The organism is Oleiphilus sp. HI0066, from assembly GCF_001635725.1.
In genome coordinates, this window is sequence record NZ_LWFH01001500.1 from 1 (window position 1) to 49066 (window position 49066).

The 49066-nt window shown below is 43.9% G+C and carries 42 protein-coding genes and 1 tRNA gene; 21 read left to right on the forward strand and 22 right to left on the reverse strand.

The genetic code is table 11. The features are described 5' to 3' along the window. Positions 1-1358, forward strand: a 1358-nt coding sequence (locus A3738_RS23200; RefSeq protein WP_156504444.1) for a molybdopterin dinucleotide binding domain-containing protein, incomplete at its 5' end; no start/stop codon positions are given. On the opposite strand, the gene A3738_RS23205 is transcribed toward A3738_RS23200, so the two are convergent. After that, positions 1355-2743, reverse strand: coding sequence for a cytochrome P450 (locus tag A3738_RS23205; RefSeq protein WP_068478796.1), 1389 nt, complete (start codon positions 2741-2743; stop codon positions 1355-1357). The two genes, A3738_RS23200 and A3738_RS23205, sit on opposite strands and share 4 nt — an antisense overlap. A 303-nt stretch (positions 2744-3046) precedes the next feature. Between A3738_RS23205 and recA the strand changes: the two genes are divergently transcribed. Continuing rightward, a complete protein-coding gene (gene recA, locus A3738_RS23215) occupies positions 3047-4084 on the forward strand; it encodes a recombinase RecA (RefSeq protein ID WP_068478791.1) in 1038 nt (345 codons plus the stop codon). 78 nt (positions 4085-4162) lie between these two features. On the opposite strand, the gene A3738_RS23220 is transcribed toward recA, so the two are convergent. Both A3738_RS23220 and thiD read right to left on the reverse strand, forming a co-directional pair. Then, a complete protein-coding gene (locus tag A3738_RS23220) occupies positions 4163-5305 on the reverse strand; it encodes a hypothetical protein (protein WP_068478788.1) in 1143 nt (380 codons plus the stop codon). 42 nt (positions 5306-5347) lie between these two features. After that, positions 5348-6145 carry a bifunctional hydroxymethylpyrimidine kinase/phosphomethylpyrimidine kinase gene (gene thiD, locus A3738_RS23225; protein ID WP_068478785.1) on the reverse strand — a complete coding sequence of 266 codons (798 nt, stop codon included), beginning with the start codon at positions 6143-6145 and terminating at the stop codon, positions 5348-5350. A 118-nt stretch (positions 6146-6263) separates the two neighbouring features. On the opposite strand from thiD, the gene A3738_RS23230 reads away from it, so the two are divergent. Together A3738_RS23230 and A3738_RS23235 are read left to right on the forward strand one after the other, a co-directional pair. Then, positions 6264-6818 (forward strand): hypothetical protein, encoded by a 555-nt coding sequence (locus A3738_RS23230; RefSeq protein ID WP_068478782.1) that lies wholly within the window; start codon positions 6264-6266, stop codon positions 6816-6818. Further along, positions 6811-7377 (forward strand): DUF1415 family protein, encoded by a 567-nt coding sequence (locus A3738_RS23235; RefSeq protein ID WP_068478779.1) that lies wholly within the window; start codon positions 6811-6813, stop codon positions 7375-7377. The genes A3738_RS23230 and A3738_RS23235 overlap by 8 nt, the downstream gene beginning before the upstream one ends. A 15-nt stretch (positions 7378-7392) precedes the next feature. On the opposite strand, the gene A3738_RS23240 is transcribed toward A3738_RS23235, so the two are convergent. The 4 genes from A3738_RS23240 to A3738_RS23255 form a co-directional block, all read right to left on the reverse strand. Further along, on the reverse strand, positions 7393-9156 hold the full coding sequence (locus A3738_RS23240; protein WP_068478776.1) for a diguanylate cyclase: 1764 nt from the start codon (positions 9154-9156) through the stop codon (positions 7393-7395). Between the two features lie 24 nt (positions 9157-9180). After that, complete coding sequence (locus A3738_RS23245; RefSeq protein ID WP_197472443.1) at positions 9181-9621, reverse strand: PaaI family thioesterase; 441 nt, start codon at positions 9619-9621, stop codon at positions 9181-9183. Positions 9622-9636: 15 nt separating this feature from the next. Continuing rightward, on the reverse strand, positions 9637-10020 hold the full coding sequence (locus tag A3738_RS23250; RefSeq protein WP_068478770.1) for a hypothetical protein: 384 nt from the start codon (positions 10018-10020) through the stop codon (positions 9637-9639). Between the two features lie 77 nt (positions 10021-10097). Beyond that, positions 10098-10355: a hypothetical protein gene (locus A3738_RS23255; protein ID WP_068478768.1), complete on the reverse strand. Its 258-nt coding sequence runs from the start codon at positions 10353-10355 to the stop codon at positions 10098-10100. Positions 10356-10510: 155 nt separating this feature from the next. Here A3738_RS23255 and A3738_RS23260 point away from each other — a divergent pair, with 155 nt between their 5' ends. After that, positions 10511-12889, forward strand: coding sequence for a Lon protease family protein (locus A3738_RS23260; protein WP_068478764.1), 2379 nt, complete (start codon positions 10511-10513; stop codon positions 12887-12889). Positions 12890-12893: 4 nt separating this feature from the next. Here the strand turns inward: A3738_RS23260 and A3738_RS23265 are convergent, their stop codons facing one another. Continuing rightward, on the reverse strand, positions 12894-13520 hold the full coding sequence (locus A3738_RS23265) for an alpha-ketoglutarate-dependent dioxygenase AlkB (RefSeq protein WP_068478760.1): 627 nt from the start codon (positions 13518-13520) through the stop codon (positions 12894-12896). A 73-nt stretch (positions 13521-13593) separates the two neighbouring features. Here A3738_RS23265 and A3738_RS23270 point away from each other — a divergent pair, with 73 nt between their 5' ends. Further along, complete coding sequence (locus A3738_RS23270) at positions 13594-14403, forward strand: M23 family metallopeptidase (RefSeq protein WP_068478757.1); 810 nt, start codon at positions 13594-13596, stop codon at positions 14401-14403. Here the strand turns inward: A3738_RS23270 and A3738_RS23275 are convergent. Next, on the reverse strand, positions 14400-15818 hold the full coding sequence (locus tag A3738_RS23275; protein ID WP_068478754.1) for a 3-oxoacyl-ACP reductase: 1419 nt from the start codon (positions 15816-15818) through the stop codon (positions 14400-14402). The genes A3738_RS23270 and A3738_RS23275 overlap by 4 nt on opposite strands. A 127-nt stretch (positions 15819-15945) precedes the next feature. Between A3738_RS23275 and A3738_RS23280 the strand changes: the two genes are divergently transcribed. The 3 genes from A3738_RS23280 to A3738_RS23290 all read left to right on the forward strand — a co-directional run bounded on the left by A3738_RS23280 (position 15946) and on the right by A3738_RS23290 (position 19901). Continuing rightward, positions 15946-16806, forward strand: coding sequence for a hypothetical protein (locus tag A3738_RS23280; RefSeq protein ID WP_068502433.1), 861 nt, complete (start codon positions 15946-15948; stop codon positions 16804-16806). Between the two features lie 257 nt (positions 16807-17063). Continuing rightward, on the forward strand, positions 17064-18200 hold the full coding sequence (locus A3738_RS23285; protein ID WP_068478748.1) for an HD-GYP domain-containing protein: 1137 nt from the start codon (positions 17064-17066) through the stop codon (positions 18198-18200). A 123-nt stretch (positions 18201-18323) separates the two neighbouring features. Next, positions 18324-19901 (forward strand): tetratricopeptide repeat-containing sulfotransferase family protein, encoded by a 1578-nt coding sequence (locus A3738_RS23290; protein WP_068478745.1) that lies wholly within the window; start codon positions 18324-18326, stop codon positions 19899-19901. 63 nt (positions 19902-19964) lie between these two features. Here the strand turns inward: A3738_RS23290 and A3738_RS23295 are convergent, their stop codons facing one another. The 3 genes from A3738_RS23295 to metH all read right to left on the reverse strand — a co-directional run bounded on the left by A3738_RS23295 (position 19965) and on the right by metH (position 25954). After that, positions 19965-20447 carry a DUF934 domain-containing protein gene (locus A3738_RS23295; RefSeq protein ID WP_068478742.1) on the reverse strand — a complete coding sequence of 161 codons (483 nt, stop codon included), beginning with the start codon at positions 20445-20447 and terminating at the stop codon, positions 19965-19967. Then, complete coding sequence (locus tag A3738_RS23300) at positions 20431-22092, reverse strand: nitrite/sulfite reductase (RefSeq protein ID WP_068478738.1); 1662 nt, start codon at positions 22090-22092, stop codon at positions 20431-20433. The genes A3738_RS23295 and A3738_RS23300 overlap by 17 nt, the downstream gene beginning before the upstream one ends. 157 nt (positions 22093-22249) lie before the next feature. Further along, positions 22250-25954, reverse strand: a complete 3705-nt coding sequence (metH, locus tag A3738_RS23305; RefSeq protein ID WP_068478734.1) for a methionine synthase — start codon at positions 25952-25954, stop codon at positions 22250-22252. Between the two features lie 197 nt (positions 25955-26151). Between metH and nfuA the strand changes: the two genes are divergently transcribed. Beyond that, on the forward strand, positions 26152-26733 hold the full coding sequence (nfuA, locus tag A3738_RS23310) for a Fe-S biogenesis protein NfuA (RefSeq protein ID WP_068478830.1): 582 nt from the start codon (positions 26152-26154) through the stop codon (positions 26731-26733). Positions 26734-26781: 48 nt separating this feature from the next. Here the strand turns inward: nfuA and A3738_RS23315 are convergent, their stop codons facing one another. From A3738_RS23315 to A3738_RS23340, 6 genes are all read right to left on the reverse strand, one after another. After that, positions 26782-27807 carry a glycosyl transferase family protein gene (locus A3738_RS23315; RefSeq protein ID WP_068478730.1) on the reverse strand — a complete coding sequence of 342 codons (1026 nt, stop codon included), beginning with the start codon at positions 27805-27807 and terminating at the stop codon, positions 26782-26784. A gap of 27 nt (positions 27808-27834) precedes the next feature. Next, positions 27835-28143 carry a TusE/DsrC/DsvC family sulfur relay protein gene (locus A3738_RS23320; protein ID WP_068478727.1) on the reverse strand — a complete coding sequence of 103 codons (309 nt, stop codon included), beginning with the start codon at positions 28141-28143 and terminating at the stop codon, positions 27835-27837. An 8-nt stretch (positions 28144-28151) separates the two neighbouring features. Then, positions 28152-28451, reverse strand: coding sequence for a sulfurtransferase complex subunit TusB (gene tusB / locus A3738_RS32730; RefSeq protein ID WP_068478724.1), 300 nt, complete (start codon positions 28449-28451; stop codon positions 28152-28154). A 13-nt stretch (positions 28452-28464) separates the two neighbouring features. After that, positions 28465-28830, reverse strand: coding sequence for a DsrE family protein (locus A3738_RS23330; protein ID WP_068478721.1), 366 nt, complete (start codon positions 28828-28830; stop codon positions 28465-28467). Positions 28831-28832: 2 nt separating this feature from the next. Then, positions 28833-29225 (reverse strand): sulfurtransferase complex subunit TusD, encoded by a 393-nt coding sequence (gene tusD / locus A3738_RS23335; protein ID WP_068478718.1) that lies wholly within the window; start codon positions 29223-29225, stop codon positions 28833-28835. A gap of 94 nt (positions 29226-29319) precedes the next feature. Further along, the gene (locus tag A3738_RS23340; protein WP_068478826.1) at positions 29320-29961 is read right to left on the reverse strand and encodes a Bax inhibitor-1/YccA family protein; all 642 of its coding nucleotides are present in this window, start codon (positions 29959-29961) and stop codon (positions 29320-29322) included. Positions 29962-30206: 245 nt separating this feature from the next. Between A3738_RS23340 and A3738_RS23345 the strand changes: the two genes are divergently transcribed. Beyond that, positions 30207-30297, forward strand: a tRNA-Ser gene (locus A3738_RS23345). A gap of 93 nt (positions 30298-30390) precedes the next feature. On the opposite strand, the gene A3738_RS23350 is transcribed toward A3738_RS23345, so the two are convergent. From A3738_RS23350 to A3738_RS23365, 4 genes are all read right to left on the reverse strand, one after another. Next, positions 30391-30576, reverse strand: a complete 186-nt coding sequence (locus tag A3738_RS23350) for a hypothetical protein (RefSeq protein ID WP_068476040.1) — start codon at positions 30574-30576, stop codon at positions 30391-30393. Between the two features lie 711 nt (positions 30577-31287). Then, a complete protein-coding gene (locus tag A3738_RS30135; protein ID WP_156502502.1) occupies positions 31288-31461 on the reverse strand; it encodes a hypothetical protein in 174 nt (57 codons plus the stop codon). Positions 31462-31595: 134 nt separating this feature from the next. After that, a complete protein-coding gene (locus A3738_RS23360) occupies positions 31596-33656 on the reverse strand; it encodes an ATP-binding protein (RefSeq protein ID WP_068478715.1) in 2061 nt (686 codons plus the stop codon). Next, on the reverse strand, positions 33656-34357 hold the full coding sequence (locus A3738_RS23365; RefSeq protein WP_068478712.1) for a response regulator: 702 nt from the start codon (positions 34355-34357) through the stop codon (positions 33656-33658). The genes A3738_RS23360 and A3738_RS23365 overlap by 1 nt, the downstream gene beginning before the upstream one ends. 316 nt (positions 34358-34673) lie before the next feature. Between A3738_RS23365 and A3738_RS23370 the strand changes: the two genes are divergently transcribed. The 10 genes from A3738_RS23370 to A3738_RS23415 all read left to right on the forward strand — a co-directional run. Beyond that, positions 34674-35513 (forward strand): OmpA family protein, encoded by an 840-nt coding sequence (locus A3738_RS23370; protein ID WP_197472229.1) that lies wholly within the window; start codon positions 34674-34676, stop codon positions 35511-35513. Further along, positions 35513-35728, forward strand: a complete 216-nt coding sequence (locus A3738_RS23375) for a hypothetical protein (RefSeq protein WP_068478705.1) — start codon at positions 35513-35515, stop codon at positions 35726-35728. The genes A3738_RS23370 and A3738_RS23375 overlap by 1 nt, the downstream gene beginning before the upstream one ends. 52 nt (positions 35729-35780) lie before the next feature. Further along, on the forward strand, positions 35781-37898 hold the full coding sequence (locus tag A3738_RS23380) for a marine proteobacterial sortase target protein (protein WP_068478702.1): 2118 nt from the start codon (positions 35781-35783) through the stop codon (positions 37896-37898). Continuing rightward, entirely contained in the window at positions 37885-38439 is a 555-nt protein-coding gene (locus A3738_RS23385; RefSeq protein WP_068478700.1) for a sortase domain-bontaining protein, read from the forward strand. The genes A3738_RS23380 and A3738_RS23385 overlap by 14 nt, the downstream gene beginning before the upstream one ends. A gap of 433 nt (positions 38440-38872) precedes the next feature. Next, positions 38873-39913: a DUF1996 domain-containing protein gene (locus A3738_RS23390; RefSeq protein WP_068478697.1), complete on the forward strand. Its 1041-nt coding sequence runs from the start codon at positions 38873-38875 to the stop codon at positions 39911-39913. A 916-nt stretch (positions 39914-40829) separates the two neighbouring features. Beyond that, the gene (locus A3738_RS23395; protein WP_068478693.1) at positions 40830-42158 is read left to right on the forward strand and encodes a sigma-54 dependent transcriptional regulator; all 1329 of its coding nucleotides are present in this window, start codon (positions 40830-40832) and stop codon (positions 42156-42158) included. 158 nt (positions 42159-42316) lie between these two features. Then, positions 42317-43909: an ATP-binding cassette domain-containing protein gene (locus A3738_RS23400; RefSeq protein ID WP_068478690.1), complete on the forward strand. Its 1593-nt coding sequence runs from the start codon at positions 42317-42319 to the stop codon at positions 43907-43909. 26 nt (positions 43910-43935) lie between these two features. Next, positions 43936-46074, forward strand: coding sequence for an ATP-binding cassette domain-containing protein (locus A3738_RS23405; RefSeq protein WP_068478687.1), 2139 nt, complete (start codon positions 43936-43938; stop codon positions 46072-46074). A gap of 10 nt (positions 46075-46084) precedes the next feature. Beyond that, positions 46085-47422 (forward strand): HlyD family type I secretion periplasmic adaptor subunit, encoded by a 1338-nt coding sequence (locus tag A3738_RS23410; protein WP_068478684.1) that lies wholly within the window; start codon positions 46085-46087, stop codon positions 47420-47422. An 11-nt stretch (positions 47423-47433) separates the two neighbouring features. Then, positions 47434-49066, forward strand: a 1633-nt coding sequence (locus A3738_RS23415; RefSeq protein ID WP_156504446.1) for a hypothetical protein, incomplete at its 3' end; no start/stop codon positions are given.

Consider the following 49066-nt stretch of genomic DNA (forward strand, 5'->3'; position numbering starts at 1 on the left):
ACGATATGCTTGCGTCGTTCTCAATAGAAAAAGCGGCTCAACAATCAGGTATTAGTGCTGACGAGCTTAAGCATGTGTTTGATGCGTTTTTGAATGCTGATAAGGCTGTTATCTATGGGCGAATGGGTGTGTCTACTCAGCGCTATGGGACAATATGCCAGTGGGCGATTCATCTAATCAATCTCTATAGCGGAAATCTCGATAAGCAAGGTGGCGCAATGTTTCCCTCATCGGCAGTTGGGTATGTGAAACCTGGCGAACCTGGCCGTGGTCATTACGCGAAATATCATAGTCGAGTATCTGGACTTCCTGAATTTGGAGGGGAGTTGCCGAGCACTGTATTGGCTGAGGAGATTTTGACGGAGGGAGAAGGTCAATACAAAGCCTTGTTTACCATGGCTGGTAATCCTGTGTTATCTGCTCCGAATGGACGCCAACTTGATGAAGCATTTAGCCAATTAGATTTGATGGTCAGTTTGGATTTTTATCTAAATGAAACGACACGCCATGCTGATTATATTCTTCCGCCGACGGGCCCTCTTGAACACGATCATTACGATCTTGCTTTCCTTCGCCTGTCTGTTCGAGATTATGCTCGTTACAGCGGTGCCATCTTTGAGAAAAAAGAAGGCTATATGCATGACTGGGAGATCTTAAGCGGGTTAGCTAAGGCAATATCCATTGCTAAAGAAATTCCTTTTAAGCCACTTATCCCTCCACATTTGTTGATAGATATGGGCTTACAAATGGGACCTTATGGCAAAGCTGCTACTCAAGGGTTAGCCTTGAGTTTAGATAAGCTTAAATCAAATCCTAGCGGGATCGATTTAGGACCGTTGAAATCTGGGTTGAGCTCGCGCATCTGTACTGAAGACAAGTGCATTCATGTCGTTATTGAAAGCTTGTTGCCAGAGATTGAAGCTCTCGCAACGCGAGAGGAAGGTCGAGATGAAAGTTGTGACTCTCAGACAGGGTTCTTGCTCATCGGGCGTCGTCATATCCGAAGTAATAATTCATGGCTACATAATTCCCAGAGACTTGTTAAAGGCCCTCGACGAGATCACGCCTTACTAAATCCTAGCGATACTGATAGCTTGGGGATGGCTGAGGGTGAACGAATAGTGGTTCAGTCTCGAGTAGGTAAAATAGAAATAGACGCGTTTTCATCAGACGAGATCATGCCCGGCGTGATTAGTATTCCTCATGGCTGGGGGCATGATCGTAAGGGCACTAACTTATCGGTCGCCCAAGAGTGCGCTGGTGTCAGTGTGAATGATATCGTGGACGATCAGTACTATGATCCATTAACAGGGAATGCGGGGCTTAACGGCGTTCCGTGCTCTGTCCATAAACTCTAGCGACGACAAACTCTGAGCTTCATACCACCTTTGTTAGAAAGGGTGATTTGAGGCTCTGGTTCAATCTTTGTTTGTTCGCATAAACTGAAAGAGAACTGCTGAACAAAGACGGCCAAAATAATTTTATTTTCCATCATGGCAAACGAATTGCCGATACACACTCTATTTCCTCCTCCAAAAGGCATATAAGCATATCTCGGGATCTTCGCTTCGTTTTCCGGAGAGAAACGCTCCGGATCGAAAACGTCTGGGTCTGGGAAATACTTGGGGTTGTAATGGTTGATGTAGGGGCTCACCATGACATGTTTATCTTTTGGGAAAAACACGCCATTGATTTCGATGTCTTTGTTCGCTTGACGAGTATTTAAAACCCAAGCGGCGGGATACATTCGCATCGCTTCTTTTACAACTTGCTCTGTGTAGCTAAGCTCCGCTAAGTGATCAAAGTTTAACTCTCGCTTTCCCACTACTTGATCTATTTCATCGAACGATTTTTGTTGTATGTGAGGGTGTGATGCGATTAAGTAAAATACCCATGTCATGGTGTTGGATGTGGTTTCATGCCCAGCAGAAAGAAGGGTAATTAATTCTTCCATAAGCAGCTCTTTTGGCATTTTAGAGCCGTCTTCATATTCAGCTTCCATTAACATCGAGAGCAGATCGTCTCCGAAGACAAAGGATCCATCATCTTGTCTTCTAGCGTCGATCATCGTTTCAATATTATGCATCAATTTTGATTTAGCTCGAGCAAGTCGTTTTTGTCCCGGCATCGGAATCCACGATGGCAATACAAACATGCTCTGGAAGCCTTTATTCATGATGAATTGCAATTCATGAATCAGCGCGCCGATTTCGTCAGATAGTGCGCTCATATGCTCCATATCATTATTGAAGAGTGTTTTAGATACGATATACAGCGTGAGTTTGAACATATCATCGTTCACATCCCTCACTTCGTCTTCTTCCAGCGATGTTGCGTAGCTATACGAGTAATCGATCATCGTTTGCGCATAGTTTTGAATTCGGCGAAAGTGAAAGCCAGGTTGGGCAAGCTTTCTCTGTGTCTTATGTGAGGAGTAACTGTTGTTTGTTACCAAACCGTTGCCGAGCACATGAGCCATCACGCCTACATCACATTCAGCCTTGCGAAAATCAGTGTAGTGCTTCACAAGAATCTGGTGGCTCATTTCTGCGCTAGTAACAAAGGATATCCGCTCACCAGGTACGCGCCAATCAGCCACATGTTCTCCGTAATTAACAGCGGAACGAACAAACGCTAAGGGATTTCTAGCGAAATCAAATAAGTTCCCAATTAATGGGCTTGCCGGCATCACACCTTTAAGCGGAGTAGGGACGGGAGAAGTAACAGTAGGATCGCGGAACATGAAAGCTTTTCTTATTAGTCTTTATTTGAGGGTAATAATAATTTCACTTCATTGGCATCACCACGCGCTTGTTTTGCGTGCTTCTGTTTTATACGGCTATAAAAAATTATTTTCGATCGCGACATGTTTTGTCGTTTTCGTGCGTATAGTTAATCTCGTGAAGGCAGACGAAGCCATGAAATAAAACTGAGAAATAAAAAACTGGACAGATGCAAAGAAGCTAAACATAATACTGATCATCTATACAGTATTATGTGTTTGCAAGGACGCAAACAAAGAAAACACAACGATAGGGGAAACATAATGGAAGGCAATAAACAAAAAGCGTTAAACGCTGCGTTATCTCAAATTGAAAAGCAATTTGGTAAAGGTGCAGTGATGAAAATGGGTGATCAACCACGTGAGTTGATCCCGTCAGTCTCTACTGGGTCACTCGGTTTAGATATCGCTTTGGGTATAGGTGGCTTGCCTTACGGTCGTATCGTTGAAATTTATGGCCCTGAGAGCTCTGGCAAAACAACGCTGACGCTTCAAGTTGTTGCTGAAGCCCAAAAGCAAGGAAAGACTTGTGCATTTGTTGATGCTGAACACGCACTAGACCCCATCTATGCCGAAAAGCTAGGTGTTAATGTGGATGAACTATTGGTGTCACAGCCAGATACTGGTGAGCAAGCTTTAGAGATCGCAGACATGCTAGTTCGATCTGGAGCGGTCGATGTCATTATCGTTGACTCCGTTGCAGCACTTACGCCGCGTGCTGAAATCGAAGGTGACATGGGTGATTCCCACGTTGGCTTACAAGCGCGTTTGATGTCTCAAGCACTGCGCAAGATTACAGGTAATATCAAGAATGCAAATTGTCTATGTATCTTCATTAACCAAATTCGAATGAAGATTGGTGTGATGTTTGGTAACCCTGAAACAACAACAGGTGGTAATGCACTTAAATTCTATTCTTCTGTTCGTTTGGACATTCGTCGAACTGGTGCCGTTAAACAAGGCGACGAAATTGTGGGTAATGAAACTCGTGTGAAGGTTGTGAAAAATAAGGTGTCCCCACCGTTTAGACAGGCTGAGTTCCAGATTATGTATGGTAAAGGTATTTATCATATGGGCGAGGTAATCGACCTAGGTGTGAAAGAAGGCTTGGTCGATAAATCAGGTGCTTGGTATGCATACAATGGCGACAAAATAGGTCAGGGCAAGGCGAATGCTGCTAAATTCTTAGAAGAGAACCCTGAAATCGCAAATGAAATTGAGCAGAAGATTCGCGATAAGTTCATGCCTAAGATCGACGAAAAAGGCGATGGCGAGCCTAAAGAATTAGAACTGGAAGTTTAAAAATCCCCCCTCCGTCTTAGTGTTTTGCTAAGACTAGTTGTATTGCTAATGTGCAGCCCGCTTTCGAGCGGGCATTTTTTATTCTACAAACTCTACCTCATCAAACGCTTGCTCTTCGCTCGAATAGTCGTCGAATGAGTTCTGTGCTTCGTCGTCATCAATACTGGATTCTGACCATGGAGTGTCACCTGGACTGTCGTCTAAATACAGACTATCCAACACTTCTAGTACTTCAATCGATTCATCGTCATCGCTTTGTGTATCATCAATGTTGAAGTCTGTTTCTTGTTCAGGCACTTGGCTCCCTGTAAGTTTGACATTACTCACCAATAGCTCAATGAGTTCATCAATGGTGACGGGAATAATTGGTGTTTCTGTTATTTCGTTGGATAAAGCGAAAAGCTTTTGTTTTAGGGCTATTAAATAGTCTTCTGTGTCAGATTCATCGAATTCAACTAAGCGTTTACTATCAAGAGCGGTTTTGTATGCATGAAGTGCTTCGGTATCTGCCTTTTGAGATCTGTATGCGATACCGCGTCGGTCACGGTAGTTACCACGAATGTATATTTCCGTGTCGGCGATAAGTGCCTGAGCTTGGTTAAAATAGTAAGGGGAATAATTTTCGGCTTCAGCTTTTTCTGCACGATCGAGTGTTTTTCGTGCTTGATTCAAACTCGACACGAGTAGAGTATTAATCTCTAGCTCATACATGCTTTTGCGAACACTTGGTTCAAGCTTCAGAGCTTTCTTAATTCGATCATCCTCAATCAGAAGCACTAGCTCTTTCATTTCTTTTTGTAGGTCTTTCCAGTCTTCGGGTTGCCATTTTGATGCCTCTAACTCAACCAGTAAGTTTCGATGCTTTACGAAGTCTTTCAGATTTCTTTCGATCGCCGCTCTGGTTAATTGTGCTTTTTCTAAAAGTTTTCTAGCAGCGATAGTTGCTTGTGCAACGGACGGTTGTTTGTCTCTAGGATTGTTCAGAGATCGCTCAGCATCTTTTAAAGCTCGTGTTGCTGAGGAATAGTATGTTGGAGAATAGAACTCTAGACCTAGGTTCTCTGGTCGAGCAAACAATTCTGCTGTCCGTTCATACATTGCCCTCGGGTTATCTTGCTCGACTTGAGATGTTTCAATGCTTTGGTAGTCATTCTCTGGTTGAGAAGCACAAGCTCCAATGAGTAGTGCGATAAGAATTGGAAGTAGGCGTGAGATGATCATGTTTGTGTAACTTTGAATTGTTTTGGCGAATTGTACGCAGGTTTATAATTTTATTGTGTGATTCATCGGTAAGTTTCTGAGTTCGTTCTTACACGAATCGTGTAAATAGTTTCTGGAATTGCTAAGCGTTTGATGCACGTAGTCTATTGCAGCCTTGGTACTGTTCTGCAGGTCATTGCCCAAGGCTATGTTTGCGGCAATCGCTGACGCGAGAGTGCAACCGGTACCGTGAGAGTTAAGCGTACTAATTCTTTCATGACGGATTGTTAGTACATCATTTTTGTTGATGAAAGAATCCGTAACAGTCGTTTCATCAATTCCATGTCCCCCTTTTAGCAGTATCGCTGTATTAGTATTTTCCGAGATACTCTGGAGATCTGATATTGAATAATCGGGGAACAGCCGCGATGCTTCCACAAAATTTGGCGTGATCATTGTTGCGCGAGGTAGGAGCAGGTTTTTTATTGCTTCGACGAGTGTATGACTCTCCCATTCGGTGCCCGAGCTACTACCCAATACTGGATCAACAATCAGTGGAATTTGCGCATAGTTGTTGAGTATGCGCGTAACGCTCTCGATCTGTTCGGCATTGGCAAACATTCCTGTTTTTATTGCAGCCACGTCGTATTCGTCTAGTAAAGTGTTTAGTTGAGTTTCAACATGTGTGACCGGTATGGGGTGCATCTCGTTGATTGCCAGATGGTTTTGGGCTGTCGTTGCGGTAATAACGCTCATGCCATAGCATTGCAGAGTTTGAAAGGTCTTAAGGTCTGCTTGTATTCCTGCGCCAGCGCAGCTGTCAGAGCCAGCAATCGTCACGCAAATTGGGTACTTCTTCACCTTGTTAGAGATCCATTTTTAATCAGTTAGAATATCGAGTAATAAGTGAAACATATACTAAAGATGGGTGGCAAACTGGGTGTTTAAATTTAGGAAAACAGTACTGGCATTTGCTTTTGTGTCATGGGTTCCTCTATCGAATGCTGTTCAGCCAGAGGATATTCTAGGTGAATATTGGAATGACCCTTTATTTGGCGTTGCATCTGCAGATATTGTGCAGCGAGTTGAGGTGCTTCATCGTTTGCTGTTTCCAAATACAATCGAAATAAATGCGGGCGAAGTCGTTCGTTTTGTTTTCGAGAACAAAACTGATGAAGCGCATATTTTTTTATTCTCGCAAGATCCTCAATCGGATCTTTTGGATGGAGATTATATGGATTTTGTTCACGATGAGCATCATCACGCGACTATGCCTCCAGATAATACCGAAGGACACAAGCATGCGCACAACACCGAATCTGATGATGCTAAATCCATTGTCGGCACGTTAAGCGATCGCCCGACAATGGCTTTAACTGCATTTGATAAACGTGAAATGATCCTTAGTTTCGATAGCCCTGCTAAAGTTTTTTTGAAATGCATTCTAGAGGGGCACGAAGACCAAAACCACGAGAGCATCGTTTGGATCAAACCATCTAAAGGTCAGAATGAAAAAGAGCATAGTTATGAATGAAGATGAATTGCTTGCGTGCGAGCAAACTAAACAATGGTTAGAAGAAGTGGTTATTCGTCATGACTTGTGCCCATTTGCAGCGTTGCCGTTTAAGGTCGGTCGAGTTGGTATCTATGCTTGCTTTGAGTCGTCGTTGATAGAGACCTCTTATTTTATCCGTGATGAAATAAACCGCCTGTTCGAATCAGACACAGAAGAACTCGAGACAAGCTTGCTGGTGTTAAGTCCCAATACAATTTCGCAGTTTGAGATGTTCTTAGACTTTGTTGATGAGTTAAATGACGGGGTTGAGGACTCTGGTTTGTCTGATGAATTGCAAGTCGTTGCATTTCATCCTGAGTTTGAATTTGAAGGTGAATTAAAAAATGCTCGATCTCACTACACAAATCGTAGTCCTTACCCAATGATTCATTTGATCAGGCAAGAGTCTATGGCTAAGGCAATACTGGCTTATGGAGAGGACAAAACGGAAGATATTCCTCATCGAAATATTGATTTTCTTGAGTCGATGGATGAACAGACATTTGCGCAGATTAGGGGATATGTAGAGCTCAAATGAGAGCCAGATCTTGCATCAAGAGCTTTCAATCACGATTTGGCTTTTTCCGCTGTTTTTAGCTTCTGATAAATTCCGGTCAGCTTTTTTCCAGGCTGAATCAACGTTGTCCGTTTGACTCACAACGGAGCCTCCGATCGACAAGGTTGTGTTTATAAACTCGCCATTACTTGTCATTATTTTTAGTTCAGAGAATTCTTTGAGTAGCCGGTCCGCATATATTTTTGCTTGGTTGATCGATGTGTTGACTAAAAGCACTGAAAATTCTTCGCCGCTCATTCTTCCTACGATGCTTCGTCGATAAATTTGATTATGCTTGTCAGCGATCAACTTGGATGTAAATTCTTCTCGTTGAGATCGTGATTTTAATAGTGTCCCAAATTCAGAAAGTATTTTATCTCCGGTCAAATGTCCGTAGCGATCGTTGAAAAATTTGAAATTATCAATATTTATCGAAAGCCATACAAGTTCATGCGGCTGAGTTTCCAGTTCATTTTTTACGGTAGCTAAGAACCCGCGGCGATTATAGATCCCAGTCAACTCATCGCGTTCGCTTAACGATTGGTATTTTTGGAATTCCCGATTAAGTTCTTCACTGGTTTCTTTAAGGAAGGTGTAGCGATGACTGAGTACTAATGATAGTAATGCGATCTTTATGGAAACGCCTAGCAATAAAATATGTGGCGAAGTAAGTGTGGGTTCGACATAGCCAACCCATACTAGCGCCCATGCCAATGCAGCGGCTAAGAAAATAGACCAGGCCAGCACAAAGATCCGTGCTAAGGGATGACCCTGTTTCAAAGCAATCAATGAGGTGATTAAAATTAGCGTGATGGAGTACATTGAAACTGTGTCATTGAGAACGAACGCGAAGAAGTCATTGATAAATAGACTAACCATCAGAGCTGCAACGACGCCGGCCTGAGAAAATTGCAGTAAGCGATCTAGTGACTTGCCGGAATCGCGCAAGTTGAAGAAGTCTCTCGTTAACACGATGCCTGTGTACATCAGAACATAAACCGCTGAACGCGCGACAGCACCAAGTCCACCCCAGTCAGGGAACACAATGCGCAGATACCCCATATATACGATTGTCCAAAGGAATGTCGATGCAACATAGGCAGCGAAGACAATGTAAATACGTTCGCCGGCACTGATACCTATCACCAAATTATAAAACAAGGATAACAGCATGGCGCCGAGTACCATTCCCGTTATGAGGTGGCGAATCAGGTTCTCCCATATCCAGTTGTTTTCGGTGAATACATTCAAACTAAAATTGAATACTTGGCTTGTATTGAGTTTTAAGTAAGCGAACTTTACTTCGCCGCGTGGATCCATTGGGAATGTGAGGTAATTGGTTGGTAGCTCTTGGTCTCTATTTGGATTGCGACCTTCGGCTGAAATCCACTGCCAGCGATTATCAATGTTCTGAACGAGAATCCCATCAACACCTGTATTCGGCACGATTTCCAGCAGTAGTCGAGACTCTTTGATACGTCGTGGGATTTGAATTTTAAGCCAGAGAATAGGATGTTCGTCTAAGCGCCAAAATTGCTTGTTGAGCGCATCGAGCTGATACTGATTACCTTCAAGTGCATCCCAACTTTCGTTAGGCAGCTCAAGTATGTGCTGTAATGCTAGGTTGTCATGATCAATGAATGACCAGTATTGAAATTTGGTATTGTAGGAATTGGATGTAAACGCCCATACGCCAGCCCAGCAAAAGAAGGCAATAACAAGCACATAAAAGCTTGGGTTCTGGTGAAGTTTGTTTGTCACTATTTTACTGCTTTTACATCTAATTTAATGGCGGCGAAGTTGATAAATCCCTTTGCTTCGCGCTACAACTTGTCCTTGAGAATCAGTTAGACCACCGACAAGTTCGAATTCTACTTTTTCATTATCCATACATTGGGCCTGATAAGCTTCAATGTCTTCAGAGCTAAGACCGATACGGATTTGGATGTCGCCAAGAGCGGGCTTTAAATAATCGATCGTGAAGCTTTTAAGTATGGGATAGCACTTCGTAATATCGAAGTTCGCAAACCATAAAGCACCGCCAGGAATTTCCGCTAAGGTAAATAATGCACCTGCATACATCGCTCCAATGTGATTTTGATTTCCCTTCGCAGGCATTAAGCAGGTTACGTAACCGTCTTCCGCTTCAATGAGTTTCAAGCCACTTCGTTTTACGAAATCAATTTTCTCTTCGACAGCCATTTTTATTGTATTAAGGTCTGACACTGCTATTTTCTCTTATTATTGTTGGGAATATATGCGCTCAATGCGCGACAGAGCATTATCTATTTTACGACTGTATTGTTTAGTGTCCGTCGCATAACAAAAAACTAGACTAACACGAAACCCATCCGGTTGTTCAATGCAGGAACTGACGCGCGCTTTGACGTTCGACTGAACGATGTATTTACCTTTGAATTGAAGTGAAATTACGGTGCCGGTTCGTAGGGGGCTAGCTATCAATGCAGCCATGCCGTAGCGATTGAAATCAAGGCACTCAATGGTCTTCGTTGGCTTGAACCAGCCAGAAATACCTGTATGAGAAAGCTTACAACGAAGGCCCGGCGCTTTGTGCCGTAGTTTAATTCGTTTTTCAGCCCAATTGATTAGCCTGTTTGATTGCATCCGTACGATCTACTTTGACTTAAAACTCGCATAACATGACTGTTTAGGTTAACCGATTACGCCTGACATACCAACGATTAAACGCTTATATCGATATTTTGACCAAGGTTTGATTCGTGGTCTTGAATGGCAGCCTTTTGATCTTGTTTACGTCTGTCTTTTCCTTCCCGACGATCTCTAAAATTTATGGGAAGGTTTTTATTCCGACGGTCTTTTGTTTTACGTCTGTCTTGGTGATCTTGATTAGGATTCGCGTCGTTTTTTATGAGCGCAACACGCTCTCGCGCTTTGACTAGCGTTTTTCTGATTTGAGGTGTGAATCGTTCAATATGCATAACCAAATCTCTAACAAGACTCTGTGGTTAATATATCGTCAATTACTTAATGTTCTTTAATAATGTGCGCTAGGCTTTTGCGCGTTGATGCAAATTATTGCAGAGTGTAGATTCCTTCGCTAAAACGACTCTCACCTTGTGAGTAAGGTTCTGTCTTGAAAAAGCTTTCTTACACTGACGTATACGCAGAGTGCGCAACAGCTAATATAGCTGCCTCTTCAACCAAAACACTTGAACCACTTGAAGATATAGTTGGCCAGGAACGGGCGCAAGAAGCAGTTCGTTTTGCAATGGCGATGCCTGGTAGCGGCTACAATATTTATGCGATTGGCCGCACTGGTTTGGGCAAGCGTACAATGATTCTGCGTTATCTCAAGAACAAGTTGACGCCCAAGAATCATGTATCAGATTGGTGTTATGTCGTAAATTTTGATGAGCCTCGTAGCCCTAAGATTTTAAAGTTGCCTGTTGGGTTTGGCGCGCAACTGAAAAAAGACATGGAGGCTATGATTAGCCGGCTTGCAAAAGCCATTCCTCAAGCATTCGATAATGATAGCTACTACGAACGAGCAGAAAAGTTAAAAACTGAGTATGCAGAGATCCAAGAACAAGCTCTCGAGAAGTTTGCCGCTCAAACAAAGAAAAAGGGCGTTCAGCTGAGCGTTACGACACCTGGAGGATATCGTCTCACCGCCTTAAACGGAGACGAGCCTCATACGGTTGATACCTTTGCTGCCTTATCACAGGAAGAACAAGATAAGTTTGATGTTGTAATTAACAAGCTAGAAGTGAAGTTGCGCAGCACGATCAGGCAACTTGCTGCTTGGGAGCAAGAATTTGTTGATAAGCAACAAGCGCTTAATGAAGAAGTAGTCGTGGGCGTGTCGAAACATCATGTCGATGACTTGCTCGAAAAATACGGTGAGCAAGACGATGTCGTTTCGTATCTGAAGCGATTGCAGCAAGATCTGATTGATAATTTTGATGTGTTTTTAGAAGAGGGTGAAGAGCAGGCAGCATTGGCAGACGCCACGCTTGATAAAAAGCTTCCGCGTCGTTATCAAATCAATGTTCTCGTCAACCACAGTAATAATCGCCCGCCGGTTGTTGTTGAAGAAAACCCCAATTACCACAACTTGTTTGGTTATGTAGAAAGCGTGACCTACAAAGGATCTGTATTTACCGATTTTAGCTTGATTCGTTCAGGCTCTGTGCACAGGGCAAACGGTGGTTATTTACTTATTGATGCTGCGAAAGTGCTTGAGCAACCCTTTGTATGGGATGGCTTGAAACGCGCTTTACGTTCGCGTTCTCTGCAAGTGAATTCTTTGGAGCGCGAAGTTACTTTATCGGGGACTATCTCTCTTGATCCAGAAGCAATGCCTTTAGACCTGAAGGTCATTTTACTGGGTGATAGAGAGACTTATTTACTGCTTCAGCATTATGATCCTGAGTTCACAGAGCTCTTCAAAGTGGCTGCTGACTTTGAGAACGAAATGCCTAGAACGCCAAGCTCTGAATCTCATTATGCGCAGTTCATTTCAAGTTTGGTTCACGAGAAGTCTTTTCTGCATTGTGATCGCAAAGCGATCGCTCGAGTGATTGAACATAGTTCACGACAAGCAGAAGACCAAAGTAAGCTTTCTCTGCACGCGTCGGATATCGCCAACTTGTTGCGTGAAAGTAATTACTGGGCCCAAGAACAAAGCTCGAACATGATTCGTTGTGCTCATGTAGAGAGGGCTTTAGAAAGTAACTTAATGCGTAACAGTCGTATCAAAGATCAAATGTTTCACACCCTAAGCAATGGTTCCACTTTGCTAAGTGTCGAAGGGGCTGTGATCGGACAAATCAATGCGCTCTCAGTTTTGAGTACAGGTGGAGCCGAGTTCGGTATGCCGAATAGGGTGACTGCGAATTGCTACTTTGGTGATGGCGATATCATTGATATTGAGCACAATGCGCGTCTAGGCGGAAATATTCACACGAAAGGTGTGATGATTCTTTCATCTTATCTTTCGACTTTGTTTGCGAAGTATAAGCCGATGCCTTTGTCTGCAAGTATTGCCTTTGAGCAGTCTTATGGAGAAGTTGATGGTGATAGCGCATCGTTGGCTGAATTATGCGCGTTAGTTTCTTCGTTAGGTGAACGGCCAATTAAGCAAAATTTTGCTGTAACCGGCTCGGTGAATCAATTTGGTGAGGTTCAGCCAGTTGGCGGTGTGAACGAGAAGATTGAAGGCTTCTTTGATGCATGTGAGATTCTTGGTTTGACGGGAGAGCAAGCTGTTATCTTGCCCTCTACTAACCAGATCAATTTGATGTTGAGTAAAAAAGTTCGCGATGCAATCAAAGCCAAGCGCTTCCATATCTACACAGTTGAACGGGTAGATGAAGCGCTTGAATTATTGTTAGGAGAGCATCCGGGGGTTAAAGATAAGGATGGAAATTATCCTGTTCGATCAATGTATGGATCTATTTTGCAAAAGTTCGATGCATTGCGTACTGCAGAAAATGAACAAGAAGGTGCGTAGCGCCTTAGTTGATTTTGCGAAATGTTAAATTGATTCGAGGCTCTTTTATATGTCGTTGTTTGGGTATCTGATGCTTCCAGTGAGTTTGAACGTCTGGTGACATCACCAACAAGGTGTTGTGTTTTAGCTCTATCGACTGTTTGGTTTCGATGCCATCATTTGGCTTGAGTTCGAACTTTCGTGTTATACCAAGCGATACCGATGCGATTGGAGTATCAGAGTCTAGCTCTGACTCATCGTCGCTATGCCAAGAAACGGAATCTTGCCCGTCTCGGTACTGATTGATCAATACTGAGTTGTAAGCGCAACTGGTCAGTATTTCGACTCGCTCTTTGATGGTTAACACTGCATCATGCCAAGGTGTCGGCTGGAATAATTTGCCGGAGTAGTTGTAGCTATTTTCCGCATCTCCCATCCAAACCTGCAGCCTTGGAATACGTTGATAGCGGCCATAAACTCGTATTTCTGGTTGTTGCCAATTCAGTTCATCCAATAGAATTTGAAAAAGTTGCCCGGCTGTATGGTCATCGAGAAACGGCGAAAAAAATGAAAGATTACCTCCTGACAACTGAATCAGTTCTGGTTCATTTTGCTTTGGAAGGCTTTCATTAAATAAACTTTCCTGATTCATTGTGCGATCGCCTCAATGCATGTTGGAGAATAACTGTTAGTTAGGCGTGAGTTTTTAAGTAGGTCAGTATTACATGAATATACTTGTTTTTATTCTTCTTGGTTTATTTTCCGTTCAATCATATGCGCTTGAATATCACGGGGTATTAACTCAAGGCGGCGTGCTCTTTGGGAAGAGCTCAGATGGTGGTGAAATACGTTTAAATGGCCGAAGGGTAGAGGTGAGTGACTCTGGCTATTTTGTTGTCGGTTTTGGGCGGGATGCGCAGCTAAACCAAATGCTGATTCATTCTACTGAACAAGGTGCACAAGAGTATCCTCTGACCCTAAAAAAACGTGATTATAAAACTCAATATATTGAAGGAGTCCCGCAGAAGACTGTCAATCCACCACCTGAGCGTTTAGAGCGAATCCGTAAAGAAACGGCTTTGGTCAAATCAGCGCGCAAAACAATGCTTGATCGAACCGATTTCATTACAAAGTTTGTGGTGCCATCAGAGGGGAGAGTTACGGGTGTATACGGAAGTCAGCGTGTATATAACGGTGTCCCTAAGCGGCCTCATTACGGCATTGATTATGCCGGCCCAACAGGTGATCCGGTAATCGCTCCAGCGAGTGGTGTTGTGACGCTAGTTCATCCTGATATGTATTACTCGGGCGGAACGCTTATCGTTGATCACGGCTACGGTCTGAGTTCCACTTTTATTCATTTAAGCGAAATCTTGGTGGAAGAGGGTGACGAGATTCGCCAAGGCGACGTGATTGCAAAGATTGGCTCAGGTGGTCGATCTACAGGGCCTCACCTTGATTGGCGTATGAACTGGCTGGACCAACGTGTTGATCCAGCCTTAGTGCTTGATATTGATTTGCCTAAAGGTTTTTAGCGTCCTAGCAAACTTTGGCCGCAAACGCGCACAACATTACCGTTGATCGCTTGTGATGCTGATTGGCACATAAAGGCGATGACCTCAGCGACGTCAATTGGTAAACCTCCTTGTGAAAACGCGTTTGATCGGCGTCCTACTTCTCTTGGCACAAAAGGTACCTTGCTTGTCATTCTGGTTTCTATGAACCCTGGTGCGACAGCATTAATGGTCATGCCGTTAGAGAGTGAGCTTGCCATAGCCTGTGTATAACCGGCTAGCCCACCTTTCGAACACGCATAATTTGTTTGGCCGAAGTTGCCAGCTATGCCAGAAATAGAGCTGACGCCGACTATTCGTGCATTCTTTGCGAGTGCTTTTTTCTCTATCAAAGCTTCATTAATTTTGATGATCTTTTCAAGATTGAGGTTGAGCACGCTATCCCATTGCTCCGGTCTCATATTTCGCAAGGTTTTATCGCGGGTGATACCTGCGTTGTGCACAACAATATCAATTACTCCCAATTGAGATGTGATTGAACCAAGTAATTCTTCAACTGCATCTGTGGTTGTTAGATCAAGCGCTATCGCATGTCCGCCGATGCTTGAAGCAAATTGCGTAAGTGGTGCTTGGTTGATAGGTATGTCTAGGCAGACAACGATCGCGCCGTCTCGTGCAAGTACGCGGGCTGTTTCAGCGCCGATGCCAAATGCTGCGCCTGTTACCAAGGCAATTTTTCCTTTAAGGGGTTTATGCCAGCTTGGGGCGACCGTACGGGTATTAGAAACAGTCAGAGATTGACCAGTAATGTAAGAAGATTTTCGCGAAAGCAAAAAGGCTAGAGCTGGGTAGCAGTTTTTATCTGCGCCGCTCTCAACTTCTATAAGATTTGCACTTGCGCCTTTTGCGCCAATTTCCTTCGCTAATGATCGAACAAAGCTTCGCGTGCCCTCAATGCAGGCGTTGTTTTCAGGGCTTTTTTCATCGCTAGTGCGATTTGTAATGACGATAACTCTGCCGTTCTGCTTTAAATGTTTCAGGGCGTGATGAAAGTAGACATAAAGCGACTTCAAGTCGGACGCCGTCTCAAACCCAGTAGCATCAAATATAATGCCTTTGAATTTATGATTTGATGTTTGTGCAAAGTTGATGAGCTCAAGCTTTTGCTTGGCGCTATTGTGTTTATTAAATAGAGCGGCTTTCTTAGGGTCATCCCAGTAAGGGCTCGCGAGTTTAATTTGATCAGCTTGTAATTCGTTGATCAATTTACGGGTAGCCTTAGCGCGGATGCCGCCACCAATCAAAATTCGTCCGCGTGGTTGTTCCATGGAGTTATCAGGAGAGCGTTTTAAAATCGGAGGGCTAGGCAAGCCAACGCTATCGAATATAGTCTTACCAAAACTGGACTGAGCAATACGGGTATAAAAATCGTGCATGTTTCTACTTTTAAATGAATAAGTTAGCCAATTGTTGTTAGCGTGCTAGGCTATTAAGTAATAGTATTGTGAACTTTTTAAAACTTAAATGGTAGAGATGCATTGTCGGCATTTCAGGTAGTAATAAATGATGAAACCTAATAGCGAACTAAATATGAATGATATGGCTAGCGAAGCGGTCGCTGAGCAATGGTTTACGTATTTAAAGAAGCAGAGCCAGGCGCGCTTGATGATAGCTGCAGTGCTTTTTATCGCTTTATTGTCGAGTGTTGGATTCGGTCTTAAATTCTACATGGATAACCAAACCTTAAATTCTGAGCTCATTCAAAAGATTAGTCAGATTGACGGTTTAAAAACGAATTTGTCTGACAAATCGGCTCAACTTGTTGAAGTAACTAAAGACCTCGTTGAGTCCGAAAAGAAAAGAGGTTTCTTAGAGCAAATTAAAGGTGATACTGCTTCTCAGCTTGGCGTGGCTGAACAAATTATCGATACGCAAAAGCAAAAAATCATCTTGCTGGAATCGGAATATCAAAACAGCATCAATGTGACGGCAGAGCTTGAGTCACAATTGCAAAGTGTAGAAGGGCAGGCACAGCAGTTGGCCCAAGACTTAGATGCATCCCGCAATGAATTGGGGCAGCGATCTTCAGCCTACAAGGCTTTAGTTAAACGTCAGAAAGATACGCGTCTTGAGGTTGATCGCCTAGCAAAAGAACTCGAAATGGCACAGTCGAGTCGTGAGATTTCGCGCAAGGCATTGGCTCAGTCGAAAATCCAAGTGTCTAAACTCAAAAAGGACCTAACGAGTGTTAAAGCTGAACTTGCTCAAATAAAGGCGGATAATATTGCTGAAGAAGAGCAAGTTGTTGAAGTTGAGTCAAAAGCTGAAGAACACTTATCGCTTGCGGTTCAACCTATTGTTGCCCAACCAAAAATAGGGCCTGCTGGTGATATTGTTGATCCCAACGCGCTAATGATTCCATAGTCAAAATTGTATTTAAGAAGCGGGCTTAAGCCCGCTTTTTTTATGTCTGTTTCGCTCTCTAGTTAGTCCTTATAAGAATTAAATTGTGAACTGTCTTAGCTTGTTCTTTTTTACTCTAAACATAACTTTGTAGAACTTAGATATCTCACCTACAGTTAAGTGAGTAACAAGTTTTCATGCGTTGAATTGATCTTGATGAATTTTCTATTTTTTGTTCTAGAACCGTGTATTCGGTTGTTGTCTGGAGACAAATGTTAATGGCGACAAGCAAACATTTACAGCCTGAGTTTCTCATTACTCCTGAAGCAATTATTGAGTCTGCAAAGGGCTTAACTTCTTTCTATGGTCCTTTAGAAACTATTACTGGCTCTAGTGACGATTTCTGGACTGAGCTTGAGCGCTTCTGTGTTGAGTTACTGCAATATCCTCAAGCTTTGGAAGCTCTCTCGCGAATCTATGCTAATTCGATACTAGATTTTGAAAGAGGCTTATTCTGCGGAATGTTTAGTGTCTTAGTAGCACGTCGCTTAGGAATAAAAAAGGCGCGTATTCGATCCTTGTTTTATGCAGCTTTGCTGCAAGACGTAGGCTCATACATGGAAGACTATGGGATTAGCGATTACTTCAATATCGTGCGTGCGAAATTGGGTGGTAAGCCGAGCGTGTCTACCTCGAGTCAAAACCGAAGTCATGCTTTGGTTGGATCAAGTCTCATTGAAGATGTTATGTCTGATGATTCTCTTGTCGCTGAACTTGTTCTTCATCATCATGCAAAAGATGATGGCACAGGGTATCCGACTAACGTCGGCGAGAATCAACTTAGCATTGAACAGCAAATACTGATTGTTGCTAACGAAGTAAGCGATCTACTGGCTGAACGAGGCGGGTTCGATGATTTATATGATTGTATTGCCGAACTAAAACTCTCGAGTGTTATGTATTTTCGCGAGGTAAATGGTGCTGCGTATTCTTTATTAGCAGAGGCTGCGAATTCGAGCCATTATCATGCTCAATTATCTACCTCAGACGCTAAGGCATTGATGCAACTTGAAGCAATGTGTTCTTTTTCTGCAAATGCCTTGGCTTATAGTTCAGATTTGCTCGAGTTTGAGCATTACGCTTCTGTTCGACAACTGCGTGCATTGATCAAAAAGCTTGATTTACTCATGCGCGATACCGGTTTTGCACAAGCATTGGATAAAAAGTGCGGAAATAGCGTGGCAATATATTTACAGGCTTTACCAAACTTTTTAGAAAGAATTATGGAGAAACTCAAAACAGTTCAAAAATCATTGCCTCAAGATGCGGCAAGCAAAGCGAGTGATTTGAACAGTGAGTTAAAATCGCTTATTTCGTCGCTTAAGCCAAATAAGGCATTCTCGTTATTTAGCTAGTCAAAAGTTCATTAGTATCGCCTATCGACATACTGTGGAAGGTGTATCAGAAATGCTCTTAAAACTTCTTTATTGTTGCTGCCCAACAAGAAATTGATCCTCAAGAAGTTTTAAGGGTATCCAATGCAACAAGAGTTTGTTCGCGCGTCTCAACTTCATCAGCAAGGCAAGCTTGTTGAAGCAGAAAACATATATCGAAGCTTATTAGATAACGATAAAGAGAATCCTCAGTTAAATGCCCGCTTAGCATCTGTTTTAGTTCAAACTAAGCGAGCTACCCAGTCTCTTTCGCATTTCTCTATTGCTATTGATGGTTTGCCCGATGAAGATGCATTAATTCAGCATGCTGCCGATGTGGCAGCCAAGCTTGGTGAAAATGTATACGCGTCTAAATGGATGGGTTTATTGCTTCAACGCCACCCCAATAACTTAGCGCTAGCAGGTCAATATGTCGGTGTTTTAATTGCTAATCATCAAGAGCAAGAAGCACTAACTCTCGTCAACGAACTAATTAAAAAACAGCCCCAGAATCCACAGTTTCTGAACTTCAAAGGAATGGCGTTGAGCCGCTTAGGTGAGGGCGATAAAGCATATAAGTTTTTTGAAAAAGCCTTGCGACTTAATCCCGGTCAAATCGGTATCGTGCGCAATCTTATTATTCATGGAAAGGGAAAGAAGAAGCCTTTACTTGATGAGATTATTCCCCAGTATGAGCAAAAGCTTCGTCAGGGTGGTTTGCCAGCTGATGCGAAGATGAATTTGGCCTATGTTGTCAGTATGCACTATGACAAAAAAGGCGATAAGTCGATGAGTTTTGAGTATTTGAAGCAGGGTAACGACTTAAATCGTTCTGGCTACCAATATGCACATACGCAGACGCAAAGCATGTTCGCGATGCTGCAGAAAGCAATGACTCCCGAGCTGATAGAAGCGTTGGCTAATAAACCGAAGATAGAGGATGGAGCTGCTCCAATCTTTATTCTGGGCATGCCTCGTTCGGGCACTACTTTGATCGAACAGATTTTGTCGAGTCATTCAAAAGTAGGGGCTGAAGGTGAGTTAAAAACGCTTTCAGAGTGTTTTTCTAAGCACAACGATCGCATTATGCAGAGCGACTCCGTTGATGAGATTGCGACTGCATTACACGCGGCGTTTGCAGAGTATTTAGGGCAAGTACGCGCAATGCAATCTCAGCGTGATGAGCTCTTGCCGGTCTACTTTACCGATAAGATGCCCTACAACTACATGATGAGTGCTTTTATTGCAGCAGTGTTGCCAGAGGCGAAGATCATACATTGTACGCGTAATGCGAGTGAAACATGTTTCTCTATCTATAAACAAAACTTTAGTGGGAATCATGGCTACACAAATGATTTACGCGAGCTTGGTATGTATTACAACCTCTATAAGCAGCATATGGAGTTGAGTACGTCTCTGTTTCCTAAGCGAATTTATGAGGCAAACTATGAAAATATGATTGCTAATTCTGAGCAGGAGATTGCGCGTCTACTCGAGTATTGTGGGCTTGAAATGGAGACAGACTGCTTAATGTTCCATAAGAACAAGCGCGCAGTACGCACCGCTTCTGTAGCGCAGGTTAGGCAGCCAATTTATAAAGATGCAGTAAAAGCATCGAAGCCATTTGAAGAGCAGCTAAAACCTTTGAATGAGGTGTTGGAGAGTGGCGAAGGACGCTTGTAAGGTTTGCCAGAAAACAAAAAAGCCGACTCAGATAGTCGGCTTTTTTGTGCTGAGCAACAAAGACTAACGACGTCTAAACAAAGGCGTAGGTTGCTCATTAGACGCTTGATAAGCTTCTGTAAATTCGCCAAGAGAAGATAGCGCGAGCTCTGTATCGACATCGTCACGCATATCAAAGGCATTAAAACCGCAACGCTTAAGGTATGACAACTGGTCCAGCAGTACGTCACCGATTGCGCGAAGTTCGCCTTCAAAGTTCAAACGCTCGCGAGCATAACGTGCAATTGAATAGCCACGACCATCCATAAATTTAGGAAAGTTAATCGCGATAACTGGCAAAGTTTTCGCTGTTTCGGGTAGCTCTTCTGGTTGCTCTTCACTGTCGATCCAGATGCCCACGTTTCCAGCATTAAGAACAGCTTCTTGGTTCGCCATAAAAAACGCCATCGGTACGATGGTGTTTGCTTTTACGTCACCTTCGTAGTCTTTTGCAAGCAACTCAAAAGTATTTGCTTGATCGCCGGTAAGATTAATCAGCTTTGGCATATACGCGCTCCTTGAATGGGTCCATGCCAATACGGCGATAAGTGTCGATGAAAAGTTCATCTTCGCTGCGATTCTCAACAAAAACATCAATCAACTTGGTGATAACATTCGGCATGTCTGCGCGCGCGAACGATGGGCCAAGGATCTTGCCGATGGAGGCATCTCGACCTGAATCACCACCTAGGGACACTTGGTAGAACTCTTGGCCTCGCTTATCTACACCTAGTACTCCGATGTTACCAACGTGATGGTGACCACAAGCATTCATACAGCCAGAGATGTTTAGATCGATCTCTCCTAGGTCATACAAGTAATCCATGTTGTCGAAAGTAAGCTGAATTTGCTCGGCAACCGGGATAGATTTTGCGTTGGCTAGGCCACAGAAATCACCACCAGGGCAGCAAATCATATCGGTTAACATGCCAAGGTTTGGTGTCGCGAAACCGACGGCTTGTGTTTCTTTCCAAAGAGCATGTAATTGATCTTCACGAACGTCAGCAAGAACGAGGTTTTGATCATGGGTTACACGCACTTCTCCGAAGCTGTAGCGGTCAGCTAGATCAGCAACAATATCAACTTGGCGATCTGTAGCATCACCCGGTGGAATGCCTGTTTTCTTGAGCGTAAGCGTAACGATGCGGTAGCCATCAACTTTGTGATCGTTTGTGCAGCGTTTTATCCAGTTCGCAAAGCCTTTTGATTCTTCTTGCGCAGCGACAAACTCAGCGCAGTTGCGCTCAAGATTCTCATAAGCTGGTGCAGTAAAGAATGCTTTTACACGTGAAATTTCTTGCTCTGTCAGCTGGTTTTCTGAGTCTTTCAGGAAAGCCCATTCAGCTTCGACTTTCTCTTTGAAAACAGCCGGAGTTAGCGCTTTTACTAAGATCTTGATACGCGCTTTGTATTTATTGTCACGACGACCATGACGGTTGTAAACACGAAGGATCGCTTCTAGATAGGTAAGAAGATCTTTCTCAGCAACAAAGTCATTAATCAATGAGCCGATAAGCGGAGTACGACCCAAGCCGCCGCCGACAAATACTTTAAAGCCAACTTGGCCTTCAGCATTTTTTACGATTTCTAAGCCGATGTCGTGAACAGCAATCGCTGCACGATCTGCACTTGGACAAGCATTTACAGCAATTTTGAACTTGCGAGGTAAGAACGCGTATTCAGGGTGTAAGGTTGACCACTGACGAATGATTTCGCAGTAAGGGCGCGGATCGACGACTTCATCATCGATGACGCCAGCGAATTGGTCTGTAGTGGTGTTACGAATACAGTTGCCACTAGTTTGAATAGCATGCATTTCTACGTCAGCAAGCTGGCGAAGCATTTCTGGTACGTCTTTAATTTCTGGCCAGTTGAACTGAACATTTTGACGTGTAGTGAAGTGCACGTAGCCTTTGTCGAAATCACGTGATAATTGCGCGAGCTTACGAAGCTGTGTGCTGTTGATCATTCCGTAAGGGATCGCAACACGAAGCATTGGCGCATGACGTTGAACGTAAAGACCGTTTTGAAGGCGCAGTGGCAAATACTCATCTGCCGCAAGCGTGCCTGCAAAGTAACGATCGGTTTGACCTTGAAATTGGGCAACGCGCTCTTTAACAATGCGCGAATCCACTTCGTCGTAAATATACATACTGGCTTTTACCGTTACTGACGTAGTTATAAGTTGTAATGTTGGAGCTAATACTAGGGGCGCGATACTAGCAGTTTTGATAAAGCATCAAAACTGCTAAAAACTAATAATTCTATGCGTTTTAGTAATTAAACTCTTAAAGCCGCCTCATTTTCTCTTAAGCGTCGTAATTGAGCACCGGCGATAGCCACTTTTCGCATACTTCAACGCTCATATTTTTACGTTCGGCATAACGAATGACCTGATCCTTCGTTATTTTTCCAACAGAAAAGTACTTTGACTCAGGATGCGAGTAATAAAAGCCACTGACTGATGCCGCTGGCGTCATCGCGAAGTGTTCGGTGAGCTCCATGCCTACGTCTTGTTGCGCATTCAAAAGAGCAAATAGCCTTTCTTTTTCGGTGTGGTCAGGGCAAGCTGGATAGCCCGGCGCAGGACGAATGCCTTGATATTTTTCTTTGATCAGCGCTACGTTATCAAAGCTTTCTTCAGATGCATAACCCCAATGCTCTTTGCGAACTTTTTCATGCATATACTCGGCGAATGCTTCGGCCAATCGATCAGCTAGCGCCTTGATCATAATCGCGTTGTAGTCATCAGCCGCAGCTTCGAATTCATTTGCAATCTCTTCAACGCCAAGACCCGCGGTAACTGCAAATCCTCCTATATAATCTTCAATGCCTGAATCGCTTGGTGCGATAAAGTCAGCGAGGGACATCGTAGGGCTAAGCTGGCCTTCGACTGTTTTCTCTACCTGCTGGCGAAGGTGATGTAAGCGCGCGAGTTCTTTCGTTCGGCTTTCATCTTTGTAAACCACGACAGTATCATCATCTTCAGTCGCGGCAGGCCAGAAACCAATCACGCCACTTGCTCTGATACGTTCGTCTTCGAGCATTTCAGTTAGCATGGCTTGTGCATCGTTATAAAGACTCGTAGCCGCTTCACCAACAACCTCGTCTTTCAGGATTTTTGGAAACTTGCCTACTAAGTCCCAAGATATGAAAAACGGTGTCCAATCAATGTAATCGACGAGTTCTTTGAGGTCGATGTTTTCAAATACTCTTGTGCCGGTAAATGCAGGCTTCGGTGCTTGATAATTGTCCCAGTTTAAAGAAACTTTGTTGTCGCATGCTTTGTCATAGCTAAGCATTGATTTCTGGCTAACTCGGTTGGCACGGCGGACGCGCACTTTCTCATATTCGTCTCGAATGTTTGCAACAAACTCATCACGTTGGCCTTCGCTAAGTAGTGAAGTCGCAACGCTTACTGAGCGGGAAGCATCCGTTACGTAGATAACGGCATTGTTGTCGTATGCCGGTTCAATTTTAACGGCTGTGTGCGCTTTAGATGTTGTTGCACCGCCAATCATTAATGGTACGTCTAAGCCTTCGCGCTGCATTTCTTTAGCGACGTGAACCATCTCGTCAAGCGATGGAGTGATGAGGCCGGATACACCAATCACATCAACGTTATGTTCTTTCGCTGCTGCGATGATTTTATCGGCAGGAACCATGACACCAAGATCAATGACTTCATAGTTGTTACACTGAAGTACAACACCCACGATATTTTTGCCAATATCGTGTACGTCACCTTTAGCGGTCGCCATCAAAATTTTGCCCTTGCTCTTCTGGCCTTCGCCTTTTTCTTCTTCAATAAAAGGAACAAGGTGTGCAACAGCTTGCTTCATTACGCGTGCGCTCTTTACCACCTGTGGAAGGAACATTTTGCCCGCGCCGAATAAATCACCAACGACATTCATGCCATCCATTAATGGGCCTTCAATGACTTCAATCGGGCGATCCGCTTCTATCCGTGCTTGCTCAGTATCTTCAATGATATAAGTGGTAATACCTTTTACCAAGGCATGCTCGAGTCGTTTATTAACGGGGAGTTCTCGCCATTCGAGGTTCTCGGCTTTTGTTTCGCCGACTGCACCGCGGAACTTATCGGCGATTTCAAGCAAGCGATCCGTTGCGTCGTCACGAGTATTTAGTACGACATCTTCAACGCGTTCTTTTAGTTCAGGGTCGATTTCATCGTAAATCACTAATTGTCCCGGGTTTACGATGCCCATATTCATGCCAGCTTTGATTGCGTGGAATAAGAAAACAGAGTGGATGGCTTCGCGCACTGCATCGTTTCCTCGGAATGAGAACGATACGTTACTCACACCACCAGAAATATTGGCGTGAGGCAGATTTTCTTTGATCCAGCGTGTTGCTTCGATGAAATCAACGGCATAGTTGTTATGCTCTTCGATACCTGTCGCGACGGCAAAGATATTTGGGTCGAAGATGATGTCGGCTGGTGGCATACCTAAGCCAACAAGAATGTCGTAAGAGCGCTTACAAATTTCTATTTTTCGCTCGAATGTGTCAGCTTGCCCAGTTTCGTCGAAAGCCATGACGACCACGGCAGCGCCATAGCGCATACACATTGTGGCGTACTTAATAAAAGACTCTTCGCCTTCTTTTAAGCTGATGGAATTTACGACAGCCTTACCTTGAACGTGACGCAAACCTTCTTCAATCACTTCCCACTTAGAGGAGTCAACCATGATCGGCACGCGTGCGATATCAGGCTCAGAAGCAATTAGGTTCAAGAAAACTTTCATTGCGTCGGCAGACTCAAGCATGCCTTCGTCCATGTTGATGTCGATGATTTGTGCACCATTTTCTACTTGGTCACGCGCGACATCTAAGGCTTCTTCAAATAGCTCTTCTTTAATCAAACGCAAAAAGCGGCGAGAGCCTGTTACGTTGGTGCGTTCTCCTACGTTGATGAACAGTGAGCTTTCATCCGCAACAAAAGCTTCTAAGCCAGACAAGCGTACTTTGGGATCGATAACGGGAATTTTACGAGCAGAGTGCTTACTTACTTTTTCAACGATGGCGGAAATATGCTCGGGAGTTGATCCGCAACAGCCTCCAATAATGTTGATCGAATTACTCTCAGCGAAGGTTACTATGATGTCTGCCATTTCTTCAGGTGTCTGATCGTATTCGCCAAACTCGTTCGGTAAACCTGCATTTGGGTGTGCGCTTACATATGTTTCTGCCTTCGCTGATAGCTCTTCGATATAAGGGCGCAAGGCGTCTGCGCCTAGCGCACAGTTAAAACCAACACTTAATGGATTACAGTGATCAACAGAATATAAGAATGCTTCTGCGGTTTGACCTGACAAGGTACGGCCCGAGGCATCTGTGATAGTGCCGGAAATCATGATTGGCAGTTTAAAACCAGCATCAATAAAGTATTGTTCGGTGGCGTAAATCGCAGCTTTTGCATTCAAAGTGTCGAAAATAGTTTCGATTAAGATGATGTCTGAACCGCCTTCAGATAAGGCTTTTACTGCTTCGTAGTAATTGTCGTAAAGTTCTTCGAATGTGACATTACGGTAGCCCGGATTGTTCACGTCTGGGCTTATTGATGCAGTTCGAGATGTTGGGCCTACCGCGCCGGCAACAAAGCGCGGGCGAGATGGATCTTCAGAGGTTTTCTTATCAGCTTCTTCACGAGCGATGCGAGCGGCTTCAAAATTTAGCTCATACACTAACTCTTCCATGCTGTAGTCCGCTTGAGACACTTTGGTGGAGTTGAAGGTGTTGGTTTCGATAATATCGGCGCCGGCGTCCAAGTACTGTCGATGAATCTTCGCAATGGCATCGGCTTGAGTAAGGCATAAGAGGTCGTTATTGCCCTTTACGTCTTGATCAAAGTTTTTGAAACGCTCACCACGATAATCTTCTTCGGTGAATCCGAGGCGTTGAATCATGGTTCCCATCGCACCATCGAGAATCAAAATGCGTTCATCGATTGCCTTTAATAGGGCGTCAGTGCGTAAAGCTTTGTTCGTCATGCGTATACCTGTGTGCCTAGAATCGTCGGCCTAAGAGCTCTGTATAAAGGGCGTCTGGCTATAAATTGCGCGCAATATTACCTGATTCAAAACTATATTGAAATATTTTGATATAGTTTATACCTGACTAAATTACTAAGGCTTTTATCTTGGGTCCAAAAAGCATAGAATTACGCCAAATTTTCGAGGGTATTTATATGGTTACAGTTTCCGAATCGGCACAAACCTACTTAGGGCAATTAATAGGGCGTCAAGACGAACCTGATATGGGCGTTCGTATGTTTGTGACGCAGCCTGGTACTAAGGGTGCTGAAACTTGCTTGGCGTACTGTAAGAAGGAAGATATCGTTCCTGATGATACGGTAGTTGAGCTTGAAGGTTTTAAATTGTACGTCGAAACTAAAAGTATTCCTTACTTGGAAGAAGCGTTTGTTGATTACGCCGAAGAGAAAATGGGCGGGCAGTTAACGATCAAGGCTCCAAACGCAAAAATGCCACGAGTTGATGAAAACTCAAGTGTTGAAGAGCGTATTCGCTATCTGTTAGTCACTGATATTAATCCTGGCTTGGCATCGCATGGCGGTGAGGTAAGTTTGGTTGAGCTGACTGAAGATAATGTCGCTGTACTGAAGTTTGGTGGTGGTTGTCAGGGGTGTAGTGCTGTATCAATTACACTTAAAGATGGCGTTGAGAAGCGTTTACTTGAGGTGATTCCTGAGCTCTCTGGCGTTAAAGACTCTACTGACCATACTGTTACAGATAACGCGTATTATAAATAGTCAGAGCGCTTGAAAAGACGTTGGCAGCCCGACGTCTTGCGCGTTAAATTAAAACCTATCTTTTTCTCGGTCGTCCCAAGCTTTTTGCGCTTTCTCAAGCGCTTTTTCTTGGCTTATATCTTTCTCAATTTGTTTCAGTGCGATCGCCGCTGTAGATACGACAGCAGCAATGCCATATTCGTCGTCTGTTTTCCCTCGCCAGAGCGATACCATATCTTCAAACGAAAGTTCGCTCGGCTTGACGTGACGTTTTCCAAATAGTTTTGGCCAGGTCTCTTGGTTCAACTCTCCATTCAATAAGTTAAATGTTGTGCAGTCGTTATCTGGATTGCGCTCAATTTCGCCACCCTCTCCTTTAAGGGTGATGCAGCTTGAATAATCTAACAGTTGCGCAGCTTCTTGATGTAAAGGTAAGTAAGGAGGGTGGAAAACACCTTGAATTACATGTTCGCTATCAAGAGGGTTGATCAGTCGTGATAGTGAGTGAACAGGGGAGCGCAGCCCGAGTGTATTTCTTAAGTCAATAAGGTCGGCGAGTCTTGGGCTGATAGCTTGCAGAGGCATATAGCAGAAGTTGCCCTCATTAAGCGCACTTTCGCACTTGCTCCAGTTTTCAGCTTTTGCTAAGCCAAGTTTGTCGATGATGGTTTCGGTATAAATGCGATTGTTTGTATGCCCGCTGACGCCGTGCATGAAAACTCTATATCCCATGCTTGCGACTAAGTATGCGGAGTAGACAAACCAAGGGAGATGTCTGCGTTTCCCAGCATACGAAGACCAGTCTATATCAGCATTAATATGTGCAGGTGCAGCAAGAGCGTTTTTAACGGCACGAACGAAACCAGCAAGTTCTTCTGGTGTTTCTTCTTTGACGCGAATAAGCATTAAAAAAGCGCCGAGCTGAATGTCTTCTACTTCGCCGTTTAGCGCCATTGTCATTGCATCTAATGCTTCTTCATACGTGAAAGAGCGGCTGCCTTTTTTGCCTTTGCCTAGTATGCGCACGTATTGCGCAAAGGGATGCTCTTCTGCGCTTTGTCTAATATTGTCATGGATACGGACATCGTTACTCATATAAGCTACTTCCTTATTTGTATGAGGTTAGAGGCAGTTGGTAGGCTTTGGTAGGCCTGCTATTTTACTTGCATATTTCGCGGGACTTCCTGGGAAAAGTTGCATCAGGTAAATACTATTGCCTTTCTTTTCGCCAAGCTGTTGCTTCACGGTCTTAACTAAAATGCGCATGGCTGGGGAGAGCTCAAAATCTTCATAGAATTTGCGCAATAAAAAGATGATTTCCCAATGCTCAGGGCTTAGCGTGATGCCTTCTTCTTCAGCGATTTGTAAAGCAACATCTTCATTCCAATCGTGAAGGTTGACTAGAAATCCTTGAGGGTCTCGTTCAATCATGTTTCGTCTTATCGGGTCCAGGAAATAACTTTAGTGTGCTCACAGCTTAATTGGACAAACATTTCGTAGTTACAAAGTATGACTTGCTTGTTCAGCGGCGGCTCTAATCCTCTCGACAAGGTGTCGATCTCAAGAGTGTATATCTGCGGTATGAGCTCAAGTATGCGATTAACTAAGGACAAGTCTGTCGTTGCATAGCAAGCGTCCTCGATTAGTATTACGTCGTCAGTGTCATTGAGGCCGTTGATGAGAGTTTCCCAATCGCTTTTTGAGGATGGTGGCAGATTGATTGAATGTAAAGTGCTCATATAGCTGGCTCTGCTAGAAACGAATAACGGTGTCAAATTTTTCGAAAAGGCTGTTTAACTCGTTGTTCGCTACTTCAATAATGTTCTTATGTTCGGCATGGATCTTTGCTTTCAATGATTCTTCAGTGTTTCCCAACAGGTAGAGATCTTGAATTCCATAGATGGGAAATGCTTTAAAAACTTTAGGTAAGTTCTTGCGTCCAACCGAATCAGGCGTTTGATTTGGAATGAGTTGAAAGGACGCGTCACCCTCAAATAATAAACTTACTTCTTGCTCAAAGCTGGCCGCTGCTAGAGCTAGGTCGACAGCCTCCTGATTAGCCGAATTAGCCATCGGGGCCTTGGTGAGATAGATCAAAATAGATTTTGTATTTGTCATGCTTAAGCTCCAAAGGTGATCAATCGATCAGCTTGGATATTGGCCTCTACAAGTTGTCCGAGGCCAGATAGCTCGAATGCAGAATGTATATTGTATGAGTCTTTGTTGTGACGCTCTGCTTCATTTTGATCAATGACGCCTCTGCGTGCAGCTGCTGCAATGCAGGTCACGGCATCAATGCTATTTGCTTCAATAAAGTCAGTCCACTCATTGAAAATGTTGATTTCATCTTGAGGTGGTGTAGCTAATCGATTCGATAGTTGTATGCCGTCTTGATATAGAAAAACGCGATAGATTTCATGGCCTGCAGCTATTGCTGCCTTGCAATACTGAAGAGCGGAATAAGGTGCTTGGCTGCTATAGGGTGAGCCTGTAATAAGTATGGCTAGTTTCATAGAAGCTATTGTAGCGATGTGGTCGTAGTTTGTTGAGGATAAAAATGAAAAAGCCCCGCGAAAGCGAGGCTTTTTGCTGATGATCTATTCGAACCTATTCATCGCCAGCAAAAGCTGTCAGCAATTGAAGCAAGCTCAGGAACAAGTTGTAGATTGAAACGTACAAGCTGATTGTCGCCAATATGTAGTTTCTTTCACCGCCGTGGATAATCGCACTTGTCTGGAAGAGGATCGCAGCAGAAGAGAAAATAACAAAGCCAGCTGAGATCATAAGCTGCAAGCCCGGCATACTCGTAAAAAAGCCAATTAGCATTGCGCCTAACAATACAAAGAAGCCGATTGTTAAAAAGCCAGCTAAGAAGCTGAAATCTTTACGCGTAATCAGTGCATACGCAGAAAGGCCAAAGAATGTGAAGGCTGTTAAGCCAAGTGCGTTAGCAACAATTGGCATTGCGCCGGCACCAGCGAACATTCCAATGATCGGGCCAAGCGTGTAACCCATGAAACCTGTTAATGCAAAGGTGCTTACCAAGCCCCAAGCGCTGTTGCTTAGCTTTGCAGTTAAAAAGAATAGGCCGTAGAAGCCAACAAGAGTAACGATAATGCCAGGGCGTGGTGCGTCCATTGATAGGTATGCAACTAATGCTGAGAACGCAATAGTTAAACCCAAAAGCATGTAAGTATTCTTCAATACAGAAGACACGTCTGCGCCAAGAGCCGCTTGGCTGTTACCCATAACTTGCGCTAACTTATCTTGCTCAGCGGTCGCTACTTTTGACTGAGGAAACTGTTTATCCTGCATGAAATAACTCCAGTTTTATGGCAGAAAATGATTCATAAATCCTACGTCATATAATAGGGCTATAGATCAAAAAAACAACTCACAAAACTTTCAGAAAAATCGAAAATAAAGCGTTGACACCCCCAAATAAATCATTAATATACGCCTCCGTTGTCGCAAGTCGGGCAACGTCGAAATGCGGTGAGCTGCCAGAGTGGTTGAATGGACTGGTCTTGAAAACCAGCGAGGGTTAATAGCCCTCCCGGGGTTCGAATCCCTGGCTCACCGCCATTTTAAGCATATGATTTATGTACATTTTTTCCTTTTTCAATACTGCTTTGGGGCAAAAATGGGGCAAAATCAGCCTTTTTTATGCACTTCTGCTCACTCTTGTTTATATTCAAATCCTGCAATGCCTGAAATTATTATCGCTACGTTCGGGCGATCTTCGGGAACAATCTTTGCGTAATGCTTTTTCGTCGTTTCACTATTAGTGTGGCCCATGATGACCGCCACTAAATCAATTGGAACTATTTCGTGAGCAACATAGATGAGAATGCATGCCGACACTGGTTTGCACCTCGATGTCCAACGCCAGCTTTTTTTAAGATCGTCGTATAGTCATTTTTTACAGCGCGTTTTTACCAGATATCATCAGGATACTCACAGGCGTCGTACCGAAATATAGATCGCAGGTTCTCGGTCCGGATAGTAACATTATTTCCTCGTCGCATATGAAATTTTTCAGCAGGCAGGTCGTGTGTAAGTGTGAACTGCTCTTTTAGAATGTTTATTGCTGGCTGCAGAAGATGTATGGTTTGACTTCGCAAAGGCTCTTTTGGAACCTATACTCCTCTGTAGTACGCGCTCTGCGGACCGTCAGAGTCCAGTTAACCTGGTCTAGGCCTTCCCAGGCTACAGTCGTCTGTTCTAAAAACAATAAACCCATTCAGTATTTGAACAGGAACATATTGATGGCCTAAGGGCGGTAATAAGCCCCACTTTTTTAGAAATTCGATTTTATCCAGTTCAGCGGATGTAAACGGATCAGCTTCGCTTTCTTTATCCTCATCTTCTTTTAGATTTTTATTCAAGTTGGAAGATTATTTTGATAATGCTCGGGTCTGTGGTTAGATTCCGCTATCGGCACCACTGTTTAAAGCCAGAACCCGCTTTTATAGCGGGTTTTGTCGTTGTAGGGCTTTTTCCCATTCAACACCTTATATCTCACTGTGTCGAAATTGTCACGTGAAAGGGAAGTTTGATTTATTTAGTGCTTCTTTATTGCCCAATGAAATCTCTAACTTCATCTTCAGTTAGTACCTCATATGGCCAGCGAGGGTATGTGTATAGGAAGTCGTTGCCACCCTCTTTAATTTTAATCGCTGCTTGTATCTTAAAGTATGTGCCTACCGCATGCTTTTTTCGAATCGCTGACGAACATTCGACAAACATGTTCTCATCAAAGCCTTGTCCCTTAAAGGGGCTAGCTCAAATCGCGTGTTTTGAGCCACCAGTTGTGTGATTGTAAGTTTTTACAATTACTTCTCTACATGTGGGCATATCCCTTGTCCTTTGTTTTGTTAATTTTATATCTTTGCTTTGAATCCCAAACTAAACACAACGCCCCTGCCATCTTCTCGGTTATTGGCAGTTAGCTCTGCTTGGTGTTTGTCTGCTATGAGTTTCACCACATGAAGTCCAAGGCCGAGATGAATGTCTTTGCCCGTTGAGCGTGTTGAAACCATGGGGCTGAATAGCTCCATGGATTTCTCCGTCGGGAGTAGGGGGCCATCGTTGTCTATCTCAACTACCAGTTGCTCATTTTGGTTTTTGATTCGCACAGTAATGTGGCCACCTTCGGCGCAAAAACTCTGTGCGTTATCCATAATCTTGTCGAACATTTGTTCTAAGCGCGATGTATCACCGAGAGTCTGAAATTCCTCGTCTACTTCAAACTCGACGTGCACCGGTTCTTCCCAATGATCAAAGTAACGATGCAGGAACTTAGTTAGATCTAAGCTGGAGAGCTGTTCTGATTGCATTGCGCTCTCTAAGCTCGCGGCCTCAGTAAGGTGCGCAGTGATTTGATGAAGTTGGTCCGCGCCTGCATCGATCCGTTCCAAGTAACGATTACCTTTGAGTTCTGGTTGCGTTTCAGTCAGTAATTCAATCGAGGTTTTGAGTTTATTTAGCGGGTTTGAAATCTCGTGACGCAAGGTCTGCGGTATACGTTCTAAGAACGAAGTATATGCACGTTGTTTTTGAAGCAGTTGCGTAATCGCGCGCGATAGATCGCCGATCTCGTCGGGGAAGTTTTTACTCGCCTGAATCTCTGTTTTTTCGATACGCCCATGTTCGTCAATCGAGCGCTGTGATTCTGCGTTTAACTGAGTAACACGGCGTACCAAAAAGAATGCGTATCCCACGAAAATGAGTATCACAATGCAAATAGCAAATGCCAAACGAAAAGCGATGGATCGTACTTTATCTTCTTCTTGAGCGAGCACATGACTTGCTGACTCATCAATCACTACAACACCTAGCACCTCGCCGCTTTCGGTAATCGGGAAGCACGAGACAATCTGCCTTAGCTCACCGTTATGATCACGCTTAAATTCAACAAGATCGTCACTTTGCTGCAGGGCGTTTTGCACGCACTGGGAGTCGAAAGGTTTTGGTTTATCACCCTTGTATGCATCGCGGCCTCCATAGGCCCATTCGCGCCCTTGCTTGTCGTAAATCCATAGTCGCGAATAAGTGGTCTGCAGCTGGTCGATTACACGTTGTAATTCTCTTGCATGAAGGCCTAAAGGATTGAGTTTGTCCTCCATCTGTTTGGGTAAACTCGCGACAATGGCGCTAGGTCCAAAAGCAGGATTGTCGTCAATGTCTACGACGGCTAAATGTAATCGTGCATCTTGGCCATCTAAGTCATTTTTGTTGATGCGCAATTCAAGGTTATAGCCCCAATAGGTCTCGCGCCAATAGCCTTGAATACCGGTTTTGTGGCTTGGAATGTATTCACCTGAAACAGGGTGTTTGGCATCAATACCGTACTTCCATTCGAGGTTGGTAAAATAACTTGCAAGGTCACCTTCACCTTGCGCTGGAATAATCACGCGGCGTAGCGCACCGAGTTGGTCTCGGAAGGTCAGTTGAATGTGATCGTTATAATCTAAACGTAAGTGATTGGGCTGGCGTGTTTGTACGTTACGATCCAGCACTGATAGCGCAATATACAAGTATTGTTCGTTTTGGGTGAGCGCCAAACCAAATTTGGTTTCTGTTGCCATGTTGGTGCTAGCGCTCCAGAGAGGAAAGCTGGAATTATGCGCCTCGATGATGGAGGTCTGATCACCCCAATCATCAAACTGTCCATCTAAGCGAATAGGGCTAGAGGTAGTAGGAGCGCTAAGAGCGTACTTTTCTAGTTCGCTGTCTTCATTTCCGGCCAGCAGTTTTGAGATATTGACCTGAGTGGCCACCAAGCTTGTCGCGATGGCTTTAGTCTCAATCAACTGAACACGGCCCTGTGCAGAAATAGCGGTTTGCTGAATCTCCTTCCAGTACGACCACGTCAGTACAGGAATGACCAGTAACAGAAGGCTAAGAAAACTGATCTGCGCTTTAATGCCGAATCGTTGCATTAAGCAAGTTCCCAACGATAGCCGAAGCCGGGCTTGTTGCGAATCGCATTAAAGGCTTCGTCAATTTCATTGAACTTTTTCCGAACGTTCTTCACGTGAGAGTTGATCGTACCGGTCGTTACAACGCCTTGTCTGGTGCATGCGCAAAGATCATCATAAGAGCAGCCGGCGGCTCCCGAATCGACAATGGTGACGAATACTTGAAATTGTACTGCAGTGAGTGCAATGCTCTTGCCTTTCCATGTCACATATTGACGGTCGTGGTCTATGACAAGATCAGCCTCTGGCTGCAGAGCTTTTGTCTCGTTATTGATCGGAACACGACGCATATTGAAAATACGCATCGTGTTCTTCAGTCGCTCCGCTAAGAGGGATAAAGAGATGGGCTTAGTTTGGTAGTCCCACGCGCCTATACGAAAACCAAAGCCTTGATCGATTTCTTCACTTCTATCAGTTAAAAATACAATCGGTATATCCATACCTTGGTCTAATAAGGTGGTGCAAACAGTAAAGCCACCGTCATGATCGTCCTCTAATACAACATCTAAAAGTGCGATATCTGGATTAAGCGCAGGAATGCCTTCTAAAGCCGAACTGACATTCGAGAAACAATGGGTTTCAAAGCCTTTTGATTGTAAGTATTCCGCATAGTTTTGTTGTTGATCGAGATCGTCTTCGACAATGGCAATAACGGTGGACATAGGTGTGTTCGTCTTCTGTTTTTGTTGGCCTTACTGTAACGCAAAACCAATGGCCTATGGAGCCAAAATCCATAAATCCATAACTTCTCCATAATGCATCCATAGTATTGCTAGAAATGGGCGTTTTTGTCTTAAAGCTCCCAACCTTCCATAACTCCTCCATTGTGCTCCAGTGCCTCTCCATTACTTAGTTTTATCAAAACCGTTCAATAGCACTACGCCCAACGAAGCAAGGAACGAGCACTCAGAGCTACGTCATCTGCAAGGGATGCAAGTTGGGCGACCAAGCAAATACTTAAAAATAATGGAGAACGAAATGAACACACATTCAATAAAAAAAACCGCATTCGCCGCTGTACTTGCAACTGCTATGAGCCAGGCCGCTTTCGCACAATCATCAGCTTCAAGTGATGCACCACTTAATGAGGATTCAAATTCAGGAACCTACTGGGGTGTCGGTATTGGTACAGCACTAGGCGCGATTATTGGCGGCCCTGTTGGCGCGGCAGCCGGTGCAGCATTAGGCGGTAGCTTTGGTTATGGCCATGACCAAGGTGAGGCTTTAGAGGTGAGTGAGAATCAGCTCGATGCGCAGACCATGACACTCGCTAAGCTTGAATCTAAGTATGTGCAATCACAGCGCACCATCAGTAAGTTAAAAGTAAAGAACGCCAACATCACACGTGAAAACGCACTGCAGGCATCAGAGCTTGCCGACCTTCGCGCCCAAGAGATCACGGAGCGAGAGCAAGCGGAGATTCTATCGAATATCGCGAAGCATTATTCGCAAGAGATCTACTATCGCCACAACGAATCCTCGATTCCAGATTACGCGAAGGCGCGCATTGATGAACTCTCGGGCTTCATGCAAGTCCACCCAAGTATTGCCATCAACTTGCATGGGCATACCGATTTACTCGGGCCAGAACAAACGAACAAGGCTTTGTCGCAAGCTCGTGTCGATGCACTGAAAGACTACTTAGTTGAGAGTGGCATTGCAGCGTCCCGTATTCAGACCAACGCGCATGGTGAAGCGTTTGCCACGGTAACGAGTGGCGATGCAGGCAACTATGTCTTGGATCGTCGTGTTGCGATTGAGTTATCGATGCCAAGTGCTGAGCCCCAGCCGGTTGTGATGCACGCAGGCGACCGTTAATGAAATGCTTTATTGCAGTAGATGAAGCAACTTTGCTTCGTCTATGGCTGAAAGATCCTGCATTGATTCAGCCATTCACGCGTCCTTTCTATCCTATTCGTCGTCATCACGAAGCGGCAAATGAAGTAGTAAGCCGTTTAGAGAATGTAACCCTGAGTGCGACGCACGATACGCAAACAGAGAGTCTTGAAAGCACGCCGTCTTCCCAAGCGTAGCTCGCACCTTTAGGCCACTCCATGTGGCCTCTTTTTTACAAGGGAATAAGCCATGACAAACATAACAAAAACATCAATTCAACGCCTTGAAGAGCGCATCTCACTCATCGGCGTAGTGCTCTGTATTGTCGTATTTTGGTCGATGAGTGAAGCGGTATTAGCCGAGAGCAACGAGCCAAAAGGTCAGCTTCAATTTTATTCAGAAGACATGCGTACCGCTTTGGTTGCGCCTCTGGCTTTAGAAACCAATATCACAGGCAACATAAGTGGTCCTATCTTTCGCGCTAATGTTGCGCAGCGTTTTAAAAACCCTTCAGACCAATGGTTGGAGGGGGTGTATACCTTCCCGTTACCGACTAACGCGGCGGTCGATCAGCTGAAAATGTATATCGGCGAACGCGTGATTGAGGGGCAAATCAAAGAAAAACAACAAGCCAAAAAGACCTACGACAAAGCTAAAAAAGCGGGTAAGCGCACAGCATTGCTGGAAGCGCCCAAGGGGAACTTGTTTACAACACGCGTGGCGAATATCGCACCACAATCAGAGATCGTTATTGAGTTTAGTTTCCAGCAAACCTTGGATTTCAAAGATCATGGCTATGCGCTCCGTTTGCCGATTGTGGCGACACCCCAATTTGAAAAACAAAAAAGCCTAGTGGTTAAAAAGGAGCGGGTGAAAGGTGAGCGGGTGACCGTTGATCGAAAAGCATCGGATGGCGTTGAGCGTATTGGCTATCGAGAAACTGAAGAGCCCAATGCCAACCCAGTGAACATTCGTATTGATGTGAATGCGGGTCTGCCATTTGATCGTGCTTGGAGTGATAGCCACGCAGTGCATATCGAGCCCTCTACAGACAGTGCGTTTAGAGTAACTATGGATGGCGGGCCAGACGAGGCAAGTCGTGATTTTGTTCTGAACTGGTCGTATCAAGAACAGACGCATACTCAGCTCAATGTGTTTACCGAACAGAAGGACGGAGAGTATTACAACATGCTGATGTTGTTGCCGCCGGCATCATCTGATGATGTTGAGCAAACACAGCGCGCCGCGCGCGAGCTTATCTTTGTGTTGGACGTATCAGGAAGTATGTCCGGCCAGTCGATTCGTCAAGCAAAGGCTGCACTTAAACAGGCGATGCAGCAGCTTAACGATCATGATCGTTTTAATATTATCTTCTTCAATGATTCTGCTTGGCCTGTATTTGATAGGAGTAAAAAAGCCTCTACAACGAACTTACTTAAAGCACGCTGGGCGCTTGAAATACAGGATGCTAAGAACGGCACGCATATTCAAAAGGCCCTAGCCTTAGCGCTTAAACCTTCCAAACAAGATGCGTTGCGTCAAGTTGTTTTTATCACCGATGGCGCAGTGCACGATGAGGAAAGCTTGCTTGATTATGTACGTCGCAATCTTGGTGATACACGCTTGTTTACGGTAGGAATAGGTTCTGCACCTAACGGTTACTTCATGCGTCGGGCAGCGGAAGTCGGACGTGGCACGTTCACCTTGATCGGTAGCACGAATCAGGTGCAAGAAAAGGTAAGTCGGCTTCTTAAAACCTTGAATCATCCAGCGCTGACAGATTTGGATTTAGCGGTTGATACCGAGTATCGCGATCTCTTACCAAACCCGATTCCAGACTTATATGTCGATGAGGCTTCTTATCTACTGTTTAAGACCCGCGAAGCGCCTAACTCTCTCATCATCAATGCCAAGAGTGGCAATGAAGCGGTGTTCTTACAACACAATATAGAACCCGGAGCGATTAAAAGAGGCATTGCAGTTGAATGGGCGCGACGCAAAATCCAATACTTCACCGACAAAGCAAATCGCACAAGCGAAGGCGTCAAAGCACGTTATCAACAAAGTGCAACAGACTTAGCGCTGCAACATCATCAGCTCAGTCGTTATACCAGTTTAGTCGCGGTAGATGTTACTCCCGAGCGCACGCAAGAAGCACTGTTGCGACAGAAACTGAAGTCAAATCTTCCTAAAGGCTGGCAAAGTAAAAATCCCGATGGCGCGAAGTTGTATCTTGCTCAGACGGGCAACGGAACAACTTGGTTACTTACCATCGGTTTTCTGATCGTAGGGCTTACCGTTTTGCCTTTGCTAGCTTTTAACTTACTTGGTTTAAGTAAGAAGGGAGTACGCTATGAAACAGCCTAATAAACTAGCGCCATGGGTCTTAACAATTGGTTTGGCGTTAGGTTCGCTATTCGTTATGCAAGGCGCATGGATTCATGTAAAAGCGCTAACAGGGCAGTGGTTGATCGAAAACGCTTGGCTTAAAACAGAGCGTGACGGACGCAATTATAAACCGTGGCCGTGGGCAGATTTTTACCCCGTCGCACAGCTCAAAATACCATCCATCGGCGAGTCTTTGTTTGTACTGAATACACCCAGTGGGCAAGCACTCGCCTTTAGCCCTGCGATGACTGTGCATGTGGATGAAGAAACAGGCAAACAAATATTTCTCATCCAAGCGCATAACGATACGCACTTTAAAAATTTGCCATTGCTGGAGAAGGGGGCGTCGCTTCATCTCCAATCGCTAGAGTATGAGCAAGATTTTTCTGTGCAACATACCAAGCACGTAGATTCGCCAGTCCTGCAATTAAATCATGCGTTGGAGAGAGATCGTTTGATCCTCTCTACGTGTGATGAAGATGATTCTGAGAGCCGCAGATACTTGGTTTTGGGGGGGTGATCGCGATTTTCAATTTAATCGATATTAATGCTTTAGATATCGTTTAAACAGGCGAAATAGCACAAAAAGAACGTGCGTATAAGTTGTTGAAATAATCCAGAAGAATTCAAGAATATGCGAGGCACTCTTTTTAGAGGCTGTTCGTTAGTCAGCTTCCCTTTGAGCAGTCTGATTTAGCTGCTATTATCTTTTGATTAGTGAAGCGTATTATTGTTGGGCTGCATGGTTCTCTGCCACGACCTCAGTCAAACATGCATGGTCAAAGAGGGATTATATTAGCTTGTGATTCTCGGTATTTTAGCGAAAAGTATGGTGAAAACGCGCAACCCATACCTACATATTGTTTGATTAAACTACCAAATTTCTCGCTACTTGGAATTGCAAAACGTTCAGTCGATCAAGTAATTTTAGTGGTATTAAGGATTTTCTGAGTATGGCTCTAATTAGGTTATTACGAATTTGCTCTTGGTTCTTGTTTCCATTATTGCTGATAGCGTGCGACTCGAGCTCTATTCCAACTACTTATTCAAGTGAAAGTAATGACCCAATAAGTTTGAGATCGGGGCTTGTTTTTTCTGATGAAGCGTTTAGCGAGCGAGACGATCAAACGGGAGCATTCAGAACTCACTGTTTGGAATCACATGAAAGCAAGGATGATCCCTTGCTTTATCCTAATATACCTCGGGCTACTCATTCCCATGTTTTTTTTGGTAATCCCGATGTAGATGCGTTTACAACTTCAGATAGCCTGAGAACATCGATAAGTACAACATGCGACGGTCTTATATTGAACCGCTCAGCTTATTGGGTGCCGGCACTTTATGATGCGTTTGGTGAGCGCATAACTTATGTTGAACCTCTTTTTTACTACAAAACCGGTTATCATGTTCCAGCTCGATCTATTCAAGTTCCACCACCAAATTTAAAAATGATTGCTGGACAAGCCATGACAGATGCTTTGCAAAGCACTCAAGTAGTGAAATTTCGCTGTGCTAGCTGGGTTTCAAATCAGATATGGTTTGATCCAGGGGATCCTCTAGATCATATCGCTTATATTCCTGATTGCCCGGTCGATGATTTACTTGAAATACGCATTGTCTTTCCGCAATGCTGGGATGGTGAAAACCTTGAATCATCTGGTTTTCAGAGTCATATGGCTTATCCTATTGAGGCGACGCCACCGCAGGCTGGCACAGGTAGTTGCCCTGCAAGCCACCCAGTTGCAATTCCAGAGATATCATATAACTTCAATATTTACGTTACCGAAGATACTGGTCCGTCCTCCTCTTGGTCATTGTCCTCCGATATGAACGACGCATTGCCGGGTGGGTATAGCGCGCATGCGGATTGGATGAACGGCTGGGATGAAGAAGTAATGCGGGCAGTTGTCGAAAACTGCTTGAATCCAGCGTTTGAATGCAGCGTAGGGCTATTGGCCGACGGCACACGCTTAGTTTCGGTAATTGACGAATAGAAGCCACAACAAAAGCATGTGATTTAGGTGTCTCCTCAATTAGCGCTCTACTCATAAGAATTAAAGCGAACCCTAAGTTGATTCAATTTATGCATTCATCGAGAAAGTTAAATTGATTTCTCCGTTAACTTGGCTTTTATTGCTCTGTTTTTTTATTATCACGCTGTACATATCTTGCACAGCTTTTGTTCGCCAGATGCTATTTTTGCTTCTGGGGCGCCGTCCATAAATTCAAAACTTAGTTGCTCTTCGCGCATTGTTTTCTTGTTGCGCCTTTAAAATTCATAAATATCTGTTTGCTATAGACAAGCTCGCGATTTGATTTACCTAATCAACTTTTAACGTTAATTGATGAGAAATACCCGTTTTGGAATTAAGTTATTAAACCCTATACCCGCATGGTCTATGAGGGCGTTATTAGTCAGATCTCGGAATCAATCTACCAATAGGTAGACTTGTTAGTAGGTCGAGAAAATAGATTTAGTGATGATGAATATGATTTCAAATGCCTGATGGCTTATTTTAAAGATGCCTGTCGCAAGAGACATAAAGTACGCGTCGCAGCATCTAAGAGAACCTCACGAATAAAAACTCAGAATTCCGCATTTTCATTTAATGGCTATAATTAATAAGGGCTTTCCTCTTCAGTAATAGTCGTGTTTTTCGATTATGGAGTATGAAGTAAAGTAATATTTTGATGGAGAGTGGTATCTACGGCGGTTGGGGTGGCTATTCGGTGATAGTCATTTGGTACTGCGCATGTGCTGCAGTTGTTCAAGCAGCAAAACATACTACAGTTTAGCACTAGCAAGTAGATTTAATTTTAATTGTTCTACTGTTGCAGAAAAAATGTGCGACGAGCATAGGTTTTCTACGTTGTCTATTTATAAAGTTGGATAAACGGAAGTTGAATGACGTGAGTAATGTAAATGATGTTAGTAATGTGAATAAAAGGCCGTATCTAGTTGTAGATGACGATGAGACCTGTCTAGAGCTACTCAAGTACATACTTTTGGATTACGGTGATCATATTCGCTTTGAGTCCTCATCAACCGCTGCCCTGAGTTACGTGGAAAATAATGAAATCAAGGTCTTGCTCACTGATCATCGAATGCCGACGTTGAGCGGGTTAGAGTTGATTCGTCGAGTGAAGCAACTGTATCCCGAATGTTATGTGGTACTGATGAGTTCCTTTGATGATTACACAGAAGTGATCACTGAGTTCAACAACAAGCTACTTGATCAATACCTGTCCAAACCAGTTTCAAAGCCTGACCTGTACAACGTCATGGATAGAGTGAGACGAAATCTGCGCGGGCAAAAAGAGGTTTATAACTACGGTTTTGTCAGTCAGAACAAGAATGTTTTAAAACTGTTAGAAATGGTCCCGCGAGCGGCAAAATCTGGTTTGCCCGTAATGATTGTTGGTGAGACAGGGACTGGTAAAGAGTTAATTGCTCACGCTATACACGACCATAGCGCGCGTAAAGAGGGTGAATTTTTAGCATGCAGCTGCCCAAACTTAGTTCCCTCTTTAGCGGAGTCTCAGTTGTTTGGATCTGTGAAAGGTTCCTTTACCGGAGCTGACCGCGATAGTACTGGGATTTTTCAACAGGCGAAAGGCGGCACGATTTTCCTCGATGAATTAAACTCCTTAGATATGGCAATTCAAGGTAAATTACTGCGCGTTTTGGAAACTGGGAAGTTTTCTCGTTTAGGCGATCATGCAGTGCTTGATTTTGAGGGTGAGATTATCTCAGCGATTAATTTACCGGTTGATCAGGCGGTAGAGACAGGCTGTTTGCGTGCAGATTTGAAGTATAGGATGGACGTTGTCCGAATCAGTCTGCCTCCGCTGCGAGAGCGCCGTGATGATATTTTGCTATTGTTCAGACATTTTGCCGAACGATTAAGTCGCTCGCTCAAATGTACTGACGATGTGGAGCAGTTTTTGACCCACTATGATTGGCCCGGGAATGTTCGGGAGCTGGAAAATGTTGTCCGTTATATTATAGCTATGCACGATGATGAGGTCGTTACTCGTCAACACTTGCCCAGTTATTTGCAGGACTCAACATTATTCGGAAGTGATTTACCCACCCATGCTGGAGCACGCAAAGATCTTACTAAAAACGACATTATCAGCGCGCTCAAAGAATGTAACTTTAATAAAAGTGATGCCGCAAGCGCTCTAGGTGTTAGCCGAATGACGTTATGGCGGAAGATTAAGGAGCACAACTTATAACAGTGATACGGTTGTTACGCGTTTTTTATTCGTTGATACTTTTTTGTTACATTTTTTCGGAGGGAGCCAGTTGTAAGTTATTGATATTCATGTGATTTTTATTCTGGCCTTATCTTTGCTAAACAGTTCTATATGTTTAAGCCAGAGAGTAGTCGGTCATGGATCATACAGTCAGCCAACATCACACGAAGCACTCTAACAAATTTGTATTCGATACGGTCATCTCCACAGTTTTAATCCAGTTATTTGGTTTAGTTCTACCCTTATCAGTATTGGTCGTATACGACAAAATTATTCCCAACAACGCTGTCGAATCGCTCATCGCTCTCACGGTTATCGTTCTCATTGCAGTCGCTGTCGAGTGTTTCTTACGCTATATCCAAGAAGCTGGGGTCGCCTACTATACGTCGAGAAATGACTATTTTTTCAAGAATTTATTTTTGGGAGCGTTGACGACGAATTTCCGTCATATCAGTAGCGAGAACGTCCGAGCCGCAAAACAAATTCTCTCAAGCGATATCTCTTCTTCAATCTCTTTGCCCGTACGAAAGATTATTGCGTATGCAGAATTTCCATTTCTTATTTTATTTCTGATCTTAGTTGCGTATATCGCTTCGTGGGTAGTTTTAGCGCCCTTAATAACAATACTCGCATATTTTACGATCCTGAATTTTGCGTTGTCACTTCAAGCGGACGCTAAGGAAAGCAATGGTTCTCAACAGGAAGGTTCTGACATTATCGTCCAGGAAGCTTTGGGCTGTGTAGAGACGATTAAAGCATGTGGCTCTGAACAGCAGCTGTCTTCCGAATATGCGCGTCTTTCCCGACCAGCGCTCAAAACAAGACATATTTTCGATATGGTTTCTGTAGACGTGATTACACTCACCAATGTGTTTTCACAACTGATAATCATAGCTACTGTCTCAGCGGGCGCTGCAGCCTATTTTGGTGATCACATCTCCATTGGAAGCATCGCAGCTGTCACAATCATCAGTGGTCGCATGATCCCACTAGCTCAAAGGGTAGCGCTTACTTTTCAAAGTCGTGATGGTTTGAGCGCCGTGCAAAGTAAGTTTGATCAACTTCTCTCCCCTTCGTCAGAGATTCCCGAAGACTTCACGTTGGATGAAGACATTACTATCAGTATTGCAGGTTTAAATTATCCAGATCACGAAAGTAGCGAAGATATTGAGCTGAAGAAAGGTGATATTTTAGTAATCAGCGGAGCTAATAATGCTGGGAAATCAAAATTATTATCTTCCCTAGCAGGGCTTTGTGAGCACGATCAAGCGGTCATTAGTTACTCTGGTATCGATGTTAGAAAAATTGCCAACCGAGATTTGACACCTTATATCTCACTTTGTCCGCAACAACCAAAATTAGTCAAGGGTTCGTTTTTAGACAACATCACGTTACATAACAAAAGCAGAGAATCATCTGCCTATGACGTGTCACATGAAATTGGGTTGACGAAAGATTTGGCCAAGTTCCCTAAGTCTTTCGATGAGTACCTTGATAATGTTGACTATGGTGTTTTTCACCAAGGCATGCGACAGAAAATCGCGATCGCAAGATGTCTCTGTTCCAATACGCCGGTTTTACTGTTTGATGAGATCAACTCTGACATGGATCCGGTATCTAATAATCTATTTTTGGAGGCCATAAAACGCCGTCAAAAGGACCATATTATTATTCTTGTAAGCCAGCAGTCGCAGTTTATTAACTTGGGCACAAAATATCTTTGCGTTTGAGAAAAATACAGTACAGGGGCAGATGAATGAATAATTACCATGAATATGACAGCGACCGTTTCGATCCACTCTCAGACGGATCTGACGGACATCGTTTCTCCCTCGATGATAGTGAGAAAGAAACCCACAACAATATAAGGGTATTGGTTAGGTTTTTGAAAAATAGAGCTTTCGAGGGTGACAGTTTAACTGTAAGACGTGTCCTTGGTTATAGAGACGCATTTGTTCGGACTGATCAACTTGCAGAAGTGTTAGGGCGGCTTGGATTTTTGAGAAATTATGATGAGATTTTTTCAAGCCAATCTGAATGTCGACGATTTCCTTATTTTGTTGTGGATGATGAAAAGCTGTTACTAGTTGAATCAATTGATCGTGATTCCATTTACCACGTTTTCGATGGTGATGATTACCTTGAGATGCGAGAAAGTCAGCTGCTTAACAAGCGGATGATGTACTTTATTTTTGACGAAGAGAAAGAGCATCTTGAAGCAAGAAATATTGATTATGTTCGAGAAACATTTGCACGATTCAAACCTTTAAAAACTCATGTACTTTTGACTAGCGTGTTAACTGGATTTTTTGCGTTGTCAGTACCACTAATAGTCATGGTGGTTTACGACCAGGTTTTACCCACGGGTTCTTACCTAGTTCTCATTGGCAGTATTATCGGAGCACTGATACTACTCGGATCTGAGTTTGTGATGAGATTGATTCGTGGACGTATCTTGTGTCAAGTGTCTACACGGTTCTCATCCATCATGAAGCCGAAAGTACTTAATAGGATTGTACGCCATCGGCTAATCGATTTGCTCAACTCTGAACTTTCGACCAAGTCACAGCGCGTTGCCGAAGTTGATAACATAAGCCAGTTTGTTACCCATCCTACCGCGCAGGCAATATGTGATATCCCAATTGTAGTTATTTTCGTTGTTCTGTTAACAATATTATCTCCTGGACTCGGTGTTATGGCTTGTCTCGGCATCGCTTCGATGTTGATCGTTGCTTGGAGTTTACGCCGAATTGAAGGGTCTTTGAGCCTTCGTGTTAGTCGAGAGAATACGAAGTTAAATGATCTAAGCTCCGAGCTAGTTGATTGCTTTGCTGAATTATCTAACTCGGGATCCGTAGAGCGTTGGCGTTCAAGATACCAGAGGGTTTGTCTTAACCATGATACTGCTGTTTATGCTGAAGGCCGCCGAAAAGCGATGTTGAATGGCTTAACTAGCCTGATTCTTGCCATTACTGGGCTAGGTGTCTTAGTCATCGGCGCCAGCGAGATTATGGCAGAAAGAATGAATTTTGGTGTTCTGATCGCAGCCATGATTTTGATTTGGCGTTTGTTATCTCCAGTCAAACAAATCGCGATGAGTTTTGATTTGATCGGTAGCGTCAGACGAGCGGTTACTTCAGTAAATCAGATATGCAATAGTGTGATCGAAAGCATATCTACTAATCGTGGTTACTGTAAGGAAGATCTGTCCTCAAAAATTTTTCTGCAAAATATAGCTTTTCGTTATCATCATGATCACGCTATGGCGCTTCAGATCCCTCAGCTATCTCTGCCTGAGAAAAGCACTATCATTGTGTCTGGTCACAGTGGGGCGGGAAAATCTACCCTATTGAAATTGATAGCTGGACAATTTCAACCGCAATCTGGTTCTGTGCATATAGGGGGCCTGGACATTCGCAGATATGCCGCGTCTGAGTACCGCTCTTCGATTGCCTATCTGTCTGAAGAACCCCAGATTCTAACAGCCTCTCTTCGTGACAATTTACTGGTCGCTTCGGTTAATTCGAGTGATGGGCGATTGCGGCAGGCATGTGAAAAAATGGGATTGTTTGACGATGATCAGCTACTTCCTGAAGGTCTTGACACTCCGATGGGTGGAGAGCGCCAATACCCCGCAAGTTTCACCAAAAAGATAGGGTTAATTCGTCTTTTTCTTAGAGATGCGAGTTTGATTATCCTTGATGAGCCTAGTCGTAACCTTGACGAGTATTCTGTCGGGTATTTGATGGATTACATCAAATCAAAAACGTCTGAAGCAACAATGATTATTGTCTCCACTCATCCTTATATCCGAAGGTTGGGGCAGCACGAAGTTCTCATGGAAAACGGTCGTGTGCAGGAAATTAAACGTTTGAATTCTGGTGATTTTGTGTAAGGAGATGGCAATGAAGAACCTTTATCAGTCAATTAGCCGAGCATATGGAAAAAATAGCGAGCAAACCTTGCTCTACAGTTCTGAATTTGACAAAGAGAATCCGGGGAAGATGTTCACCCTCGCCCCAAAATTGATTTTAGTGACTTTAGTGTTGTTATTACTCTGGGCTTCGATCGCGCAGGTTATCGAGGTAACTCGCGCCAACGGCAAGTTGGTGCCTTCAGACTCAATCGTACAGATCCAGCACCAGAACTCTGCTGAGGTCATTGAGGTCGCCGTTGCAGAAGGAGATTTAGTAGAGCAGGGAGACGTACTTTTTATGCTCGATCCAGTATTGATGGCTTCGGAATTGTCTCAGTTGCGTGCACGGCATGCTTTTTTATCGATAGAGTCTGAGCGGTTGCACGCGTTGATAGAACGTAGGAATCCAGATTTCTCTAATTTCGTGGATAGTTATCCGACTGCTGTAAAACACAACATCGTTGCATTTAACAGTCAAAAAGACGTTTCTATGTCGAAAATAAATGGCTTGAAATCTAGAGTAGAACAGAAAAAGCATGAGCAGAAATATTTAGAGGAACAGCTGAAAGTCGAAGAGAATCATTTGGCTTCTATCGATGAGAAGGTCAGCATGATTAAAACGCTAAAAGAAAGCGGAAATCAGAGTAAATTATTGTTGATTCAAGCATCGCAGGAGCGCGACGAGATGCTTTCAAAAATGAGTAACGTAGTTGGTCGTATAGCTTCTGTGAATCAAGAGGTAATGGAGGCAGAACATGAGATTGCAGAAACTTATGCCGCGATAGATGAAAAAGCAACAATGCGCTTAGCGGCAATTGAGTCCGAGCTACACGAACTTTCACAGACCTTAACTAGAACGGAACACTCCTTTGATAACCTCGTAGTTCGCTCACCCATTAAAGGGTTTGTTACAGGTTTAACAATCGACGCTGTTGGCGAAGTAGTGACACCTGGAGCTACGCTAGTCGAGATTATCCCCTACGACTCTCTAGTAATTGCAGAGGCAAAAATCGATACCAAGGATATCTCCTCCCTCAAATTGGGCCAAGATGTCAATGTTAAAGTGACAGCATTTGATTTTTCTCAACATGGCATGGTTACGGGAACCTTACAGAAGGTCTCTAAAAACAGTTTTCAAGATGAAGACGGTCAACCTTACTACAAAGCTAATATAGCACTGGATGACCAGTGGGTCGGGTCTGAGGGAAATCGCCTATTGCCCGGCATGGTGGTTCAAGCTGATATTTTAAGTGGTGAAAAAGCGGTGATTCAATACTTGTTAAAACCACTTCGCCTCGCCTCACAGCGCGCCTTTACTGAAAAATAAGGAGATTAGTGATGAGTTATACACCTTATACTGACGGTCAGAATACATCCCGTAAAGGTAAAGTCTCTGGGTCATCTAATCAGACTTACAATCAGCACGTAGATAAAAGTGTCGACGAAAAACAGGATAAACCCATATCTCCTGAAGCAGATCCAGTAGTACCGCGTCAATCGGAACTGCCAACTAAACCTCCGGCTCAGGAAGCTGGAAGAGATGTAACAACGGACTCTGTCGGACCAATATCAAGCGGCACCACCGCACCATCGCCTGTCACACCGACTAGAAATACTAGTAATTTGGAGAATGAAGGCAATCAGATTGATCAAAGCACATTTGGAGAGCCGTTGCCGCTCCCCGACTATGACACCGGTGCAGGTTTGAACGGCGGATTTAACGGTGTCGCAGGCGCTTCTGTTTCAGGTAACAATAACGATAATCGTATCGACGAAATGGGCAGTGAGGCTCAGGATGCACCTGTTGACTTGGACGTTCAAGTAGGTGAAGCGATCGGAATCGAAGATACCGCTATTGCTCTTGATATCGACATTACTCCTGGCGATTTGGCATCACCAACAACAAAAACACTCATTATTATAAGCGATTTGCCTGAGGGAAGTCGTTTGTCAGCAGGCGTGGATAATGGCGATGGGAGCTATAGTTTAGCCCCAGACGATCTTGATGATCTATTTTTTATCCCAAGTCCGCATAGTGGCGATGACGTTCGTTTATCGGTCAGTGTTATTGAGTATGAAGAAATTTCATCCGACCAAGACACTTCTGTAAATGACGAGTTTACCCTTACTCAAGAGGTGGCAGTTGACAGCGTGTCTATCGTTGAGATTGGTCGTGTTGATACGAACCTTGATATAAAAGTTGAAGCTATCGCCGATGCTCCGCTTGTGGTGACGCAACAGGCAGAGGGTAACGAGGATACTGCTATCGATCTGAATATCTCGACATCTTTAGTTGATGGTGATGGTTCTGAGAAGATTACGTCGATAGTGATAGCTGATGTTCCATTTGGTGCGAGTCTTTCTGCTGGAATAGATAATGGCAATAACACCTGGACGTTGACTGAGAGTGACCTTTCGGGACTAACCATTACACCTCCCAAGGACAGCAGTTATGATTTTACATTAACAGTCCGAGTTACGGTCGAAGACACTGATGCTGATTCGGGCGCAACGACTTCTGCTGAAACGGTCACGCCATTGCCTGTAACTGTCATAAACGTTATTGATGAGATAACGCTCAGGGATGGGTATACAGAGGTAAATGAAGATAGTTCAATGCAATTGGATATCTTCAGTATGATCATAGGTAATGTCGACCCAGATAGCATTGTGAGCGTTATGTTTTCGCAAGTGCCAGACGGCGCAGTGTTTAGCCACGGTACGGTCAATGCTGACGATACAGTGACTGTATTGGCCGAGGATCTAGCAGCGCTGACGTTAACGCCTCCGTTGCATGACAGTACTGACTTTACGTTGGATGTCATGGTGACGCATCAGGACGAAGATCCAGATAGTGGTGTGGTTACGGAAGCGAGTAGCACCGCACAATATCATGTTTCAGTTATCCCAGTGGCGGATGTCCCAACGTTACAAGCGAACGACATTAGCGGAAACGAAGATGAACCGATTA

Excerpts from the sequence above, each read along its gene's own strand:
- A3738_RS23205 (WP_068478796.1), bottom strand. The coding sequence starts at position 2,743 with ATGTTCCGCGATCCTACTGTTACTTCTCCCGTCCCTACTCCGCTTAAA.
- recA (WP_068478791.1), top strand. The coding sequence starts at position 3,047 with ATGGAAGGCAATAAACAAAAAGCGTTAAACGCTGCGTTATCTCAAATT.
- A3738_RS23220 (WP_068478788.1), bottom strand. The coding sequence starts at position 5,305 with ATGATCATCTCACGCCTACTTCCAATTCTTATCGCACTACTCATTGGA.
- A3738_RS23235 (WP_068478779.1), top strand. The coding sequence starts at position 6,811 with ATGAATGAAGATGAATTGCTTGCGTGCGAGCAAACTAAACAATGGTTA.
- A3738_RS23250 (WP_068478770.1), bottom strand. The coding sequence starts at position 10,020 with ATGCAATCAAACAGGCTAATCAATTGGGCTGAAAAACGAATTAAACTA.
- A3738_RS23255 (WP_068478768.1), bottom strand. The coding sequence starts at position 10,355 with ATGCATATTGAACGATTCACACCTCAAATCAGAAAAACGCTAGTCAAA.
- A3738_RS23265 (WP_068478760.1), bottom strand. The coding sequence starts at position 13,520 with ATGAATCAGGAAAGTTTATTTAATGAAAGCCTTCCAAAGCAAAATGAA.
- A3738_RS23270 (WP_068478757.1), top strand. The coding sequence starts at position 13,594 with ATGAATATACTTGTTTTTATTCTTCTTGGTTTATTTTCCGTTCAATCA.
- A3738_RS23275 (WP_068478754.1), bottom strand. The coding sequence starts at position 15,818 with ATGCACGATTTTTATACCCGTATTGCTCAGTCCAGTTTTGGTAAGACT.
- A3738_RS23280 (WP_068502433.1), top strand. The coding sequence starts at position 15,946 with ATGATGAAACCTAATAGCGAACTAAATATGAATGATATGGCTAGCGAA.
- A3738_RS23285 (WP_068478748.1), top strand. The coding sequence starts at position 17,064 with ATGGCGACAAGCAAACATTTACAGCCTGAGTTTCTCATTACTCCTGAA.
- A3738_RS23290 (WP_068478745.1), top strand. The coding sequence starts at position 18,324 with ATGCAACAAGAGTTTGTTCGCGCGTCTCAACTTCATCAGCAAGGCAAG.
- A3738_RS23295 (WP_068478742.1), bottom strand. The coding sequence starts at position 20,447 with ATGCCAAAGCTGATTAATCTTACCGGCGATCAAGCAAATACTTTTGAG.
- A3738_RS23300 (WP_068478738.1), bottom strand. The coding sequence starts at position 22,092 with ATGTATATTTACGACGAAGTGGATTCGCGCATTGTTAAAGAGCGCGTT.
- metH (WP_068478734.1), bottom strand. The coding sequence starts at position 25,954 with ATGACGAACAAAGCTTTACGCACTGACGCCCTATTAAAGGCAATCGAT.
- nfuA (WP_068478830.1), top strand. The coding sequence starts at position 26,152 with ATGGTTACAGTTTCCGAATCGGCACAAACCTACTTAGGGCAATTAATA.
- A3738_RS23315 (WP_068478730.1), bottom strand. The coding sequence starts at position 27,807 with ATGAGTAACGATGTCCGTATCCATGACAATATTAGACAAAGCGCAGAA.
- A3738_RS23320 (WP_068478727.1), bottom strand. The coding sequence starts at position 28,143 with ATGATTGAACGAGACCCTCAAGGATTTCTAGTCAACCTTCACGATTGG.
- tusB (WP_068478724.1), bottom strand. The coding sequence starts at position 28,451 with ATGAGCACTTTACATTCAATCAATCTGCCACCATCCTCAAAAAGCGAT.
- A3738_RS23330 (WP_068478721.1), bottom strand. The coding sequence starts at position 28,830 with ATGACAAATACAAAATCTATTTTGATCTATCTCACCAAGGCCCCGATG.
- tusD (WP_068478718.1), bottom strand. The coding sequence starts at position 29,225 with ATGAAACTAGCCATACTTATTACAGGCTCACCCTATAGCAGCCAAGCA.
- A3738_RS23340 (WP_068478826.1), bottom strand. The coding sequence starts at position 29,961 with ATGGGTAACAGCCAAGCGGCTCTTGGCGCAGACGTGTCTTCTGTATTG.
- A3738_RS30135 (WP_156502502.1), bottom strand. The coding sequence starts at position 31,461 with ATGTTTGTCGAATGTTCGTCAGCGATTCGAAAAAAGCATGCGGTAGGC.
- A3738_RS23360 (WP_068478715.1), bottom strand. The coding sequence starts at position 33,656 with ATGCAACGATTCGGCATTAAAGCGCAGATCAGTTTTCTTAGCCTTCTG.
- A3738_RS23365 (WP_068478712.1), bottom strand. The coding sequence starts at position 34,357 with ATGTCCACCGTTATTGCCATTGTCGAAGACGATCTCGATCAACAACAA.
- A3738_RS23370 (WP_197472229.1), top strand. The coding sequence starts at position 34,674 with ATGAACACACATTCAATAAAAAAAACCGCATTCGCCGCTGTACTTGCA.
- A3738_RS23375 (WP_068478705.1), top strand. The coding sequence starts at position 35,513 with ATGAAATGCTTTATTGCAGTAGATGAAGCAACTTTGCTTCGTCTATGG.
- A3738_RS23380 (WP_068478702.1), top strand. The coding sequence starts at position 35,781 with ATGACAAACATAACAAAAACATCAATTCAACGCCTTGAAGAGCGCATC.
- A3738_RS23385 (WP_068478700.1), top strand. The coding sequence starts at position 37,885 with ATGAAACAGCCTAATAAACTAGCGCCATGGGTCTTAACAATTGGTTTG.
- A3738_RS23390 (WP_068478697.1), top strand. The coding sequence starts at position 38,873 with ATGGCTCTAATTAGGTTATTACGAATTTGCTCTTGGTTCTTGTTTCCA.
- A3738_RS23400 (WP_068478690.1), top strand. The coding sequence starts at position 42,317 with ATGGATCATACAGTCAGCCAACATCACACGAAGCACTCTAACAAATTT.
- A3738_RS23405 (WP_068478687.1), top strand. The coding sequence starts at position 43,936 with ATGAATAATTACCATGAATATGACAGCGACCGTTTCGATCCACTCTCA.
- A3738_RS23410 (WP_068478684.1), top strand. The coding sequence starts at position 46,085 with ATGAAGAACCTTTATCAGTCAATTAGCCGAGCATATGGAAAAAATAGC.